General features: G+C 70.0%; 49 protein-coding genes and 1 riboswitch (2 of these 50 cut by a window edge). Of the genes, 17 read left to right on the forward strand and 32 right to left on the reverse strand.

From position 1 onward, the window contains the following. From TR33_RS09320 to TR33_RS09330, 3 genes are all read left to right on the forward strand, one after another. Positions 1-150: the end of an oxygenase MpaB family protein gene (locus TR33_RS09320; protein ID WP_042282739.1), read on the forward strand. The gene continues 831 nt to the left of window position 1, outside the view; only the last 150 of its 981 coding nucleotides appear in the window; the start codon falls outside the window, past its left edge; its stop codon occupies positions 148-150. Between the two features lie 106 nt (positions 151-256). Next, a complete protein-coding gene (locus TR33_RS09325) occupies positions 257-1246 on the forward strand; it encodes an oxygenase MpaB family protein (protein WP_042282741.1) in 990 nt (329 codons plus the stop codon). Further along, on the forward strand, positions 1243-2634 hold the full coding sequence (locus TR33_RS09330) for an MFS transporter (RefSeq protein ID WP_042282743.1): 1392 nt from the start codon (positions 1243-1245) through the stop codon (positions 2632-2634). Before TR33_RS09325 ends, TR33_RS09330 begins: the two co-directional genes overlap by 4 nt. Positions 2635-2686: 52 nt before the next feature. On the opposite strand, the gene TR33_RS09335 is transcribed toward TR33_RS09330, so the two are convergent. The 4 genes from TR33_RS09335 to TR33_RS09350 form a co-directional block, all read right to left on the reverse strand. Next, a complete protein-coding gene (locus tag TR33_RS09335) occupies positions 2687-3439 on the reverse strand; it encodes a decaprenylphospho-beta-D-erythro-pentofuranosid-2-ulose 2-reductase (protein ID WP_042282744.1) in 753 nt (250 codons plus the stop codon). Between the two features lie 36 nt (positions 3440-3475). Continuing rightward, entirely contained in the window at positions 3476-4834 is a 1359-nt protein-coding gene (locus tag TR33_RS09340; RefSeq protein WP_042282746.1) for an FAD-binding protein, read from the reverse strand. Then, positions 4831-5784 (reverse strand): decaprenyl-phosphate phosphoribosyltransferase, encoded by a 954-nt coding sequence (locus tag TR33_RS09345; RefSeq protein ID WP_017535540.1) that lies wholly within the window; start codon positions 5782-5784, stop codon positions 4831-4833. Before TR33_RS09345 ends, TR33_RS09340 begins: the two co-directional genes overlap by 4 nt. A 135-nt stretch (positions 5785-5919) precedes the next feature. After that, entirely contained in the window at positions 5920-6840 is a 921-nt protein-coding gene (locus TR33_RS09350; protein WP_014913621.1) for a cell envelope lipid trafficking protein PgfA, read from the reverse strand. A 156-nt stretch (positions 6841-6996) separates the two neighbouring features. Here TR33_RS09350 and TR33_RS09355 point away from each other — a divergent pair, with 156 nt between their 5' ends. Beyond that, positions 6997-8370 (forward strand): acyltransferase family protein, encoded by a 1374-nt coding sequence (locus tag TR33_RS09355; RefSeq protein ID WP_017535539.1) that lies wholly within the window; start codon positions 6997-6999, stop codon positions 8368-8370. 5 nt (positions 8371-8375) lie between these two features. Here TR33_RS09355 and TR33_RS09360 read toward each other — a convergent pair whose 3' ends face one another. Then, entirely contained in the window at positions 8376-10466 is a 2091-nt protein-coding gene (locus tag TR33_RS09360) for a hypothetical protein (protein ID WP_234305804.1), read from the reverse strand. Positions 10467-10639: 173 nt separating this feature from the next. On the opposite strand from TR33_RS09360, the gene TR33_RS09365 reads away from it, so the two are divergent. The 5 genes from TR33_RS09365 (at position 10640) to TR33_RS09385 (ending at position 14798) form a co-directional block, all read left to right on the forward strand. Further along, positions 10640-11380 (forward strand): class I SAM-dependent methyltransferase, encoded by a 741-nt coding sequence (locus TR33_RS09365; RefSeq protein ID WP_193789616.1) that lies wholly within the window; start codon positions 10640-10642, stop codon positions 11378-11380. Beyond that, positions 11377-12132: a class I SAM-dependent methyltransferase gene (locus TR33_RS09370; RefSeq protein ID WP_017535536.1), complete on the forward strand. Its 756-nt coding sequence runs from the start codon at positions 11377-11379 to the stop codon at positions 12130-12132. The genes TR33_RS09365 and TR33_RS09370 overlap by 4 nt, the downstream gene beginning before the upstream one ends. 104 nt (positions 12133-12236) lie before the next feature. Further along, positions 12237-12563: a hypothetical protein gene (locus TR33_RS09375; RefSeq protein WP_014909406.1), complete on the forward strand. Its 327-nt coding sequence runs from the start codon at positions 12237-12239 to the stop codon at positions 12561-12563. Between the two features lie 47 nt (positions 12564-12610). Beyond that, the gene (locus tag TR33_RS09380; RefSeq protein ID WP_042282751.1) at positions 12611-14290 is read left to right on the forward strand and encodes an alpha/beta hydrolase; all 1680 of its coding nucleotides are present in this window, start codon (positions 12611-12613) and stop codon (positions 14288-14290) included. A gap of 7 nt (positions 14291-14297) precedes the next feature. After that, positions 14298-14798 (forward strand): hypothetical protein, encoded by a 501-nt coding sequence (locus TR33_RS09385; protein WP_014909017.1) that lies wholly within the window; start codon positions 14298-14300, stop codon positions 14796-14798. Between the two features lie 8 nt (positions 14799-14806). Here TR33_RS09385 and TR33_RS09390 read toward each other — a convergent pair whose 3' ends face one another. The 10 genes from TR33_RS09390 to TR33_RS09435 all read right to left on the reverse strand — a co-directional run bounded on the left by TR33_RS09390 (position 14807) and on the right by TR33_RS09435 (position 28726). Next, entirely contained in the window at positions 14807-16069 is a 1263-nt protein-coding gene (locus tag TR33_RS09390; protein ID WP_014912493.1) for a hemolysin family protein, read from the reverse strand. Between the two features lie 58 nt (positions 16070-16127). After that, on the reverse strand, positions 16128-17042 hold the full coding sequence (ligD, locus tag TR33_RS09395) for a non-homologous end-joining DNA ligase (RefSeq protein ID WP_017535534.1): 915 nt from the start codon (positions 17040-17042) through the stop codon (positions 16128-16130). Between the two features lie 197 nt (positions 17043-17239). Further along, positions 17240-18184, reverse strand: a complete 945-nt coding sequence (locus tag TR33_RS09400; protein WP_014910905.1) for an electron transfer flavoprotein subunit alpha/FixB family protein — start codon at positions 18182-18184, stop codon at positions 17240-17242. A 32-nt stretch (positions 18185-18216) separates the two neighbouring features. Continuing rightward, entirely contained in the window at positions 18217-18996 is a 780-nt protein-coding gene (locus TR33_RS09405; protein WP_014908698.1) for an electron transfer flavoprotein subunit beta/FixA family protein, read from the reverse strand. Positions 18997-19420: 424 nt separating this feature from the next. Continuing rightward, on the reverse strand, positions 19421-21721 hold the full coding sequence (locus TR33_RS09410) for a protein kinase domain-containing protein (RefSeq protein WP_234305805.1): 2301 nt from the start codon (positions 21719-21721) through the stop codon (positions 19421-19423). Positions 21722-22138: 417 nt separating this feature from the next. Continuing rightward, a complete protein-coding gene (locus tag TR33_RS09415) occupies positions 22139-22939 on the reverse strand; it encodes an enoyl-CoA hydratase/isomerase family protein (RefSeq protein ID WP_017535533.1) in 801 nt (266 codons plus the stop codon). Between the two features lie 45 nt (positions 22940-22984). After that, complete coding sequence (locus TR33_RS09420; protein ID WP_026125174.1) at positions 22985-23749, reverse strand: energy-coupling factor transporter transmembrane component T family protein; 765 nt, start codon at positions 23747-23749, stop codon at positions 22985-22987. Between the two features lie 35 nt (positions 23750-23784). Further along, positions 23785-25311 (reverse strand): ABC transporter ATP-binding protein, encoded by a 1527-nt coding sequence (locus TR33_RS09425; protein WP_042282753.1) that lies wholly within the window; start codon positions 25309-25311, stop codon positions 23785-23787. A 3-nt stretch (positions 25312-25314) separates the two neighbouring features. Next, positions 25315-25956, reverse strand: coding sequence for an ECF transporter S component (locus tag TR33_RS09430; protein WP_017535530.1), 642 nt, complete (start codon positions 25954-25956; stop codon positions 25315-25317). 77 nt (positions 25957-26033) lie between these two features. Beyond that, positions 26034-26141: riboswitch (TPP riboswitch) on the reverse strand. A 119-nt stretch (positions 26142-26260) separates the two neighbouring features. Beyond that, positions 26261-28726: a transglycosylase domain-containing protein gene (locus TR33_RS09435; protein ID WP_042282756.1), complete on the reverse strand. Its 2466-nt coding sequence runs from the start codon at positions 28724-28726 to the stop codon at positions 26261-26263. A gap of 630 nt (positions 28727-29356) precedes the next feature. On the opposite strand from TR33_RS09435, the gene TR33_RS09440 reads away from it, so the two are divergent. The 4 genes from TR33_RS09440 (at position 29357) to glgB (ending at position 37128) form a co-directional block, all read left to right on the forward strand. Further along, positions 29357-31324 carry an alpha-1,4-glucan--maltose-1-phosphate maltosyltransferase gene (locus TR33_RS09440; RefSeq protein ID WP_042282758.1) on the forward strand — a complete coding sequence of 656 codons (1968 nt, stop codon included), beginning with the start codon at positions 29357-29359 and terminating at the stop codon, positions 31322-31324. A gap of 89 nt (positions 31325-31413) precedes the next feature. Beyond that, the gene (gene treS / locus TR33_RS09445) at positions 31414-33330 is read left to right on the forward strand and encodes a maltose alpha-D-glucosyltransferase (protein ID WP_042282760.1); all 1917 of its coding nucleotides are present in this window, start codon (positions 31414-31416) and stop codon (positions 33328-33330) included. 1 nt (position 33331) lies between these two features. Next, positions 33332-34711, forward strand: a complete 1380-nt coding sequence (locus TR33_RS09450; protein ID WP_017535526.1) for a maltokinase N-terminal cap-like domain-containing protein — start codon at positions 33332-33334, stop codon at positions 34709-34711. Between the two features lie 83 nt (positions 34712-34794). Beyond that, positions 34795-37128 carry a 1,4-alpha-glucan branching protein GlgB gene (glgB, locus tag TR33_RS09455; protein ID WP_017535525.1) on the forward strand — a complete coding sequence of 778 codons (2334 nt, stop codon included), beginning with the start codon at positions 34795-34797 and terminating at the stop codon, positions 37126-37128. A gap of 78 nt (positions 37129-37206) precedes the next feature. On the opposite strand, the gene TR33_RS09460 is transcribed toward glgB, so the two are convergent. Further along, positions 37207-37815: a TetR/AcrR family transcriptional regulator gene (locus tag TR33_RS09460; RefSeq protein WP_042282762.1), complete on the reverse strand. Its 609-nt coding sequence runs from the start codon at positions 37813-37815 to the stop codon at positions 37207-37209. A 72-nt stretch (positions 37816-37887) separates the two neighbouring features. On the opposite strand from TR33_RS09460, the gene TR33_RS09465 reads away from it, so the two are divergent. After that, positions 37888-39072: an alpha/beta hydrolase gene (locus tag TR33_RS09465; protein ID WP_026125173.1), complete on the forward strand. Its 1185-nt coding sequence runs from the start codon at positions 37888-37890 to the stop codon at positions 39070-39072. 32 nt (positions 39073-39104) lie between these two features. On the opposite strand, the gene TR33_RS09470 is transcribed toward TR33_RS09465, so the two are convergent. The 6 genes from TR33_RS09470 to rpsB form a co-directional block, all read right to left on the reverse strand. Continuing rightward, positions 39105-40286, reverse strand: a complete 1182-nt coding sequence (locus TR33_RS09470; protein ID WP_017535522.1) for a pyridoxal phosphate-dependent aminotransferase — start codon at positions 40284-40286, stop codon at positions 39105-39107. Between the two features lie 138 nt (positions 40287-40424). Then, on the reverse strand, positions 40425-41360 hold the full coding sequence (locus tag TR33_RS09475; RefSeq protein WP_014913189.1) for a phosphatidate cytidylyltransferase: 936 nt from the start codon (positions 41358-41360) through the stop codon (positions 40425-40427). Positions 41361-41363: 3 nt separating this feature from the next. Then, the gene (gene frr, locus TR33_RS09480; RefSeq protein WP_014909708.1) at positions 41364-41921 is read right to left on the reverse strand and encodes a ribosome recycling factor; all 558 of its coding nucleotides are present in this window, start codon (positions 41919-41921) and stop codon (positions 41364-41366) included. 84 nt (positions 41922-42005) lie between these two features. Then, complete coding sequence (gene pyrH / locus TR33_RS09485; protein WP_014910714.1) at positions 42006-42752, reverse strand: UMP kinase; 747 nt, start codon at positions 42750-42752, stop codon at positions 42006-42008. A 174-nt stretch (positions 42753-42926) separates the two neighbouring features. Then, positions 42927-43763, reverse strand: coding sequence for a translation elongation factor Ts (tsf, locus tag TR33_RS09490; protein WP_014908220.1), 837 nt, complete (start codon positions 43761-43763; stop codon positions 42927-42929). 143 nt (positions 43764-43906) lie between these two features. Then, on the reverse strand, positions 43907-44839 hold the full coding sequence (rpsB, locus tag TR33_RS09495; protein WP_014910120.1) for a 30S ribosomal protein S2: 933 nt from the start codon (positions 44837-44839) through the stop codon (positions 43907-43909). Positions 44840-45178: 339 nt separating this feature from the next. On the opposite strand from rpsB, the gene TR33_RS09500 reads away from it, so the two are divergent. Continuing rightward, on the forward strand, positions 45179-45940 hold the full coding sequence (locus tag TR33_RS09500) for a M23 family metallopeptidase (protein ID WP_042282764.1): 762 nt from the start codon (positions 45179-45181) through the stop codon (positions 45938-45940). Between the two features lie 126 nt (positions 45941-46066). Here TR33_RS09500 and TR33_RS09505 read toward each other — a convergent pair whose 3' ends face one another. From TR33_RS09505 to TR33_RS09530, 6 genes are all read right to left on the reverse strand, one after another. After that, a complete protein-coding gene (locus TR33_RS09505; protein WP_014911445.1) occupies positions 46067-46951 on the reverse strand; it encodes a tyrosine recombinase XerC in 885 nt (294 codons plus the stop codon). Continuing rightward, positions 46948-47307 carry a RidA family protein gene (locus tag TR33_RS09510; RefSeq protein WP_014909393.1) on the reverse strand — a complete coding sequence of 120 codons (360 nt, stop codon included), beginning with the start codon at positions 47305-47307 and terminating at the stop codon, positions 46948-46950. The genes TR33_RS09505 and TR33_RS09510 overlap by 4 nt, the downstream gene beginning before the upstream one ends. A gap of 60 nt (positions 47308-47367) precedes the next feature. After that, positions 47368-48519, reverse strand: coding sequence for a DNA-processing protein DprA (gene dprA, locus TR33_RS09515; protein WP_017535520.1), 1152 nt, complete (start codon positions 48517-48519; stop codon positions 47368-47370). Between the two features lie 11 nt (positions 48520-48530). Then, the gene (locus TR33_RS09520; RefSeq protein ID WP_017535519.1) at positions 48531-50051 is read right to left on the reverse strand and encodes a YifB family Mg chelatase-like AAA ATPase; all 1521 of its coding nucleotides are present in this window, start codon (positions 50049-50051) and stop codon (positions 48531-48533) included. Further along, positions 50051-50446 (reverse strand): YraN family protein, encoded by a 396-nt coding sequence (locus TR33_RS09525; RefSeq protein WP_017535518.1) that lies wholly within the window; start codon positions 50444-50446, stop codon positions 50051-50053. The genes TR33_RS09520 and TR33_RS09525 overlap by 1 nt, the downstream gene beginning before the upstream one ends. A gap of 139 nt (positions 50447-50585) precedes the next feature. Beyond that, positions 50586-51308, reverse strand: coding sequence for an AfsR/SARP family transcriptional regulator (locus TR33_RS09530; protein WP_017535517.1), 723 nt, complete (start codon positions 51306-51308; stop codon positions 50586-50588). A gap of 300 nt (positions 51309-51608) precedes the next feature. Here TR33_RS09530 and TR33_RS09535 point away from each other — a divergent pair, with 300 nt between their 5' ends. Then, positions 51609-52946 (forward strand): aminotransferase family protein, encoded by a 1338-nt coding sequence (locus TR33_RS09535; RefSeq protein WP_234305806.1) that lies wholly within the window; start codon positions 51609-51611, stop codon positions 52944-52946. Beyond that, positions 52943-54121, forward strand: coding sequence for an iron-containing alcohol dehydrogenase (locus tag TR33_RS09540; protein WP_017535515.1), 1179 nt, complete (start codon positions 52943-52945; stop codon positions 54119-54121). Before TR33_RS09535 ends, TR33_RS09540 begins: the two co-directional genes overlap by 4 nt. 57 nt (positions 54122-54178) lie before the next feature. On the opposite strand, the gene TR33_RS09545 is transcribed toward TR33_RS09540, so the two are convergent. The 4 genes in view from TR33_RS09545 to TR33_RS09560 are tightly spaced (each overlapping or abutting the next) and all read right to left on the reverse strand, a layout consistent with a single transcriptional unit that may run on beyond the window. Next, positions 54179-55537 carry a SagB/ThcOx family dehydrogenase gene (locus TR33_RS09545; RefSeq protein WP_014913393.1) on the reverse strand — a complete coding sequence of 453 codons (1359 nt, stop codon included), beginning with the start codon at positions 55535-55537 and terminating at the stop codon, positions 54179-54181. After that, positions 55534-56622, reverse strand: coding sequence for a thiopeptide maturation pyridine synthase (locus tag TR33_RS09550; RefSeq protein ID WP_017535514.1), 1089 nt, complete (start codon positions 56620-56622; stop codon positions 55534-55536). The genes TR33_RS09545 and TR33_RS09550 overlap by 4 nt, the downstream gene beginning before the upstream one ends. Then, the gene (locus tag TR33_RS09555) at positions 56619-57542 is read right to left on the reverse strand and encodes a thiopeptide-type bacteriocin biosynthesis protein (protein ID WP_017535513.1); all 924 of its coding nucleotides are present in this window, start codon (positions 57540-57542) and stop codon (positions 56619-56621) included. Before TR33_RS09555 ends, TR33_RS09550 begins: the two co-directional genes overlap by 4 nt. Further along, a protein-coding gene (locus tag TR33_RS09560; protein WP_017535512.1) for a lantibiotic dehydratase crosses the window boundary here: on the reverse strand, positions 57539-57671 show its 3' portion. The gene runs 2384 nt beyond the window's last position; the window shows 133 of its 2517 coding nt (coding positions 2385-2517); the start codon falls outside the window, past its right edge; its stop codon occupies positions 57539-57541. The genes TR33_RS09555 and TR33_RS09560 overlap by 4 nt, the downstream gene beginning before the upstream one ends.

The following is a 57671-nucleotide window of genomic DNA, read 5'->3' on the forward strand; positions in this document are numbered from 1 at the left end:
ATCGGGACCTTCCCGAAGGGCTGCCCGATCCCCCACGACATGCTCACCCGGGAGGTGCCCGGAACCGGCGCCCACGTCCCCGCGCCCGGCCAGGCCGTCGCCCCCGCGACGTCCGACCCCTCGGGCGACGCGACTACCGACGCGCGATAGGCGCCCCCGACCCCTTTCCCGGGCCGGACCCTCATCGATACGGCCCACGCCCCCACGAGCGGTCCCCCGTTGTCCATCGCCCCCTCTTCCCCTGAAGGACCCCAGAATGAAGCGTTTCGACTGGCGCGACGAGATCCACCGCCTCGACGCCGAGGCCGACTGCGTGCGCATCGTCCAGATCCTGACCTCCCACGAATTCCCGTGGGACATGGGCAGGGCTCTGGGGATCGCCCTCTACCGCACCTACGCGGTCCCGAGCATCGGCGAACTCCTCGGGCGGACGGACGAGTTCACCGGAAAGACCCAGAAACGCTACGACGACACGGCCCTCATCCTCGGCAACATGATGCGGTACGGGTTCGAGCCGGGTAAGGGCCGCGACGCCCTGCGCCGGATGAACCAGATGCACCGCTCCTACGACATCTCCAACGACGACTACCGATACGTGCTGAGCACCTTCGTCGTCATGCCGGTCCGCTGGCTCAACGACTACGGCTACGGCTGGCGACGACTGAGCGACCACGAGATCTCGGGGATCACCAACTACTACCGCAAGCTCGGAAAGTACATGGGGATCAAGGACATCCCCGAGACCTATGAGGAGTTCCGCGACCTTCTCGACACCTATGAGAAGGAGAACTTCGCCTACACCGAGGGCGGACGCGCGGTCTCCGACGCCACTCTCGACCTCATGGTGACGTTCTATCCGCCACGCGTGTCCGGTCTGGCCCGCAAGTTCTCGATGGCGATCCTGGACGACTCGCTCATCCGGACCTTCCGGTACGACCCGCCCGGTCGGGGCTGGCGCAAGGGCGCCGACATCGCCCTCAAGCTGCGGGCCAAGGTCGTGCGCCGGATGAAGCCGCGCGAGGAACCGCTGTGGGCGGACCTGAACCCGAACATCCGCAGCTACCCCGACGGCTACGACATCGACAAGATGGGCACCTTCCCGGCCACCTGCCCGGTCCGGCACAACGTGGACCCCGTGGCCCACGAGGAGCTGTACGGCGCGGAGGGGGACCGTCCCCGAGAGGCCGCGTCCTCGGGGGCCGACGCCGAGGCGTCCGAGGCCGCGAAGGCCGATGATCGCGCGTGAGCACCACCCCCGACACCCCCGTCGGAGCCGCTCCGCTGCCTCGCTCGGTGCACGCCTGGTACGGCAGCGGCGCGGTGGCCACGGGGATCTTCAACACCGTCCCCGGACTGCTGCTGCTCATCTACCTGACCGACACCCTGGCCGTCGGTCCGGCGGTGGCCGGGGCGGTGATCTTCCTACCGAAGATCGCCGATCTCCTGATCAGCCCCTACATCGGCGTCCGGTCCGATCGGACGCGTTCCTCCTGGGGGCCGCGTCGGCCGTGGATGCTCGCCGGAGCGGTGACCCTGCCGGTGCTCTTCGCGGCGCTGTTCTTCGGCCCCCCGCTCCAGGGGAACGCCGCCGCCGTCTACGTCGCGGTGCTGTTCGTGCTCGCGGCCCTGGCCTCCTCGATGTTCCAGGTGCCGCACGCGGCCATGCCCGGTGAGATCACCTCCGACTACCACGAACGCTCCACCTTCAACACGTGGCGGACCGCGTTCGTGGGGTTGGCGCTGATGTTGGGCGGGGCGCTGGCCCCGGTGCTGCAATCCGCCCCCGAGGACCCGGTGACGGGCTACCGTCTGATGGGCCTGGCCATGGGCGCGGTCATCCTGTTCGCCATGCTCGGCAGTGTGATCGGTACCCGTCGGGCGCCGCGCCCGGCCTTCCCCGCGCGCACCGAGAACATCCTCGGCCAGCTGCGTTCGGCCTTCTCGCACCGTCACTTCCGGGTGTTGTTCCCGGCCAACCTGCTCATGGGCGTGGCGAGCGGGACCATGGTGGCCGGGGTTCCGTACGTGACCGCCAACGTGATGGGCGAGCCCGCCTACACGAGCATCCTCATGGTGTGCGTACTGGTGCCGCTGATCGCCACGGCCCCCCTGTGGAAGCGCCTGTCGGTCCGGTCGGACAAGCGGAGCGCCGCGGGCCTGTCCGCCGTCGTGTTCGCGATGGGCGGCCTCGGCCTCCTGTTCATCCCCGTGTGGGGTGTCCCCGGGGCCGTGTTCTCCTCCGTGCTGGTGGGCATCGGGCTGTCCGGTGTCCACCTGCTCCCCTGGTCGATGCTGGCCGACTGCCTGGCCACCGACGACGGCTCCGGTCGCCGCCAGAGCGGCGTGCTGTCCGGGGTCTGGACCGCGGGCGACGCGCTGGCCCAGGCCATCGGCACCGGCCTGCTCTCGCTGTGCCTCGCGGTGAGCGGGTACGTGGAGTCCGGCGCCGGGGAGGTCGTCCGGCAGAGCGACTCGGCGCTGCGCGGCATGCTGATCGGCAGCACCCTGCTGCCGGCCCTGGTCATGCTCTCCTGCCTGATCCCACTGATGTTCTACCGGCTCACCCGGGAGCACCTCCCCGAGGCCTCCGGCCCGGAGGGTCCCTCCGAGGGGTCCGAGGTCGTGGGGGTCTGACCCTCCCCCGGTGGTCCCGACCGGGGACCACCGGGGACCGTCGGAGAGCGCCTCAGCGGCCCAGACGGCGCCAGAGAGGGCGGGGCAGCAGGCTCAGAGCGGTGAAGAGCGGGCGCAGGACGGGCGGGGCCCACACCGTGCCGGCCCCACTGCGCAGCCCTCGGACGGCGACGTCGGCGACCTGTCCGGGCGTGGCCGGGAAGGGGGCCGGCTCCACATGGGCGGACATCCGGGTGGCCGCGTAGCCGGGCCGGACCACCAGGACGCGCGCACCGGACCCGTGCAGGGAGTCCGCCAGCCCCTGGGCGAAGCCGTCCAGCCCCGCCTTGGCGGAGCCGTAGACGAAGTTGGCCCTGCGTACCCGGACCCCGGCCACGGAGGACAGGACCATCAGCGTGCCGTGCCCCTGCTCTCTCAGCCGGGCGGCGACCGCCAGCCCGCTGGAGACATGACCGGTGTAGTTCACCGTCGCCGCCCGGGCCGCTTCGACCGGATCCGCCTCGTACGCGGACTGCTCTCCGAGCACCCCGAAGGCGTCCACGACCACGTCCAGGTCGCCGACCAGGTCGACGGCGGCGGCGATGGTCGCGGCGTGGGTGTCGACCGCCTCGGCGTCGAAGTCCAACGAATGGACGTTCGCCCCCGTCACCGTCAGAGTCTCGGGCGGGTCCGTGACCCCGCCGCGCGCGGCCAGCACCACCTCTCGGGCGCCTTCGAGCAGAAGCCGTTCGACCACGGCCAGACCGATCTCACTACGGCCTCCGAGCAGTAGGACACTGCGCACACCTCCCAGGGAGTCGCGCATGGGGGCCACCTTCCTTCCTCATCGGGTCGAGGGCTCTCAGACGAGTTCGAGTCGGCGGGCCAGGTCGGAGACGAGCACCCCACCGGGGTCGACCCGTTCGCGTACCTTCCGCCAGGCCGGCAGCTCCGGATACATGGCGTGCACGACCTCGGCGCTCGCCCGACCGTCCTTGGCCAGGTACAGCCGGCCTCCCGCCGCCAGCACCCGTTCGTCGAACCCGCGCAGGAGGCGGGCCAGACCGGGGTGGTCGACCGGCAGATCCATGGCGAGCGTCCACCCGGGCCGGGGGAAGGAGAGCGGACCCGGGGTCGGGTCCCCCATCCGTTTGAGGACCGCCAGGAACGAGGGGGCGCCCGTTCGCGCGAGATCCTCGACCACCGCCCGGAGCGTGTCCTCCTCGCCGAAGGGGACGACGAACTGGTACTGGGCGAACCCTCGTGGACCGTACAACCGGTTCCACCCCTCCACCGCGTCCAAGGGGTGGTGGAAGGCGTCGAGCGGTCGGATCCGTCCTCGCCGGCGGCGAGGAGCCGCATTGTAGTAGGCCGTGTTGAACGCCTGCGCCGTCCACCGGTTGAGCAGGCCCGACGGCGCCCATCGCGGGGCCGCCGGCGCGGACCTCGGTCGAACCCTCCAGGGCTCGTCCCGCAAGGGGGCGGGCAGATCGGTACGAAGGGCGTGGCGTGCCCGGGTGACGATCCCCCGTCCGGTGTCGCCGCCCCTGGCCAGCAGGTCGATCCATCCGACCGTGTACCGGTGGCCCCGGGGACCGTCCCCCATCAGCTCCAGGGTGGCGTCGAGGTCTCCGGTGCGATCGATGTCCACCATGACGTGGGACGTCTCGACGGGGCGCACCGCGACGGTGGCCGAGGTGATGACACCGGTGAGCCCCATACCGCCGACCGTGGCGTGGAAGAGGTCGACGTCGCCGTGGTCGGGACCGAGTTCGAGGAGCTCCCCGAGCGGGGTCGCCAGGGTCAGGGAGCGCACATGGGCTCCGAGGGAGGAGTCGACGTGGTGGTTCTTGCCATGGACGTCGGCGGCGATCGCCCCGCCCAGGGTGACGTGCGCGGTGCCGGGCACGACCGGGAGGACCCGCCCATGACGCAGCAGGTACGTCGTGAGACGGCGCAGGTCGATCCCGGCGGGCGCGGTGATCTCGTCCCGCTCCGTGTCCAGGCGGAGCGGCCCGGTGAGCGAGGAACAGTCCAGGACGAGCCCGCCCGCGGACTGGGCGGCGTCTCCGTAGGAACGGCCCAGCCCTCGGGCGAGGGCACCGCGCGGCCCCGCCCGGGTGAGCGCCTCGGCGACCTGTTCCACGGTTCGTGGCCGCACCACGGTGGCGGCGGTGGGCGAGGTGCGCCCCCAGCCGGTGAGGAGGGTCGGTCGACTCACAGGTGGATCCCCAGTCCGATCAGGAGGACGAGGCTCAGAAGGGTGGCCTGGAGGGGTCGGTCCTTCAACGCGATCTCCTCCGGCTCCTCGCCCGAGCCCCGGTCCACGAGCAGGTTGTAGCGGAGCACGAACATGACGAACGGAACGATGCTGACCGCGTGGAACACCGATTGCGGGCCGCCGCCCTGTTCCAGCGCCCACAGGCAGTAGGTGACGATCATGGCGCCGGAGGCGACGGTGCGCATCCGCGAGAGGTAGTCGGTGGTGTAGCCGAGCAGGGCCGCCCGCGTGGGGTGCGTCCCACCCTCTTCGCCGAGGTCGGCCTCGCCCACCGGTTCCGGGGCCCCGGTCGCGCGGAGCTCCGCCTCGCGCTTGCCGACCACCACCAGCAGGGCCGCCAGAGACACCACGATCATGAACCACGAGGTGAGCACGACCCCGACCACGATCCCGCCGGCCATCGCGCGCAGCACGTGGCAGGAGGCGACTGCGACGAGATCGACGACGACCATCGTCTTGAGGAAACGCGTGTAGAGCAGGGTGAGCAGGACGTAGCCGGCGATGAGGGCGGAGAGTGCCCCGTTGCCGAGGACGAGTGAGGCGACCGGGGCGACGAGGACCGCCAGGACGCCCACGACCACGGCGATCGGCACCGGAAGCTCGCCCGAGGCGATCGGGCGATGGCGCTTACGCGGGTGGCGACGATCGTGGCGCGCGTCGCGCACGTCGTTGAGCAGGTAGGTCCCGGCCGAGGCCAGACAGAAGAGGCCGAAGGTCGCCAGGCACAGGAGCACGGCCCGAGGGTCGGCGAGCGCCCCGGCCGTGGCGGGGGCGGCGAACACCAGCAGGTTCTTGAGCCACTGGCGGGGGCGGCAGGCCCGCAGGAGGGCGAGGGCGAGTACGAGGCCCCTCCGTCCGGGTCGGTTCCGGGCCGTGGGGATCGCGGTCACGTCTTCCCCCTCGGGTCCGTCGTCGGTGTTTCGGAAGGTCCGGGCCGCCCGTGGGGGTGGCGGGCGGCCCGGAGGGGACGGGGGCGGTGGATCCGATCGTCGAACGCGGGGGTGGCGGACGGTCGGTCCATCCGGTCAGCCTCGTCGGGCGGTGCCTCGACCGGTGACGAACAGGATCACCGCGATGCCGATGAGGCCGGCGCCCGCGATCAGGGCGGCCACGGGCAGCGTGCTGTGCAGCAGGGGAAGGACCTTGCGGGCCTGTTCGGTGTTCTCGATGGACGCGGCGCGGGTGGCGTCGTCGAAGGAGAGTTCACCGCTGAGCAGGGTCAGGACCTCTTCACCGTCCACGACGACGACGCGGTGGTGGTCCTCGCTGATGTTGATGGGGGTGCCGCTGATCGGTTCGATCCAGTAGGTGCGGACCATGGAGAAGGTCTCGTCGCCGACGACGTCGCCCTCACCGTCCAGGCCGGCGACCGAGCGCGGGACCTCCCGCTCATCGATGACGGTCGGCTCGACGGTCTGGACGAACTTGTAGGCCTCGACGCCGTCGATCTCCTCCACGCCCTCGAACTTCATCGGGACGACCTCCTGGACGGTGGTCTCGAAGAAGTCGTAGTCACGCTGTTCCGTCATGAACGGGAACTTCCAGGCCTGCCCGCTCTGGGCGACGGACTCCTCGTTGATCATGGCGTCACAGCAGTCGACGGCCTCGCCGGTGACCCGGTCGTGTCCGGCGCGACGGCTCGTGGAGCTGATCCCGAAGTCGGTGTCGGCGTCCTTGATCCAGGTGAACTGGTCCCACACGACGACGTCGTCGGTGCTGGACGCCACGTCGGCCCGGAGAGTGGAGTGCGCCTCGACGTTGGCGTCCTCGACCTGTTCGAGGTCCTCGATGTTGAAGTAGGTGACCTCTCCTGTGTTGACGGTGGCGTTGTAGTAGTCCAGTGGAGTCTTCATCAGGGAACCGGACATCCACGTACGCATCATGGGTGCCGAGACGAGACAGAAGACCCCCAGCGCGATGAGAACGACCGCAACGGTACGGCGCATGTGCCCTCCTGGGCGGATGAGAGTCAGATCTGGAACCAGGTTCAGTTCCAGGTAGAGTACTGCCCAGTAGTGAACGACGTCACCTGGGCGTGTCTGAATTTTTATAACACGTTCTAATAGAACGAGTTTCGACTCACTCCCGTTCTGGAAGGCTCCATGGCGCCCACTTCCACCGCGCCCGAGGACCCCGCCTCGGGCGGCCCCCGCACCGCCACCGTCGACCCGGCCCGCCTCCTCCCCCAGGTGAAGGGGCGTCACCACTCCCTCGACGGCGTCCGTGGTCTGGCCTGCGTCATGGTCCTCGTCGTGCACGTGTCCACCGAGACCGGGGACGCGCTCGCCCCCGGCATCGTCGGCGGACTGCTCAGCGCCGCCGCGCTCGCGGTCCCCCTGTTCTTCTGTCTGTCCGGCGTGCTGCTGTACCGCCCCTGGGCCCGCGCCACCCTGGACCTGACCCCGGGTCCCCGGATCCCCTCCTACCTGTGGCGTCGCGTCATGCGCGTCTTCCCCGCCTACTGGGTGGTGGCGGCGGTCGCCCTGTTGCTGTGGGCCGGCGAGTACCGCGACTCGGCGCGGCACTGGTTCGAGGTCATGACCCTCACCTTCCCCCTCAACACCGACCCGCACTGGGCCGGCCCCGGCCCCTACGGCCTGGGCCAGATGTGGAGCCTGTCGGTCGAGGTGGCCTTCTACCTCACCCTGCCGCTGTTCGCCCTGATCCTGCACCTGTGGGCGCGTGGAGGGAGGACCCCCGACGCCCGCGGACGCAGACTCATCGGCGGCATGGTGGTCCTGATCGTCCTGTCGTTCGCCGCGCTGATCCCGCAGTACCTGCCCGAGTACCGCGAGTACATGCACTCCTGGCTCCCCCGCTGCATGGGCATGTTCGCGGTGGGGATGGCCCTGGCCACGCTCTCGGAACTGGCCTGGCGGGAGCGGGGACCGGACGGACCGGTACGGCGCCTCTGCCGGACCCTGGCCTCCTCCCCCGGCCTGTGCTGGGCCGTGGCCGCGGCCTTCTACGCCCTGGAGGCGACCCCGGCCGCGGGCGGACGGTTCTTCGAACCCGGCAACCTGTGGATCTCGTTCGTCGAGAACGCCACCAGCATCGGCTTCGCCTTCTTCATGGTCGCGCCCGCCGCCCTGGCGCCGCCGCCCGCCGATGGCCCTCCGCCCTCCCTGCGCGCCCTGTCCACCTGGCGTGACGGCGCCTGGCTGGACGGGCTGATGCGCCATCGGGTCGTGATGTTCTTCGCCCGGATCAGCTACGGGATGTTCCTGTGGCAGTTCGTCGTGCTGTACCTGTGGCGCGACTTCACCGGCCAGGAGATCTTCACCGGTTCCTTCTGGTTGGACTTCGTCCCGGTCCTGGCCCTGAGCGCCCTGCTCGGCACGCTCACCTTCCATCTGGTGGAGGAACCCTCCCGCAAGTGGTCCCGGCGGGTTCTCGGCGGGCGGAAGGGGTCGACCGGACGTGGCGGAGGCGGGCGTCGGCGCCGCGGAACCCCGTCCACCCCTCCCCCGGCCTGAGCGCGTCAGTTCTTTCCGTCGGACCCCTCGGCCTCCCCGGAGCCGTCTCCTTCGACACCCTCACGCGGGGCGTCCTCCTCGTCCTCCAGGTCGGCGGCGGGTGAGAGCGGCCCCAGCGAGGCCCAGGTGACACAGGTCGTCTCGGCGTCGGTGAACAGGGCGAAGGTCGTGTCCCGCGCCTCGATGGGCACGTACACGTATCCGCCGTCGGGGGCGGCGGGCAGGTCCGCCCGGACCTCCTCGTCCCCGACCAGCACGCCCACCTCGGAGTCCTCCTCGGACGTGTAGCCGATCGTGGCCACCTGGTCGATGCCGCCGAACTCCCACACCGACCACGACATCAGACCGTCCCAGCCGTCCATGCAGTCCGAATCCTCGGCCGGGACGAACGCGTTGACGCGGGAGGTGGGGGCGGCCTCCACCAGAAGGCCCTCGTCGTCGAACACGTAGGCCTCGGTGGCGGGTTCCGGCGCGTACATGCGCTCGGCCACGGCGTCGTCGGCCAGTGGGGCCAGCACGTACGAACTGAGTCTGCGCTGCCCGTTCCACTCCAGGACGACATCGGTCGGCACCGCCCTGCTGTAGAGGCCGGCGTCGTCGGGGACCTCGGCCAGGGAGGCCCGCGCGTTGGCCAGGTAGGTCCGCAACCGTTCTCCGTTGAGGGTCTGCGCGTAGGCGTGGGTGGAGTAGGCCGCCGAACCGGCGTAGACCAGGGTGACCACGAGCGCGGCCGCCCCCGCGACTCGACCGACCCGGACCCGGCCCGTTCCTCGACGCCGGTCGTGCCCCTCCCCCGCGTTGCCGACGTGCTCCCGGGCCCTCTCCTCCTTCACCGGAAGGAAGGCCAAGGCCAGGACCAGGGCGAACACCAGAGCCGCGTCGGCGACGTAACGGGGGTCGGCCCCGACCTCGCCGTACATGTGGCCCCGGGCGATCACCGTGGGCACCACGTCCACGAACACCAGGTGTCCGGCCAGCAGGGCCCAGGCACGCCAGGCCCGTCTGCGCAGGAGAAGGGAGGCCACCACGATCGCGACGAACACGATCCAGGCGCCGATCAGCACCGGGCCCAGAGGATCGACCAGCCCTCCGGTGGGGGTGATCGGCCGCCACACGTAGGGGCCGCCGAGCGCCCCGGTGGGGAACACCTCGACGACCATGCGCCGTATCAGGCCCGACGCGGCCTCCCAGACCGGTACCGAAGCGCCTTCGGAACCGTCGCCCGCCCTCTGTCGCAGCAGGTAGAGCGCCAGATACCCCAGGGAGAGGGCGGCCATCCCGAGCCAGTAACGCCGATCCAGCCAGAACGCGTACCGTGCCGACCGCGCGAGCCCGCCCGGATACAGGAAGGCCACCGCGAACGCGAACAGCAGCGGTGGAAGGAACAGGGCCTTGACCGAGAAGAGCATCCCGAAGACGACGGCGCCGGCCGCCCACCAGGCGTACATCGTGACGCCGGTGCGCAGGTGGCGCACGGTCCACAGCAGGGCGAGGACGATCGCGAGCTGGAACGGGACCGCGTTGAGGGCCGCGGCCCACCACCCCAGGACCGGGATGGTCAGCGGTGCCGACGCGTACACGGTGAGCGGGATCAGCAGGGCCCACCGGCGGCCGAACAGCTCCCACAGCAGCCGGAGGAACGCGAGGATCGCGACGGTCTGGAGGACCAGCATCGTCCCCGCGGCCGTCCCCCAGTGATAGGGCAGGAAGGCGTTCTGGAGGTAGACCAGGAACATGGCCCCCGGCATGAAGTGGCCCTTGTGCAGGTCCAGCAGGTACTCGGGGGTCAGCCCGCCGGTGTTCGCCGCGGCGAAGAAGAGGTAGTCGTCCTCCACGAAGGAGGAGGCGGAGAGCACGTACGCCTTGAGCGCCACGGCCACGGCCACGATCGCCAGGGCCGTGAGAAGGAGCCGGTCGTTCCTCGACCGCCACAGCGAGGCGAGCATCTCGCGCGGGGAGGCTCCGGCGGGGCCACCCCGATCCTCCGGGCCCTCGACCGCTCCGCGTACCCTGGTGCCTCCGTCCTCCTCGGACGGCGGCGCCTCCACGGCCCCATCGTCCTGCGGCCCACGCGCCGAGGGGGAGTCAGGCGACATCGGTCCTCTCTTCCCACCATAGGTTGGCCAACCCGGAAAATGGGTGCCAGAATACAACACGTTCCACTTTTCCTTGTGGCCGTTATCGCAGGTCGTATTGGCCTGCCCCTCCAGAACAGGAACAAGCTTCAAAAGAAGCTGTCCGCTGGGCGGCCACCCGCACCGTGGGGGTGATGTCGGTGGGGCTCGAACAGGTCCGCCGCGACTGGACCCGACTCGGTTCCACCGAGCCGCTGTGGGCGGTCTGCGTGGATCCGGACAAGCGTGACGGCGGGTGGGACGACGAGGAGTTCCTCGCCTCCGGCCGCGCCGACATCGATCCGGCGATCGCACGACTGGACGAATTGGGCCTGGCCCCCGAACGCGGTCGCGTACTGGACTTCGGCTGCGGCGCCGGTCGACTCTCCAACGCCCTCGCCGCCCACTTCGATCGGGTGGTGGGCGTGGACATCTCCGCGCCGATGCTCGACGAGGCCCGACGGCTGGACCGTTCCCAGGGCCGGATCGACTTCCGACTGAACGAGCGCCCGGACCTGTCCGCGTTCGAGGACGACTCCTTCGACCTCGTCTACACCGACCTGGTCCTCCAGCACCTTCCCCCCGACCTGGCCGAGGGCTACCTGCGCGAGTTCGCCCGGGTGGTGCGCCCCGGCGGCGCCATGGTCCTGGGCGTGCCCGAGAGCGAACGCCGGACCTTCAAGGGGATGGTGTTCCGTTACGTGCCCTGGCCCCTGGTGGCCTTGGCCCAGCGGGTGATCCTGCGCTATCCGGCGCCCATGCGCATGCACACCCTGCGCACCAAGCGTCTGGCCGAGCTCCTCCCCGACGCCCGGATCGTCGCCTCCGACGAATACTGGGGCGGGGACCACTGGCGCCACCTGCGGCACTACGTCGAGGTCGGGGGTCGGGTGTGACCTCGCCCCACCCCGACTGGACCGTCCCCTTCCGCGCCACCCTCGGCCGCTCCGTGAGACTGTTCACCGCCTTTCGCAAGGAGCAGAGCGACCCCGCCTTCTTCTACGGCCTGCTCGCCCGCGACACCGTCGCACAACTGCGCTCCTACACCCCCCTCGACGGAAGACTCGTGGTGGACGTGGGCGGTGGCCCCGGCTACTTCGCCGACGCCCTGCGCTCCGAGGGCGCCCGCTGTCTGTGCGTGGACGCCGACGCGCACGAGATGACCCTGCACGGGCGGGAGGCCGATACCAACGCCGTCCAGGGCAGCGCTCTGGACCTCCCCCTGCGCACGGGGAGCGTGGACGTGTGCTTCTCGTCCAACGTTCTGGAGCACGTGCCGGACCGGTCCCGGATGGCCGACGAGATGGTGCGGGTGACCCGCCCCGGAGGCCTCGTGTACCTGTCGTACACGCTGTGGCTCTCCCCTTGGGGCGGCCACGAGACCTCTCCCTGGCACTACCTGGGCGGTTCGTACGCGGCCGAGCGGTTCGCGCGCAAGAACGGCCGTCGACCCAAGAACGACTTCGGCCGCACGATGTACGCGGCCTACGCCAAGGAGACGCTGCGCTGGCTGCGCGGCCGCGACGACGTGGACGTGGTGGACCTGCGTCCGCGCTATCTGCCCACCTGGACAAGGCCCATCGTGCACGTGCCTCTCCTGCGCGAGATCGTCACCTGGAACCTCCTCCTGGTCCTGCGCAAGCGCTGAACGTCCCCCATCGGGATGAACCACCGATTGTTCACGATTCGTTGGAAACGACCGCACGGGGATGCTGTAGCCTCCCCTCGTTCCCCAGCCCCATGGAGCCCTCCATGTACGACGAAGTCGGTGTGAACCCGATACAGGCGATGTCCAAGGCCGAACAGGCCGAGGCGCTGTCCGAGGCCATGCTCCTCCTCGGCACCGACCTGGAGGAGATCGCCTCCACCCTCGTCTCCGCCGTGTCCGAACACGTGAGCCCCGCCGTGTCCGACTACGAGGCCGACACCCTCGAACACATCGACCGGGTCTCCCGGAACGGGATGACCCTGGCACAAGAGGTGCAGGGGGCGGTGTCGACGGTCGTCACGACCGACGCCGAGAGCGCCGAGCTCTACCAGGGGAGCATGAACGCCCTCGACATCCGGATCAACTTCTGACCCCCCGTCCCCCCGACCCGCACCGGCCTCCGGAGACATCACGGACCATGACCAGCATCTCCGACCTCTCCCTGGGACTGCCCTCCGACATCCAGGCCGACGTCGCCTCGATCAACGAAGGAGCCGACGGCCTCGACCGGCTCTGCCGGACCATGCTCGGCGACTCCGAAACGGTCGACGCCGGTTTCCGTGCCAGCGCGGGCGAGTTCACCGACCTCATCGCCTGGGACATCGTCACGGCCGCCTCCACCGAACTGATGGCCTGGGAGGAGGCGGCGAAGTCGTTGACCTACGGCGCCGCCACGCTCCGGCTCTGGGCCGGGGACATCAAGGACTACCGGCTGGCTCGGGCCGGGCTCGAACGGCGCTGGGAAGAGGCCGTGTCCAACGCCGAGGCCGCCGTGAGCCGGATCGGCTCACGCCCCGACATGCACGGTTCCCTGACCTCCGGCGCCTTCGAGACGGCCAAGGTCGAGGAGTTGGAGGCGCTGCGCGCCGATCTCCTCTCCGAGCACACCAAGCACTGGGACACCCTGATGGACCAGGCCGACCAGACCAAGAAGGATCTGCGCGACGGCCCCGGACAATCGACGTTGGAGCGTCTCCTGGGTGCCGGTCTTCTCACCGGTGCCCAGCTGAGCCGGTTCTCCGACACCGTTCCCGGCATGGTCCCCGACCTCCCGTCCGAGGGCGAGTCCCCCGCCGTCGTCGGCCTGTGGTGGTCCTCCATGACCGAGGACGAGCAGCGGCAGGCGCTGAAGGAGCACGGCGAACTCCTGCGCGCCCTCGACGGGATCCCCGTGACCGTGCGCGACGAGCTCAACCGCGGTTTCCTCCAAGAGGAGATCTCCCGCTTGGAGGAGGAGGTCGCCGAGGCGGAGGAGTGGCGCGACGCCGCCATGGGCCCCTGGCCCACCGGCGGCGCCTGGGGCACCTACCACGCGATGAAGGGGCTGGAGGACGTCCAGGGGGAGCTCGACACCCTGACCACCCTGCGTTCCAGGCTGGAGGACCCGAACGCCGATCGCTACCTGCTCTCGTTGGACACCGAGGGACGCGGACGCGCCATCGTGTCGAGCGGCAACCCCGACACCGCCGACGGCGTCGCCACCCTGGTCCCCGGTACCACGACCACCTGGCAGAGCGTCAACGGTCTGATCGGCCGGTCCGACGCCCTCCTCGAATCGGCCACCGACGCCGATGAGGACGGCGAGCACGCCGTCGTCACCTGGGTCGGCTACGACGCCCCCAACTTCGTCGAAGCGGCCTTCTCGGGCCGTGCCGAGGGCGCGGTCGACGAGCTGAGCGGCTTCCAGGAAGGGTTGCGGGTCACCCACCAGAACACGTCGCCATCGCACAACACCGTCATCGGGCACAGTTACGGCTCCACCGTGGTGGGGCACACCGCGCAAGGGGACGATGGACTCGACGCCGACGACATCGTCCTCGTGGGAAGCCCCGGCTCCAACGCCGACCACGTGAGCGAGCTGGGCTTCGCGCCCGACGACGTGCACACCTCGACCGCGGAGAACGACGGGATCAGCATGGTCACCGGCTTCACCCACGGCCCGGACCCGACCGCGCCCGGGTTCGGCGCGACGGTGTTCGATTCGGACCCCGGCAGCGAAGGGGGATCATGGCCTCTGGGAGACGCCCACTCCGAGTACTTCGACCGGAACAGCGCCTCCCTGGAGTACATGGGCGAGGTCATCGCGGGGCAGAGGTAGTCACAGCGTGAACGGAACCATCCACCGGATCGCGGCCCTCGTGGTCGCCTCGATGTTGAGCGGCTGCGGTATCGGTACCGCCGGAGAGACGGACATGAACGAGACCATCACACAGGACCGGGCCGCCGAGAAGGTCCGGGAGCACATCGAGCGGACCCTCACCGCGCTCCCCGACGAGGCGGAGCTGGAGACCCGACGGGGCACCCTCTTCGCCTCCTGCGACGACGCCACCGACGGAGGACCCGGCGACCGCGTCACGGTCAGTGAGACCTTCTGGATCAGGGGTCTCCCGGTCGAGGACAACGAGGCCGGCATCGAGCGGATGTACGAGTACTGGACCGCCAACGGCTACCGGGTGCTCAGGGACGAGCGCCCGGACTCGCTGTCGCTGACGGTCGAGCACGAGGAGGACTCGTTCCGGGTCGGCGTCCGGACCAGCGACAAGGGAAGCCTCTCCATCAGCGCAAGCTCGCCCTGCGTCTGGCCCGAGGGGACCCCCGGGGGCTGAGGCGCCGGTCAGCCCGGGGTCAGCCCGATCTCGTCGATCCTGCGCCCATCGGCGGCGATGACCGTGGCGGTCCACCCGCCCAGGTCCACCCGCTCCCCCGGGCCCTCCGGGATGTGCCCGAGCGCGGCCAGGACCATCCCGGCGACCGTGACGTAGGAACCCCGCGGACGGTCGGTCGGTTCCACCCCCAGTCCCGGCAGATCGTGCACGGGAAAGCCTCCGGGGACCAGGAGCGTCCCTCCGACCGACCGCACCGCCCCCGTCGGTTCGGGGTCGGTCTCGTCGTTGATGTCCCCGACCAGCTCCTCCAGCAGGTCCTCCAGGGAAACGATGCCGACGACCTCCCCGGTCTCGCCGACCACCATCGCCAACTGGCGGCGTCCCTCGGTCATCCTCCGCAGGGCCGTGGACAACGACAGCGTGTCGGGCAACAGCGGCACGTCCCGGGCCAGGTCCGCGATGTCCCCCTCCCGACCGATCAGGTCCGACCAGTGCACCACTCCGACCACGTCGTCCATGTCTCCGTGGCGGACCACCGGAGCCCGCGAGTGGCCGAGTTCGGCGAGCGCCTCCAGCGCGTCCTCGGCCCGGGTCCCCGCGGACAGGGCGTCGACGTCCCTGCGCGGCACCAGCACCTCGCGCAGGCGGCGTTCGCGGATCTCGAAGGCGCCGACCAGGATCCGCCGCTGTTCGGGGGTGATGTGCTGATGCGAGACGATCATGTCGCGCAGTTCCTCGTCCGAGACGCCCTCCCCGCCGGCCTTGGGGTCTCCGCCGAACAGGCGCACGACCAGGTCCGTGGTGACCCCGAGCAGCCACACCACCGGCCGGGTCAGCGTGGCGAGCAGGTCCAGGGGGCGGGCCACCGCCAGAGCCCAGCGCTCGGCCCGCTGCATGGCGATCCGTTTGGGGGCGAGTTCCCCCAGCACCAGGGTGATGAAGGACAGGACGATGGTGACCAGCACGATCGCCACCGGTGAGGCGTAACGTCCGAGGAATCCGAGCGGTTCGACCAGGGGCCGGGCCAGGGAGACGGCCGCCGTCGCCGAGGCCAGGAACCCGGCGAGGGTGATGCCGATCTGGATCGTGGCGAGGAAACGGTTGGGGTCCCGCGCCAGCCGGGCCACGGCCCGCCCGCCCGGACCGCGTTCCTCCAGCCTCCGGATCTGCCCCTCTCTCAGGGTGACCAGCGCGATCTCGCTCCCCGCGAACAGCGCGTTCACCACGACCAGGACCAACACGAGACCGAGTTGGGTCCCGTAGCCCTCCATGGGCGCCCCCGTGGTCAGGTTGTACCGCCGTTCGTTTCATTCCCTCCCATCACTCTGGTCACACGTGCCCCGCCCGGGGCTTCGGCACGACCCCGCCTTCCCCCCGGTCGAGGAGGGAGAGGGCCCTGCGCGGGGAACGGGCGTGGCGGCGCATGCCGGCGAACGGGCACTCGTCCCGTTCCAGGTCGATGGAGAACTCCTGGGAGGAGGAGATCCTCTCCAGCTCCTCCCAGGTGATCGGGGTGGCCACCGGGGCTCCGGGCCGGGCTCGGACCGCGTACGGTGCCACCGCGAGCTGTCCGGGACCGTTGCGGAGGTAGTCGACGAACATACGGCCGTGGCGGGCCGCCTTGCGCACCCGGGTGGTCCACTCCTCCGGTGCCCTGGCGGCGACGCGGTCGGCGACCGCCTTGGCCAGTCTCCGGACCTCCATGTCGTCCACCTCCGGGCGCAGGGGCGAGTGGACGTGCAGACCTCGGGAGCCGGTGGTCATCACGTAGGCGGCCAGTCCGAGTTCGGACAGCACCTCGCGCACGACCCGGGCCGCCTCACGACATCCGGCGAAGGCCTCTCGGCCCGAACCGACCGGGTCGAGGTCGAGAACCATACGGTCGGGGAGTCCCAGACGAGGGGTACGGGAGGACCATGTGTGCAGGGTGATCGCGGCCTGATCGGCGCACCACACCAGGGCGGCGGCCTCCTGGCATTCCATCATCCGTCCGGAAGAGGTCCACACCGTGCGGATCCAGCGGGGGTGCGAGGGGTGTTGCACGAGGAATCCGGAGCCGTCCAGCCCTTCCGGGAAGCGTTCGAGCACGACCGGGCGCCCCTTGACCAGGGGCAGCATGAGCGGAGCGATCCTGGCGTAGTAGTCGGCGAGGTCCTCCTTGGTGGCCCCGTCCTCCCCGAAGAGGGGCTTGTCCGCGTGCCGGATCTCCACCTTGCGGCGTCCCGCTCGCACCGTCGTCCGCATCGCCCCCGCCTCCTGTCGGATCGTCGTGCGCCGGATCTACCCGACCCCCACCCCCGAAAACCACACAGAATATTTCATATAGGGCAAATCACATGCGAGTTCCCGGAACAGCGCCACCGAAGCCGCCCATGAGAAAGCCGACGCCCGGCCGGGTCTCCCCCGGCCGGGCGTCGGCTTGGATCCGCGAAGCGCTCGTCCTACTTGCGCTTGTTGATCTCCTCGGTGAGCTGCGGAGCGACCGTGTGCAGGTCTCCCACGACGCCGAAGTCGGCGAGCTCGAAGATCGGGGCCTCGGGGTCCTTGTTGACCGCGATGATGTTCTTCGAGGTCTGCATGCCCGCCCGGTGCTGGATCGCGCCGGAGATGCCCAGGGCGATGTACAGGTTCGGGCTGACCGTCTTACCGGTCTGGCCGACCTGGAACTGGTTCGGGTACCAGCCCGAGTCGACGACGGCGCGGGAGGCGCCGACGGCGGCACCCAGCGAGTCGGCCAGGTTCTCGACGACGCTGAAGTCGTCGGAACCCACGCCGCGGCCACCGGAGACCACGATGGCGGCCTCGGTCAGCTCGGGACGCTCGCCCTTGGCCTGGACGACGCGCTCGACGACCTTGGCGGTCTTGGCGGCGTCGGAGATGTCGACCGAGACGGCCTCCTCGGCGGCGGCGCCGGCGGCGGCCTCCGGGGTGACGGAGTTCGGACGGACCGCGATGACCGGCACACCGGTCTTGACGCGGGCGTGGGTGACGGTGGCGCCACCGAAGATGCTGTGCTCGGTGACCAGCTCGGCGTTGACGTCGACGACGTCGGTGAGCACACCGGAGCCCAGCTTCACGGCGGTACGACCGGCGATCTCCTTGTTCTCGGCGGTGGCCGAGACCAGGATCGCGGCGGCGCCCTTGTCCTGGGCGAGCTTGGCGAGCAGCTCGGCCTTCGGAGCGACGACGTAGTCGTTCACCTCGGCGGGAGCCACGTAGACCTTCTCGGCGCCGAACTCGGCCAGGGTGGCCTTGCCCGACTCCACACCGTCGCCGATCCAGACCGCGACGGGCTCGCCGACGCGGCGAGCGGCGGTCAGCAGCTCGGTGGTGACCTTCTTGACCTGTCCGTCGACGTGGTCGACGAGGACGAGGACCTCAGCCATAATCCTTGAACCTTCCTGAGTCTCTCGTCTACCTACACGAACTTCTTGTCGGCGAGGAAGTCGGCGGCCTTGACGCCGCCGTCGCCCTCGTCCTTGACGATCGTGCCCGCGGCGCGCGGCGGCGCGGCGGCGAAGTCGACGGTCTCGGTGGTGGCGTTGGCCAGGCCGACCTTGCCGGTGTCGATGCCCGCGTCGGCCGCGGACTTCTTGTCGACCGGCTTCTTCTTCGCCTGCATGATCAGCTTGAAGGACGGGTAACGGGGCTCGTTGATCTTCTCCACGACGGAGACGACCGCGGGCAGTCGAGCCTCGACCACGTCGTAGCCGTAGTCGGTCTGACGCTGGATCTTGATGGCGTCGCCGTCGATGTCGACCTTGCCGGCCAGCGTGAGCTGGGGCAGGCCGAGGTACTCGGCGAGCGCGGCACCGATGACACCGGTGCGGGCGTCGGTGGACTCCGAACCGAGCACGACCAGGTCGAACTCGATGGTGCCCAGGGCCTGCGCGAGGGCGTAGGCGCTCTGGATGGCGTCGGAGCCGTGCAGCGCGTCGTCGTTGACGAAGACGGCCTTGTCGGCGCCCATGGACAGGGCCTTGCGGATCGAGTCCGTGGCCTGGTCCGGCCCCATCGTCAGGATGGTGACCTCGCCGCCGTGCTTCTCCTTGAGGAGGAGCGCCTCTTCGATGGCGTATTCGTCGAGCTCGTTGATGACACCGTCGGACGCCGCGCGGTCCAACGTCTTGTCATCGGCGTTGAGCTTCCGTTCGGTCGCCGTGTCCGGGACCTGCTTGACCAAAACGACAATATTCATGGCCGGTGGCCGACCTCCCTGCACTCCCATGTCCGCCGTCTGGCGGGCGGGCGCTGGCGCGCCCCGTGACTGCCAACAATGCCGAATGCCGATCGGTCATCCGACGGCGGGTCCCGCTGTTCACGTTCACAGCCGGTCCCGCTCATGTGCTCATACACCATATGTTACTGGCTAGTAGCTTGCAGGCCAACCCGTGGCCCGGGTTCGACTCGGAAAACCCGGAATCCCTCCCCGCGGCCCTCACTCGGAACACGTCGGAACGACGCCCGCCGGTGACGATGACGCCCGGGGAACGGTGACCGCTCCCCACTCTATTGACCGCTCCCCCGTCCGGGGGCGAGGGGGACGCCCCGCTCCCCTCCCCGAACACGGGAACGCCCCTCCTCCTGTGGGAGAAGGGGCGTTCGAAGCGAGAGGGTCGCCTCTATCCGAACCAGTCGGCCGGGCCGGTGAGCGGCCCCATGGTCCAGATCGGGGCCGAACCCAGGCCGATCGACAGGATCAGCATGGTGAGCAGGACGATGGCGACGACCACACCGATGTACAGGTACAGGTTGTGGAAACGCACCCGTTCCACCAGCCAGACCGCCTGGTGACGGGCCTCGCGCCCGCTCGGCATGATGTAGCTGAGCAGGATCATCACGAAGACCGCGAAGGCGCCCGTGTAGTTGGCCCCGTCGTTGCCGGTCTCCAACATCGTGGAGTAGACCAGCCCGACCAGGATGCCCGCCACCAGATAGATCAGCCCGAAGCCGACGGTGCGCAGTGTCATACGACCGAACGCCCAGGGGAAGCTGAGCGCCACCACCATGCCGTCGGAGTTGCGGCGACCACGCGTCTGGAGACGTCGCGCGTGCTCGGCCTTGACCACGTCCAACGCGCTCAGGCCGGAGATGAGGACGACGCCCAGGAAGATGCCGAACCAGGGGAACCACAGGGCCGTCCCGGCCAGCGAGAGCATGATCGGGATGAGGACCAGCGGATGCATCCGCCAGGTCTCGTCGTAGTACTCGTCCTCGTCCTCGTCGTATTCGTCGCCCTCGCGGTCACCGCGGAAGTAGTCGCCGACGCGGTCGCCGCCCCCACGGCGGAAACGGCCCAGCAGGCCGCCCCGCTCCCGGTACTCCTCCTCGTCGAACTCCTGGGTCGTCTCACGCCGCCCCTCGGCCCCCACGGGCGTCAGGATGTCCTGGAAGGCCTTCGGGTCCAGCGGCGAGTTGAAGAACCGGGTCTGAGGGGCACCGTCGGGGTCCTCGTCCTGGACCCGGGCGTGCCGGGAGATCTCGTCCTGGCCCATCATCATGGTGCCCTGGGGGTCCTCCCGAGGGGCCAGGGCGGACGGGTCGATCCGCTGCGTGCCCTGGACGTCGTCCCGGACCGGATCGATCCGCTGGGTGCCCTGGGTGTCGTACCCCTGAGCGCCCGTGCCCGGGACGATCCGTTCGGTCCCGGCCCCGGACAGGTCGTCGGTGGCCTCGTCGTCCCACCCGGACGAGTGGGCGTGATGCGTCCGGTCGTCTCCGGAGGAACGGGCGCCGCTCAGGTCGTCGGTGGCCTCCGGGTCCTCGCTCCATCCGTTGGAACGGGCCGCGCCGAGGTCGTCGGTGGCCTCGAGGTCGCTCTCCCGGCCCCCGGGGCGCTCGTTGGAGGGCGTGGACCACGCGCTGTCGGTCGTTCCGGGGGCGCTCCTGGTGTGCGCGCTCCCCCAGCCCTCTCCGGCGCCCCCGCCCAGCAGGTGCCCGGCGGCCGCGCCGCCCATGGCGCCGCCGAGGATCGCTCCTCCCACGCCGCCGTGTCCGGAGCCGTGGCCCCCGGTGTCGGGCACGCCCGGAGCGGGACTGTGCACGGTGTGGCCGCCGGTCTGGTCCGGCAGCCCGCGCTGCGGTTCGCTCCACGGCAGGTCGAGGTTGAGGCGGCCGGTCTCGGTCACGAGTTCGGCCGCGGTGGGCCGGGCGCTCATGTCCCGGGAGACCGCGCGGTTGACGAGGGGGCGCAGCGCCTCGTGCATCCCGTCCATGTCGATCTCGCCGTTGAGGATCCGGAAGAAGATCACCTCGAACGAACCGGCGCCGTAGGGCGGACGGCCGGTGGAGGCGAAGGCCACGGTGCCGCCCCAGGCGTGCACGTCGGTGGCCGGACCCAGGTCCGTCCCCTCGATGACCTCGGGCGACAGGTAGCTGGGGGTGCCGACGAACGTGCCGGTCTGGGTCAGCTTGGCCCCGTCGACGGCGTGGGCGATACCGAAGTCGATGACGATCGGTTCGCCGTTGGAGATGATCACGTTGCCGGGCTTGAGGTCACGGTGGATGACGTCCACCGCGTGGATGTCCTTGATGGCCCTGGCCATACCGGTGACGAAACGGGTCAGAGCGCGCCCGCGGAGGGGGCCGTGGTCGGTGACCGTGGCGTCCAGCGTGGGCCCGGGGATGTACTCGGTGACCACCCACGGCAGTTCCGCCTGGGTGTCCGCGTCGATGACCTCGGCCACGTTGGGGCTCTGTACACGACGCATCGTCTCGACCTCGCGGGCGAGCCGGGCGCGTGCGATGTGGTCTCCGGCGACCTCGGGCTTGAGGACCTTCACCGCCACGAACCGGTCGGTGTGGGGATCCTCGGCCTGGTACACCACTCCCATGCCGCCGGCGCCGATGCGACGGCGGATCACGTAGTGACCGATGCGCTCCGGCAGCTCCTCACCCGTGGGGAAACCTGCCGACATTGCCATCGAGAACTCATCCCCTCAAAAGACCACATACCGCCACGCCCAGTTTATCGGCCGGGGGGATGGGTCAAGCTTGGCTTGTGCGGCCCCGCCCAGGGGCCCGTGTGGTCCGCGGATCCCACCCGGGATCGGGCGCGGAACGCGCCCCGGGGCTCCGGGCGAACCGTCCGTCCTGTGACGACCACTGACGAGTATGACGGAAAAACCGGGTGAGCGGTTCCCCCGTTCCCTTCCCGTATGGCCGGATCCGGTCTTCCACCCCAGGTCCCACCAGGACACTCAACGCGACAAAAAGTAAAAGCAACGACAAGTCACTACAAAAACCTGGGAAGAGAGCGGGGCGGGCGGCGAGGCGAACGCCCGACACCACCCGCCCCGCCCCACAGCGATACCCGTCCCAGGGGCCGGGAACGCCCGAGGTCAGCGCCCTTCGAAGGTCGCCTTGCCCGGTCCCTGCTCGATAAAGCTGCGCATGCCCGCCTTCTGGTCCTCGGTCGCGAAGAGGCCCGAGAACTGGAGTCGCTCGATCTCCAGGCCGGTGTCCAGGTCGGTCTCCAACCCGCGGTCGATGGCCTCCTTGGCCGCGGCCAGGGCCACCGCGGGGCCGTCCGCGTAACGGGCGACCAGCTCCACGGCGGCCGAGTAGACCTCGTCGTCCTCGACGACCCGGTCGGCCAGGCCGATCTCCAGTGCCTCCTCCGCCTTCACGTGACGCCCGGTGAACACCAGGTCCTTGGCCTTGGCCGGACCGATCAGACGCGGCAGACGCTGGGTCCCGCCCGCACCCGGGATGACGCCCAGCAGGATCTCGGGCTGTCCGAGCCTGGCCTTGGCCCCCACGACCCGGAAGTCGGCGCACAGCGCCAGCTCGCATCCACCGCCCAGCGCGTACCCGCTGATGGCGGCGACCACCGGCTTGGGGATCCGGGCCACCGCGGTCAGAGCGTTCTGTAGGGCGCGCGAGTACTCCAGCATCTTCGCGTGGGTGAGCTCGGCCATCTCCTTGATGTCGGCCCCGGCCACGAAGGCCCGCTCACCGCCGTAGAGCACGACGGCGCGCACGGAGTCGTCCGACGACACCCGCGCGGCCGCCTCGGCGATCTCCTCGGTGACCCGACCGTTCAACGCGTTCAGCGCCTTGGGTCGATCGATCCGGATGACGGCCACCGCGGGGTTGTCCGGGTCGACCTCCACGCGAACGAACTCGCCCACGTTCTCCACCTCTTCACTTCGGCGTCAGTGTCGGTTGCCACCTAACCACTCGGGTCAGGAGAAGAGCAGCACCAGGGTGCCCAAGCGCGCGGAGAGGGCGTACGCGCCGATCAGGAGCGCCCCGGTCCCCACCAGCAGAAGGGTGTCCGCCCTCCTCCAGTGACTGATCCGGGCGTGGGTGCGCGGCCCCGTGCCGAAGGCCCGCGCGTCCATCGCGGTGGCCAACAGCGTCCCGGTCCTGATCGAGCGGACCAGCAAAGCGAAGAGTCGACCGAAGAACAGCCGCACCACGTTGAACGGGTTGTACCCGGCCTCCAGACCGCGCGCCCGGCGGGCCAGGGTGATGGTCCGCCACTGGTCGGCCAGGAGCGGGATCAGGCGCAGCGCGGCGAGGACGCCCATGGCGGGGCGCTCGGGCACCTTGAGCCGTTGCACGAGCCCGTCCGACATCTCCGTGGGGTCGCTGGTGATCGCGGCCAACAGTCCGGGAAGCGCGATGGCCAGCAGGCGCACCGCGGCGCCGACGGCCCCTTCCAGCCCCTGTTCGCCGTACAGGTAGTTGACCGTCCCGCTGCTGAGGCCCATCAGCAGAAAGGGCCCGCCCAGGAGCATCAGGGTCCTACGGTCCACACCGCTGAAGGGGACCGTCAGCAGGACCACGAACAGGACCAGGCCTCCGGTGACGGCGTCCACAGCGGGGATCAGGCCGATGGCGATCGCCAGGGCCGCCAGCAGTTTCGCGGCCGGGTTGAGCCCGGTCATCCAGTAGCGGGCCCCGCCCTCGGCGGGAACGTCGAGGGTGAGGGTGTCCCCTCCCATCGTCTCCGCGGTACGGGTGCCGGATCGGGCGGTGCTCACACGTCCTCCTTCGACGAGACGGTGGCTCGACCGTCGGCGACCCCGATACGGGAGTCCACCAGATGTTCCAGGAGCAGCCGGTCGTGGGTGGCCATGACGATGGCCCGCCCCTCCGACCTCAGGGAGCCCAGCAGCTCCACCAGCTCCGTCCAGGTACGGGTGTCCTGCCCGAAGGTGGGTTCGTCCAGGACGAGGACGTCGGGGGCGTGCGAGGGCCCGGAACTGAGCGCGGTGGCCACCGAGAGCCGCCGTTTCTCTCCTCCGGAGAGCGTGTACGGGTGGACGTCGGCCAGCCGGGTCAGGCGCAGTCTCTCCATGAGTTCGCCCACCCAGGCCTCGATCTCGACCTCGCCCATCCCCGCGCGCGAGGGCGCGAAACGCAGCTCGTCCAGCACGGTGGAGGTGACGAACTGGTCCTCCGCGTGTTGGAAGACCGTTCCCACGTGTCGGGCCAGACGTCGGGCCGGCCACTTCACCAGGGGGCGTCGGTCGGCCTCGGCCAATGGCCCGCGAGGCTCGACGCTCCCCCGGTAGGGACCGGAGAGCCCGGCCAGCAGGGTGAGGAGGGTCGACTTTCCCGCTCCGTTGGGTCCGGTCAGGGCGGTCGCCGTCCCGGCCTCGGGGGCGACGCGCACCCCCTCCAGGACCGTGCGGCGAGGGCCGACGCGGACCCCCACCTGGAAGGGGGTCCGCGCCGTCACGTCCACGGCCTCGATCAACGGTGCCCCTCCCGGGGCCGCCGTGAGCGAGGGGGCGGGTTCGTTCCCGGGGATCCACACGCCCTGGGCGGCCAGGGAACGCCCGTGTTCGGCGAAGATCTCGGCGGGGGCGCCGTCTGCGATCACCCCGCCGCCCGGTTCCACCACCACGACCCGGTCGACCAGGTCCACGACCTCGGCGACCCGGTGTTCGACCAGGACGAGGGTGGCCTCGGTCTCGGCCAGTAGACGGGCGAGCAGGGACCGGACCAGCTCGGCCCCGGCCGGGTCGAGGTTGGCGGTGGGCTCGTCCAGCAGCAGCAGGCGAGGGCGCATGGCCAGCGCTCCGGCGATCACCAGTCGCTGCTTCTCTCCGCCGGACAGGGCACCGGTGGAATGCCGCAGACCGTAGGGGAAGCCCACGTCCGCCAGGGCCCCCTCCACCCGGGGCCGGATCGCCTCTCGTTCGATACCGAGGTTCTCCAGACCGAACGCGACGTCGTCTCCGGCCCGGGCCATCACGAGCTGGGTCTCGGGGTCCTGGGCGACCAGGCCGACCCGACCCCTACCGCGGGCGGCGGGCTCTCCGTCCACACGGAGCAGGCCCTCCTCCTCGCCGCTGATGGCGCTGTCGGGGCCGGTGAGCCCGGCCAGGGAGTGGAGCAGGGTGCTCTTGCCCGCGCCGGAGGCGCCCAGCAGCAGGATCCGCTCCCCGGGTTCGACGACCAGGTCCACGCCGCGCAGGGCGTGGGTGTCGCGGCCCGCGTGCCGCCATCCCCAACCGGAGAGCTCCACACGCGCGCCGCCCACGTTCCTCGCTCCCATGGGTCAGCCCTTGGCCGAGGGGAAGGGGGCCAGGGCGCCGGCGCGCGCCAGGGCGGTGGTGAGGAGCCTGGCTCCCACACCCGCGATGAGGGCGGCGCTGATCACCACGATCACCCCGTAGGTGATCTGGTAGTGGAGCGGCCAGGTGACGTTGTAGGCGATGTTGTCCCGGATGGCCGGGGACAGGCCCGCGAACGCCGCGGCGAGCACGGCCACGCCCATGTTCCAACGCCGGTAGGCGAACGCCAGGAAGACCAGTTCGGGCAGCAGCCCCTGGAGGGTGCCGTCGAGGATGACCGCGAGCCCCCACTGGGTCCCCAGGACCGCGGAGACCGAGGCCGCCGCGATCGAGGTGAGCACGGCGGCGCCGGGCTTGCGGACGATCAGACCACCGAGCACGCCGGAGATCAGCCACATGCCGTAGACGACGGCCTGACCGGGCGGGAAGAACACGAACAGCGGCGTCGTGATCGACCAGACGATGTTCCACAGCCAGAAGACGACACCGACCGCCACACCGATCACGGCGGCGACGACGATGTCGACGGTGCGCCAGCTCTTGAGGCCGGCCCGTACCTCTTGGAGGAATCCGGCACGCGCGACCTCGCGGCCATCGGTCGTGCCGGTCCTGTCTTCGGTACTCATTACCCGAGGGTTCCCTTCGTCGGAGCGACGGAGGGGAATGCGGCCAAGAGCGCCATCACGCGTTCTCACGCGCACGATGGCGGGTTCTCACGACTTCCTTCGCCGGCATGATCCGGATCAGGTGTCTAAGGGTCTGCGGCCCGGTGCCGCACTCTCAGCGCTTCCGCGCTCCCCTGTCGGTTCGGCTCCATTATGCGCCATGAGGCAAATATCGGAGCTCTTGACCCTCCATACCCCTTTCACCACGACATATAGGCCTCTGTCCACCTCGGGACCATGGACCGCGCGCGAGCGGGCCCGGTGGTCAGGTGCCGGCCCCCTCTCCGGTGTCGGAGCCCTCGGTGCCACCGGAACCTTCGGTGCCTTCGGTGCCCCCGGTACCTTCGGTGCCGCCCGTGCCTCCGGTACCGTCCGAGCCCTCGGTACCGCCCGTGCCGCCGGTGCCGTCCGAACCTTCGGCGCCCCCGGTCCCTTCGGAGTCCGCGGAACCCTCGGTGCTCTCCGTGCTCTCCGTGCTCTCCGTACCTTCGGAGTCCGCGGAGCCGGCGGCGTCCTCGGGGCCGTCCGCTCCGCCCTCGTCATCGGAGTCGTCGTCCTTCTCCCGTCCAGGCGGCTCCGCCGTCGGGTCCCCGAAGGAACCGGGAGAACCGGCGAAGCTCTCGGAGGGCAGCCCCTCCGTCGCCCCGCGCATGGACTCCTGCCAGATCGGTCCGGGCAGGGTCCCTCCGTAGACGACGCCGAAGTACTGTCCGCCGATGGTCACCCCGCGCAGCGGGTTCTGCTCACCACCGCGCACGTCGCCGACGACGACCGCGGAGGCCAGGTTCGGGGTGTGCCCGGCGAACCAGGCGTAGGCGGATCCGTCGGTGGTACCGGTCTTGCCCGCCGCGGGCCGCCCGATGTCCAGGCCCTTGGCCGTACCTCCGTCGAAGGTCTGTTGGAGCAGGTGGTTGACCCCGTCGGCGGCCTGTTGCTTCACCACCCGCTCACAGTCGGAGTCGGCGGTGACCCGCTCCTCCGTGCCGTCCTCGGTCAGAGAGCGCACCGGCCGCGGCTCACAACGGATGCCGCGGGCCGCGAAGGTCGCGTAGGAGTTGGCGACGGTCAGCGGGGACACCTCCTGATCCCCGAGGGTGAAGGAGCTCCACACTCCGAGATCCTCACCATCGGCGCGGTGCACGCCGGCCTTCACCGCCATCTCGGAGGTCTCGCACAGACCGACCTTCTCCTGCAACTGGGCGAAGTAGGTGTTCACCGAGCCCTTGGTCGCGCTGATCATGTTGTGTTCGCCGTCGTCGCTCTCGCCGGCGTTGCTCACGCTCCACGACGACATCCGGTCGCCGCCGCAGTCGGTCATCCCACCGACGGACATGCTCTTGGGCGAGTTGAACCTGGTCCCGTACCCCATCCCCTGTTCCAGGGCCGCCGCCAGGGTGAAGGTCTTGAAGGTCGATCCCGCCTGATAGCCGCCGGAGCCGCCCTCGTCCCGATCCACGGCGAGGTTGATCGAGGTGGTTCCGGAGGCGTCGTCGTCGAACCCGTAGCGCAGGTTCTGGACCAGGCCCCGGATCCGACCGGTTCCGGGTTCGACCAGCGCCTGGGCGGCGAACTTGGTGGAGTCCTCATGCGGGACCCGCTTGTCCACGGCGTCCTGGGCCGCGTCCTGGGCCGCGCGATCCATCGTGGTGCGCACGGTGAGACCGCCCTGGGCGATGCGCTGCTCCCGCTCGGCGGCGGTCTTCCCCAGCATCTCCGAGTCGGCCAGCCAGCGCATGACGTAGTCGCAGAAGAACGGGTAGTCGCTCTCCATGCAACTGCCGCCCCTGGGGGTGTGATCGATGCCCAGGTCCTCGGCCTTGTGGGCGGCGGCCTCCTCCGCTTCCAGGTGACCGGTGTCGACCATGCGGTCCAGAACCAGGTCGCGACGTTCCTTCGCCCCCTCGGGGTTGTTGAGGGGGTCGTAGAACGAGGGCCCCCGGACCAGGCCGACCAGCATCGCCGCCTGACCGGCGTCCAGATTCTCCGCCGAGATCGAGAAGTAGCGTTGGGCCGCGACCTCGATGCCGTGCGCGCCGGCCCCGAAGTAGGCCAGGTTGAGGTAGCCCTCCAGGATCTCGTCCTTGGTGTACCGGTCCTCGATGTCGATGGCGTAGCGCAGCTCGGTCAGTTTGCGGCCGAGGGTCCGTTCGCTGGCGCCGTCGACGTCCCCCTCCGAATCGGCGGTCTCGATGAGGAGGTTCTTGACGTACTGCTGGGTGATGGTGGAGCCGCCCTGCATGTCTCCCTGGGCCGTACGCAGCGCGGCCCGCAGGACGCCCTTCATGTCGAGCCCGTTGTGCTCATAGAAACGGTCGTCCTCGACCGCCATGAGGGCCGAGGGGACCCAGGGGCTGATCGCGTCGAGGGAGACCACGTCCCGTTCGCGTTCGGAGACCTCGGCGAAGGGCTCCCCGGCGTCGTCGGTGAGCAGGACGCCCGACGACAGGTTCGGGACCTCCAGGTGCCCGGGGAGGGCCATGAAGCCCGCGGCGGTGTCCCTGGCCACCAGGCCCGCGCTTCCCGCCCAGGGCAGCACGAGGACGGCACAGAGCAGACCCGCGACGGCGCCCAGACCCGACAGTCGCAGATACGCGTCGCGTCGTTCCCGAGTCGCGTCCTTCTCGAACTCCGCGATCCTCTCCTGGAACAGGGCGCGGGCCCGCTCGACCCTCTCCTGGAACAGAGCGCGGGCCCGCTCGATGAACCCACCGCCCCCGTCGACCTCCGTCACGTCGCCCCCTAGAGCCGTGTGCCGCCCCTCCGCCTCGCGACGGTGGGCATCGCGTCGACCACCCTCGCAGGAAGGGCCTCAAGGGAACTCCGTTAAATCGGGTGTGTCACTGAAAAGCTTCCTCAATACCTTGTAAACCACACAGAGCAACAGAAGATTACACAGAGTAGACACATTGGACATGATCGAGTGTCCGGAATAGACCCTCGACCACTCGGGGCGCATTAGATGAGCCCTACCCAGTTCACTCCCACCGGCAACCAGCGGGACAGATCTTCGGACTTTTCATGATGGAGAATCGAAAAGCAACCGGGGAGAACACAGAATCCACTGCGAATTTATGCCTTCTTCGCCGGTTTTCGAGCGATGAAAACCGACAAATACCCGACCTCGACCACGGGCAAGAATGTGGCGAGGATCACATGTGCGACTCGGCCTCGACACTCCGCCAAAGCCAGGGCCAGGGCGGACGATGGACATCGGAGACCACCGAAGCCGCAATCCGGACAGTTTCCATTCGGTTCTTCGTCGACTCCATCCTGCCTTTGATCGGAACCCGATCATTCTTCGCGCGTGCGTCGTCACGCGCCTCCTCATGACGCCCTGACAACGATGATTACGGTGTAGCCAGTGATCGGACGCCTGCCCATAATCGACATATCTCCGGACAACGACCTCGGGCCGGTGAAGGCCGTTCCGGGAGAACGCTTCACCGTCGGCGCGACCGTGATCCGCGAAGGGCACGATTCCCTCGCCGCGGGCGTCGTCGTCCATTCCCCCCGTGGTCGCCGCGAGGCTCTCGTCCCCATGCGCGAGAAGGCCCCCGGGACCGACCGGTACGAGGCCGAGATCAGCCTGCCCTCCGAGGGCGACTGGTCCTTCTCCATCGAATCCTGGACCGACCCCTTCGCCACATGGCTGCACGTCGCCCGCGTGAAACTTCCCCTCGGCGTCGACACCGACCTCGTCCTCGAGGAGGGCGCCCGCCTGCTCGCGCGCGCCGCCCGTCGCACCCCGCGAGACCCCGCCCTCTCCGAGGCGGCCACGCTCCTGCGCGACACCTCGACCGATCCGATGGAACGCTTCACGACGGCCGTCACCGACGAGGTCGTCGCCGCCATGGACCGCAAACCCCTGCGGGAACTCGTCACCAGGTCCAAGCGGACCAAGGTCGTCGTCCACCGCGAACGGGCCCTGTTCGGTTCCTGGTACGAGTTCTTCCCCCGCTCGGAGGGCGCCCGGGTCGACGTGGCCCCGGGCGAGGAGGCCTCCGGAACCCTCTCCGACGCGGCCAAGCGCCTGCCCGCCATCGCCGACATGGGGTTCGACGTGGTGTACCTGCCGCCGATCCACCCCGTCGGTACGGCCCATCGCAAAGGTCGCGACAACACGCTGACCGCGGGGCCGGGGGACCCCGGCTCGGTGTGGGCCATAGGTTCGCCCGAGGGAGGACACGACGCCGTCCACCCCGACCTGGGCACCCTGGAGGACTTCGACGCCTTCGTCGCCGTGGCCTCCGACCACGGACTGGAGATCGCCCTGGACCTGGCGCTCCAGTGCTCGCCCGACCACCCCTGGGTCTCCGAGCACCCGGAGTGGTTCACCACGCGCGCGGACGGCTCCATCGCCTACGCCGAGAACCCGCCGAAGAAGTACCAGGACATCTACCCGCTCTGCTTCGACAACGACTTCGAGGGTCTGTACGCCGAGGTCCTGCGGGTCGTGCGGCACTGGATCGACCACGGGGTGCGCATCTTCCGGGTGGACAACCCGCACACCAAACCGGTCGCCTTCTGGGAGCGCCTGCTCGCCGAGGTCGCCGAACGCGACCCCGACGTCCTCTTCCTCGCCGAGGCCTTCACCCGGCCGGCGATGATGCGCACCCTGGCCAAGATCGGCTTCCATCAGTCCTACACCTACTTCACCTGGCGCAACGACAAGGACGAGCTCACCGAGTACCTCACCGAGCTCAGCCGGGAGACCGCGCACTACCTTCGACCCAACCTGTTCGCCAACACCCCGGACATCCTGCACGCCTACCTCCAACGAGGCGGTCGACCGGCCTTCGAGGCGCGCGCGGTCCTGGCGGCCCTGCTCTCCCCGACCTGGGGGATCTACTCGGGCTTCGAGCTGTGCGAGAACACCCCGGCCCACCCCGGCAGCGAGGAGTACCTGCACTCGGAGAAGTACGAGTACCGCCCCAGGGACTGGGCCGGGGCCGACGCCTCCGGAACGACCATCGCTCCGCTCATCACCAGGCTCAACGAGCTGCGACGAGCCCATCCCGCCCTGCGCGAGCTGCGCAACCTGCGGTTCCACCACGTGGACCGGCCGGAGTTGATCTGCTTCTCCAAGCATCGCCCCGGCGCCCCCGGTGAGCCCGACGACGTCGTTCTCGTCGTCGTCAACCTCGACCCGCACCACGCCCGCGAGGCCACGGTGCATCTGGACCTGCCGTCGATCGGCCGCACGTGGGAGGAGGACCTCAAGGTGACCGACGAGCTGACCGGACGCTCCTACACGTGGCGGGCGAGCAACTACGTCCGGCTCGACCCGGCGACCGGACCGGCGCACGTGTTCACCGTCAACGGCAGATGACGCCCGGGACCCGGCGGCGGGACGGAACCGCCGCCCGGGCCCGGACGCCCGTTGATCCGATGTCGAACATTCTTGGTGGGGAGCAGTAGATGAGCAAAGACGAGTCCGGACCCGGCGCACACGAGCACGCCGAACACGGTCCGCTCGCCCCGGCCACGGGGGCCGCCACCGGCCCCCTCATGTCCTCCGGTGGAGCCCGGGACCCCCATTGGTACAAACACGCCGTCTTCTACGAGGTGCTCGCCCGCGGGTTCTTCGACTCCAACGGCGACGGCACCGGCGACCTCACCGGCCTGGTCCGGAAACTGGACTACCTCCAGTGGCTCGGCATCGACTGCCTCTGGCTGCTGCCGATGTACGAGTCCCCGCTCCGCGACGGCGGGTACGACATCTCGGACTACTTCAAGATCCTCCCGGAGTTCGGTGACACCGCCGACTTCGTGGAGCTCCTCGACGAGGCGCACCGGCGCGGGATCCGCGTCATCACCGACCTGGTCATGAACCACACCAGCGACCAGCACCCCTGGTTCAAGGCCTCCCGTGAGGACCCCGACGGACCCTACGGCGACTTCTACGTGTGGTCGGACACCGACGACCGCTACGACGAGGCCCGCATCATCTTCGTCGACACCGAGACCTCCAACTGGACCTACGACGAGGTGCGCGGCCAGTACTACTGGCACCGCTTCTTCTCGCACCAGCCGGACCTGAACTTCGAGAACCCGGCGGTGCAGGAGGCGATCCTGGAGGTCCTGCGGTACTGGCTGGACCTGGGGATCGACGGCTTCCGCCTGGACGCCGTGCCCTACCTGTACGAGCGTGAGGGCACCAACTGCGAGAACCTCAAGGAGACGCACGAGTTCCTCAAGCGGGTCCGTGCCGAGGTCGACCGCCTCTACCCGGACCGGGTGCTGTTGAGCGAGGCCAACCAGTGGCCCTCGGACGTGGTCGACTACTTCGGCGACTTCGAGTCCGGCGGCGACGAGTGCCACATGAACTTCCACTTCCCGCTGATGCCGCGCATGTTCATGGCGGTACGACAGGAACAGCGCTTCCCGATCTCGGAGATCCTCGCCCAGACCCCGCCGATCCCCCGCAACTGCCAGTGGGCGATCTTCCTGCGCAACCACGACGAGCTGACCCTGGAGATGGTCACCGACGAGGAGCGCGACTACATGTACTCCGAGTACGCCAAGGAACCCCGCATGCGCGCGAACGTGGGGATCCGTCGGCGACTCGCGCCCCTGTTGGACAACGACCGCGACCAGATCGAACTGTTCACCGCGCTGTTGCTCTCGCTCCCGGGCTCTCCCGTGCTGTACTACGGCGACGAGATCGGCATGGGCGACAACATCTGGCTGGGCGACCGCGACGCCGTACGGACCCCCATGCAGTGGAGCGCCGACCGCAACGCCGGTTTCTCCAAGGGCGACCCCGCGCGCCTGTACCTGCCGCTGATCATGGACCCGGTCTACGGCTACCAGGCGCTCAACGTGGAGTCCCAGCGGGAGAACCCCGGTTCCCTGCTGAACTGGACCCGCCGCATGATCCAGATCCGCAAGCGGCACCCCGTGTTCGGCACCGGCGAGTTCACCGAGCTGAACGCCACCAACCCGAGCGTGTTGGCGTTCATCCGGGAGCACGGCGACGACCGCATGCTCTGCGTCAACAACCTGTCCCGGTTCCCGCAACCCGTGGAGCTGGACCTGTCCCGCTACGCGGGCGTGCGACCGGTGGAGTGCGTGGGAGGGGTCCGTTTCCCGGAGATCGGCGACTCCGCCTACCCGCTCACCCTGCCCGGTCACGGCTTCTACTGGTTCCAGCTGCCGGTGGAACGGACCACGGAGGGGACCGGAGCCGACCGCGGGGAACTGCCCTCGTACGGGCTGCCGGCCGCGGGCCTGAACAGCCCCGACGATCTGGAGGTCCACCGGCCCGTCACCGCATCGTGCCGTTCCGGATCCTCGGAGCCGGACGACGGTGAGCTGGGAAGCGGGCCCGCCTGACATGTCTCAGCTCGAAGAACTCCTCGCGGTCTGGCTTCCTCGACAACGCTGGTTCTCCGGTAAGGGGATCCCGATCCGCCGGGTCCGGATCGAGAGCAGGTACACCCTGGTCTCGGCCGGCCCCGGCGGGCCCGACCTGAACGTGCTCGTCGTGCAGGCGGGGCAGCGCGGGCTCAGTTCCCGCTACCAGGTGATGCTGGGTTCCCGGCCGCCCCGGTCCCTGCCTCCGCGTCTGGCCCGCGCCGCCATAGGCGTCTGCCCGGTCGCCGGCGGCCGTCCCAGGGTGGTGTACGACGCCGCGCACGATCCCGTGCTCACGGAGATGCTGTTGGAACGCTTCGCCGCGGAGGAGGACCCCGAGCGGCGGGGCAGGGTGCGGTTCCGCACCCTGCCCGGCACCGAGGTCCGCCCCTGCGGGGCCGGGCGGCTCCTGACCGGCGAACAGTCCAACACGTCGTTGGTCTACGGGCGCGACTACGTCCTGAAGACCTTTCGCAGGCTCTGGCCCGGCCGCAATCCGGACCTGGAGCTGAACATGGCGTTGTCCGGTTCGCCCTACGTGGCGCGCCCCTGCGGATGGATCGAGGCCGATCTGTCCGGGCACACCTCGCCGACGACGTTGGCCCTGCTCCAGACCTTCGTCCCGGACGCCACCGACGGCTGGGTATTGGCCACCGAGAACGTGCGCACCCTGGTGGAGGGCATGGACGCGGACTTCGGCGAGGAGGCCGCGAGCCTGGGGCGCACCACCGCCCAGGTGCACAGCTCCCTGGCCCGGACTCTGCCCACGGACGTGCTCTCGCCGTCCGCGGCCGCCGAGTTGGCCGACGCCATGGTGGAGCGACTGGCGATGGCCGGAGGCGAGGTCCCCGAGCTGGCCGAGCACGCTCCCCGGGTGATGGAGGCCTACTCCGACCTCGCCCGATTGGACGAGCCGCTGCCGATCCAGCGGATCCACGGCGACTATCACCTGGGGCAGGTCATCCGAACATCGGAGGGGTGGGTACTGCTCGACTTCGAGGGCGAGCCGACCGTTCCGGTGCGCGAGCGGCAACGCCTGTCCAGCCCGTTGCGGGACGTCGCCGGGATGCTGCGCTCCTTCGACTACGCGGCCGGCTACCTGATGGTCGGCCATCCGGGCCGGCCCGAACTGGCCTGGGCCGCGCGTGATTGGGCCCGCCGCAACCGGGAGGCGTTCTGCCGGGGCTACGCCGACGGCGGCGGAGCCGACCCGGACAAGCACCTGACGGTGCTGCGCGCCTTCGAGTTCGACAAGGCCGTCTACGAGGTCCTGTACGAGGCCCGCAACCGGCCCGACTGGCTGCGTGTCCCGCTGGACTCCATCGCCACGGCGGCCGGAGCCCCACCGGTTCCCCGCTGATCCTTCGGCGGCCCTTCTCCGGGAGGGCCGCCCCACAGACCGTCCTCATGTCACCCGTTCATCACGAGTCACACGGAGTCGCATTGCCACCGCGCTCGACCCATACGTCAGCGTCCGAGAGCGCCGCGAAGAAGCCGACCGAGAGGAAGGCGGGCGCCGAGAAGACGGCCAAGACCACCCGGAGGAGGAGCGAGACCGGATCCAAGGGTTCGAAGGGCTCGGGTTCGAAGACCCCGGCCCGACGGCCTCGGGCGACGGCCCCTCTGGCCGACGCCCTGGTGGCCGAGCTCGACCGGATCGTCGACGGCCACCACCACGACCCGCACTCCGTCCTCGGCCTGCACGGCCGCGACCTGCGGGTCCTGCGTCCGGGGGCCTTGGAGGTCCACGCCGTCCTGCCCGACGACACCCGGGTCGCGCTCCCGCACCGCCACCGAGGGGTGTTCGCGGCGCGCCTGCCCCGGAAGATCGACGACTACCGTCTGGCCGTCCGCTACGAGGAGGGCCCGGAGCTCCTGGAGGCCGACTCCTACCGATACGCCCCGGCCCTGGGCGAACTCGACCTGCACCTGATCGGCGAGGGACGTCACGAGGAGTTGTGGCGGGCCCTGGGCGCCCACGTCATCGAGCGCGAGGGAACCCTGGGCGAGGTGTCGGGGACCCGATTCGCGGTCTGGGCCCCCGACGCGCGCGGGGTCCGGGTGATCGGCGACTTCAACTACTGGAGCGGGATCGCCCACCCGATGCGCAGCCTCGGTTCCAGCGGCGTCTGGGAACTGTTCGTTCCCGGCCTGGGCGACGGCGACCTGTACAAATTCCAGCTGCTGGGGTCCGACGGTCACTGGCGCGACAAGGCGGACCCGATGGCCCGGCGGACCCAGATGCCGCCGGCCACCGCCTCGGTCGTCACCGTCTCCGAGCACGTGTGGACCGACGAGCGGTGGATGGCCGACCGCAAGGGGGTGGAGATCCACAAGGCCCCGATGAGCGTCTACGAGGTGCATCTGGGCTCCTGGTGCCCCGGCCTTTCCTACACCGAGCTCGCCGAGCGTCTGGTCTCCTACGTCGTCGAGATGGGCTTCACCCACGTGGAGTTCCTGCCGGTGGCGGGGCACCCGTTCGACGGCTCCTGGGGCTACCAGGTCACCTCCTACTACGCGCCCACGCCGCGTTTCGGGTCGCCGGACGAGTTCCGTCACCTGGTGAACGCGCTGCACGAGGCCGGGATCGGGGTGCTCCTGGACTGGGTTCCGGCGCACTTCCCCAAGGACGAGTGGGCGCTGGCCCGGTTCGACGGGACCGCTCTGTACGAGCACCCGGACCCGCGCCGCGGCGAGCACCCGGACTGGGGCACGCTCATCTTCAACTACGGGCGGACCGAGGTGCGCAACTTCCTCGTCGCCAACGCCCTGTACTGGTTGGAGGAGTTCCACATCGACGGGCTGCGCGTGGACGCGGTCGCCTCGATGATCTACCTCGACTACTCGCGGGACTCCGGCGAATGGGAGCCGAACGTGTTCGGCGGGCGGGAGAACCTGGAGGCGATCGATTTCCTCAAGGAGCTCAACACCACGGTGTACCGCCGCAACCCCAGCGTGGCGATGATCGCGGAGGAGTCGACCGCGTACACGGGGGTGACGAGGCCGGTCGACCACGGCGGTCTCGGGTTCGGCCTCAAGTGGAACATGGGGTGGATGCACGACTCCCTGGAGTACGTGAAGAAGGAGCCGATCCACCGCAAGTACCACCACGACGACATCACGTTCTCGATGGTCTACGCCTACAGCGAGAACTACGTGCTGCCCCTCTCCCACGACGAGGTGGTGCACGGCAAGCGATCGCTGTTCAACAAGGCGCCCGGCGACGAGTGGCAGCGGGCGGCGACCCTGCGGGCACTGCTGTCGTTCATGTGGTCGCACCCGGGCAAGCAGCTGCTGTTCATGGGCGGGGAGATCGCCCAGGGCGACGAGTGGTCCCACCCCGAGGGCGTGCCGTGGTGGCTGCTGGAGTTCGAGCACCACGCGGGCGCTCAGCGTCTGGTGAAGGCGCTCAACGACGCCTACCGGCCCCGGCCCGCGCTGTGGTCGCTGGACACCGATCCGGCGGGGTTCCGCTGGTTGGACGGCGGTGACCGCGAGGGCAACACGCTCTCCTACCTGCGTCATGGGGAGGACGGATCCGTGCTGGCCTGCGCGGTGAACTTCTCGCCGGTCCCCCGCCCACAGCGGCGGATCGGCCTTCCCGAGGCCGGGACCTGGGACCTCGTGCTCAACTCCGACGACCCGAGGTTCGGCGGCTCCGGCCACGAGGCCCCCACCACGGTGGAGGCCGAGGAACGGGAGTGGAACGGACAGCCGTTCTCGGCGGAGATCACCCTTCCGCCGCTCGGCGCGGTCTGGTTCGAACCGCGCCGCTGAGGCCTACCGGCCGTCTTCGAGACCGGGCCCTGGACGTTCCCCCGGAACGCCCAGGGCCCTTCCGGTTCACCTTCCGCGTTATCGCGTCCTCGTGGTGATGAGGGCGACCGCCGCGTCCACGGCGGAATGGAGATGGTCCGGTGGGGCCCCTTCGGGCAGACGGGCGCAGGAGAGCCAGAGCCCGTCGATGACCACGAGGAGCAGTTCGGCCACGGCCGCGGGGTCCCGGTCCACGGCGAGCTCCCCTTGGTCGCGGGCGTAGCCGAGCGCGAGCGCCAGGTTCGCGCGGGCGCGGGCGTCCAGATCGGAGAGCACCTTCGCGAAGGTCGGGTCCACGGCCGCGCGGGCGTAGAAGGCCGCCCAGATCCGGGCCTGGGCGCGGCGGCGCTCGTCGGTGGGCAACAGGTCGGTGAGGACGGCGCGCAACCCCTCGGCGAAGGTCAGGGCATCGGGGCCGATCCGGATACGGGAGAAGCGGGCGGCGACCTCGTCCACGGAGGTCTCCAGGGCGAAGAGGAGCAGGTCGTCCTTGGTGGGGAATTCGCGTTGGACGGCACCGGCGGACAGGCCGGCCTCGGCGGCGACCACCCTGACACTGACCCCTTCGAGCCCCTCGCGGGCCGCGATCCGATGGATCGCCTCGGCCACGCTCCGACGACGGCTCTCTCTGTCCACGACCTTCGGCACCCGCTCATTCTGGCATACCGGACCCTTCTGATACGTTCGTATCGATACATACGTATCAGAAAGGACGTCGTCATGCCCGACACACCTCCTCCCCACCCCCGCCTCCGGCGCGCGGCCCTGATCTCGTCCGGGCTCCTCACCCTGCCCGGGGTCGCCGCCCTCGCCCTGGTCCTGGCTCCCCCGCTCTCCTGGGAGGGCTGGCAGTACGCCCTCCTCACCCTGGAGTTCTCCCTCTTCCTCACACTGCCCGCGCTGCTCGGTCTCCTCCTCGCGCTCTCGGCCGGACGGGGAGGGCGCACCCGTGTCACCACCGGGTTCGCCACGGTCAACGCCCTACTGCTGATTACGGCCCTGGTGCCCTCCGCCTCGCTGTGGAACACCGCGCGCGCCGAAGGAGCGCCGCTCTCCCTCGGCGAGTACACCGCGGGCCTGGCCACCTCGACCGACCGGGAGCCCACGACCCTGACCTACCACCGGGTGGACGGGGAGGAACTGCTCATGGACGTATGGGAACCCACCTCCCCCGGTACCGAACCCCTGCCCGTGGTCGTCAACGTCCACGGCGGCGCCGACGACCTCCCCCAGAGTCTGCTGCCGCGCTGGGACACCTGGCTGGCCGACGGAGACCGGGTGGTGTTCGACGTCGACTACCGCTTCTTCCCCGACGGTGCCTGGGAGGAATCGGTCGCGGACGTGCGCTGCGCCCTCGGCCGGGTTCGAGAACAGGCCGCGGAACACGGCGGGGATCCGGAACGGATCGCCGTCACCGGCCAGTCGGCCGGCGGCCTTCTGGCCCTGCTCGCGACCTACGACGACCGGATCCCGCCCTCCTGTGACACCGAGGTCCCCGAGGCGACCGCCGTCGTGGCCTGGTACTCGGCCACGGACGGCACCGCCGACGCCCCCGAGGTCCCCTGGCGCCAGCGCCGCTCCCCCCTCGGCGACGAGTTGCTGGAGTCAAGCGAACGAATGGTCGGCGGCCCGGTGACGGAGTTCCCCGAGGAGTACGAGGCCATGTCCCCGATCCTCGACGTCACCGGAGACTCCCCCGCGACCCTGGTCGTCACGGCCGGCCACGACCTGTTCGTCGACCCCGAGGACAACCGTCGGTTCGTCGCCCGCCTCGCCGAGGCCGGCGTGCCCCACCGGCATCTGGAGCTGCCGTGGACCGAGCACATGTTCGACCTCAACTGGGGCGGCCTCGCCTCCCAGATCACCCGGCACACGATCGACGACTTCCTCACCGAACACCTCTGAGAGGAGCGGCGGGACGGGCCGCCCCGCAGGGTTCAGCCCGCGTCGCGGTGCCAGCGCCTCAGCCGGGCGACGGCCTCGTCCAACACCTCGTCCTTCTTGCAGAAGGCGAAGCGCAGCAGGTGTCGCCCCTCGTCCTGGTGGTCGTAGAAGACCTTGGCCGGTACGGCGGCGACCCCGGCCGCGGCGGGCAGGGCCCGCGCGAGGTCCTCACCGTCCCGATAGCCCAGCGGCCGGATGTCGGCCATCAGGAAGTAGGTGCCCTCGCACACGTTCACATCGAACCCGGCGTCGCCCAGCCCCTCGGCCAACCGGTCGCGTTTGCCCTGGAGGGACAGACGTTGGGCCTCGATCCACTCCCCTTCGCCCTCGATCGCGTCCGCGATCGCGAGTTGGAGGGCGCCGTTCGCGGAGAAGGTGAGGAACTGGTTGACCGTGCGCACGGCCCGCACCAACGGCTCGGGGCCGGTCACCCACCCCGTCTTCCAGGCGGTGACGGCGAACATCTTGCCGACCGAGGAGATCGACAGGGTCCGTTCGCGCATACCGGGCAGGGACGCGAGGGGCACATGGCGACGGTCGTCGAAGGTGAGGAACTCGTACACCTCGTCGGTGACCGCGATCAGGTCGTGCTCACGGCACACGGCCGCGATCTCCTCCAACTCGGCGGAGGTGAAGACCGTTCCGGTCGGGTTGTGCGGGGTGTTGACCATGACGAGCCGGGTCCGCGGGGTGACGGCGGCCCGCAGTTCGGCCGGGTCGAAGGTGAAGCGTCCGCTCTCGGGATCCCGACGCAGCGCCACCGGCCGACGCTCCCCGCCGGCCAGGGAGATCATCGCCGCGTAGGAGTCGTACATGGGCTCGAAGACGATCACCTCGTCGCCGCGCTCCACCAGGGCCAGCAACGAGGCCGCGATACCGGCGGTCGCCCCGACGGTCACGTACACCTCGGAGTCCGGGTCGAAGTCCAACCCGTAGTGACGGGAGCGGTAACGACTCACGGCCCGACGCAGTTCGGGGCGCCCCGGCCCCGGAGGGTACTGGTTCACCCCCTCGAGGATGTGACGCGAGGCGTTCTCCAGCAGGCTTCGAGGCCCGTCGGTGTCGGGGAACCCCTGCCCCAGGTTGACGGATTCGGTCTCGACGGCCAGGCGCGTCATCTCGGCGAAGATGGTCTCGCCGTACGCGCGCATTCGTTCGATCAGCGGTTCTTCCACCCGTCGAGGGTAACCACCCGCTCCGGACCCCCGCCCGCGTGCCCCGGCCGATCCGTACGGAACGACGAGGGCCCCGGTCCGCGCGGCCCCGCCCTACGGGGGTCACGCGGGCCGAGGCCCTCGTCGTAAGGCCCTGTCCTAGAGCAGCAGGCTGAGCACGATCCAGACCACGGGACCCGCGATGAGCAGCGAGTCGATGCGGTCCATCAGACCGCCGTGGCCCGGCATGAAACGGCCCATGTCCTTGACGCCCAGATCACGCTTGAACAGGGATTCGATGAGATCGCCGACCGTGGCCGCCAGCACCACGGCCAGTCCCAGAATCACGCCGACCCACCAGGGGCCGTCCAACAGCAGGGTCACGCACAACGCGCCCGCCACCGCACAACCCACGACCGAGCCGCCGAAACCCTCCCAGGTCTTGTTCGGGCTGATCACCGGGGCCATCTTGTGCCGGCCCAGCAGGATCCCGGCGAAGTAACCACCGATATCGCTGGAGATCGTCACCACGATGAACACCACCAGTCGCTGCTGGCCGTCCTCCGGATGCGCGATCAGCAGCATCCACGTGGCCAACAGGAACGGCAGATAGACCAGGGTGAACAGGTTCGCCGCCGCGTCGGCGACGAACCCCTCGGCCCCGCCCCTCAACCGCCAGGCCAGACAGATGATCGCGGTCAGTGCCGTGATGCCGACCAGCCAGTCGGCCCCACCGAAGTAGGCTCCGGCCTGCATCGCCACACCGCCCACGGCCAACGGGATCACGGCGAGGGTCATGCCCTTGCCGCCGAAGGCGCGGTTGAGTTCACGCAGACCGATCAACACCCCGAGCGAGGTGATGATCGTGAACAGCTGTGGCTTGGGAAAGATCGAGAAGAAGACGAGCGCGCCGAGGACGCACCCGCTGGCGATGGCCACCGGGAGGTTGCGACCGGTCTTGACCGGCTCACCCCCCGGCTTGTGCAGCACGAAGCGCTGCCCGGCGGCCGTGTCCGTCTCGGAAGTAGGACTGTCGTCGGGTCTGTGCTCCGGCGAGGGGTCATCGCCTCCGGAGCCGTGGGAAGGGTGGGTCACCGGCTAAACCTCGAGAAGTTCCGCTTCCTTGTGCTTGAGCAGCTCGTCGATGGAGGCGACGTACTTCTGCGCGAGCTCGTCCAGTTCGGTCTGGGCACGGTGCGCCTCGTCCTCGCCCAGCTCACCGGCCTTGACCGCCTTTTCGAAGGCGTCCTTGGCCCGACGGCGGACGTTGCGGATGGAGACCTTGCCGTCCTCGCCCTTGGTCCGCGCGACCTTCACGTACTCCTTGCGCCGCTCCTCGGACAGCTCCGGGAAGATGACCCGGATGACCTGTCCGTCGTCGGACGGGTTGACGCCCAGGTCGCTGTTGCGGATCGCGTTGATGATCTCGGTACGCGAGTTGACGTCGAACGGCGAGATGACGACCATGCGCGGCTCGGGGACCGAGAAGGAGGCCAGCTGGTTGATCGGCGTACGGGCACCGTAGTAGTCGACGGTGATCTTGTTGAAGGTGGCCGGGGTGGGGCGGCCGGTACGGATCGTCGCGAAGTCCTCCTTCGCCACGGTCACGGCCTTCTCCATCTTCTCCTCGGCCTCAAGGAGGGTTTCTTCGATCATTGTGGGCGCTCCCGGATTCTCGACTGGGTGTTCGTGGCTTGGGTACGCGGTCCGAGGTGCCTCCGCGCGGGCGGAACGACCGCCTCAGGCCTCGGAGGCCGGACCGACGATGGTTCCGATCTTCTCACCACGGACGGCGCGCAGGATGTTCCCCTGGCTCATCAGGTCGAAGACGACGATCGGCAGGCCGTTGTCCATGCACAGGCTGACGGCGGTGGCGTCCATCACCTTGAGGCCGCGGGTGAGGACCTCGTTGTAGTTGAGCTTGTCGAACTTGACCGCGTCCGGGTTGCGCTGCGGGTCGGAGTCGTAGACACCGTCGACCTGGGTTCCCTTGAGGACCGCCTGGGCGCCGATCTCCAGCGCGCGCTGGGCGGCGGTGGTGTCCGTGGAGAAGAAGGGCGCGCCGAGACCGGCGCCGAAGATGACCACACGGCCCTTCTCCAGGTGGCGGACGGCCCGTCGCGGAATGTAGGCCTCGGCGACCTGGCTCATGTGGATCGCGGTCTGGACGCGGGTGTCCACGCCGAGGCGCTCGAGGAAGTCCTGGAGGGCGAGGCAGTTGATGACGGTGCCGAGCATGCCCATGTAGTCCGCGCGGCCGCGCTCGATGCCGCCCTCGGTGAGCTGCGCGCCGCGGAACATGTTGCCGCCGCCGACCACCACGGCGACCTGAATGCCCTCGGAGACCGCCTCGGCGATGGACTCCGCCACGTACTGGACGACCTCGGGTTCGATGCCCAGACCGCCGCCTCCGGCGAACGCCTCCCCGGAGAGCTTGAGCATGACACGTTTCCATCCGGAATCGTGCATGGCGGGTGCGGTGGTCATGGCTTCGTTCTCCGACACGGCCTGCGGCCTCCCTTGTTGTCCCCGAGCGGCACAGGGTCCCCCGAGTGCTCCTGCTGTGGAGGGTTCGGGGCGCACAGCACGCCGAACCCGCCCCTATCCACCGAAAGTGCCGGGGAGAATGGTCTCCCCGGCACTTCCATCATGTCAAAACCCCTAGGCCTGGCCGACCTTGAAGCGGACGAAGCGCTTGACGGTCACGCCGGCCTCGTCGACGACCTTCTGGACCGTCTTCTTGTTCTCCTTGACGAACGGCTGTCCGAGGAGGGTGACCTCCTTGAAGTAACCGTTGAGACGGCCTTCCACGATCTTGGGGATCGCCTGCTCGGGCTTGCCCTCCTCGCGGGTGGTCTCCTCGGCGATGCGACGCTCGTTGGCGACGACGTCCTCGGGGACGTCGTTCTTGTCGATGTACTTCGGAGCCAGAGCCGCGATCTGCTGGGCGAGGTCCTTGCCGGTGGCCTCGTCGACCTTGTCCAGCTCGACCAGGACGCCCATGGTCGGGGGCAGGTCCGGGTCGGACTTGTGCAGGTAGTCGGCGACGTAGACGCCGTCGAACTTGGCCAGACGACGGAACTCGAGCTTCTCGCCGATGATGGCGCTCTTGCCCTCGATGTAGGCCTGGAGGCTCTTGCCCGGCTCGATCTCGGCGGCGGCGACCGTGGCCAGGTCCTCGCTGTCCTGGGCGGCGACGAAGTCGGCGACCTGCTCGGCCAGCTCGATGAACTGGGCGTTCTTGGCGACGAAGTCGGTCTCGCAGTTGAGCTCGATCAGGGTGGCCTTGCCCTCGCTCTGACGGCGAAGGACGACGGTGCCCTGGGCGGCGGTGCGGTCCGCGCGCTTGTCGACGGACTTGGCGCCCTTGATGCGCAGAGCCTCGACGGCCTGGTCGAAGTCGCCGTCGGCCTCGGTCAGAGCCTTCTTGCAGTCCATCATGCCGGCGCCGGTCATGTCGCGCAGCTTCTTGACGTCCGCGGCGGTGAAGTTCGCCATGACTGTTCTCGGATTCCCTCGAAAGTGAAGTCTGTTCTGGAAGGTGGAGCGTCCCGGGCGAAGGCCGAGCGGGCCGCCCCGCCCATCAGGGGCGAGGCGGCGCTCGAACATCGAGTCACCGGGGAGCGGCGACGGGCCGCCTGCTACTCGGCGGCCTTCGGGGCCTGCTCGGGGGCGTCCGCGGGGGAGTCCTCCGAGGTGACCTCGGCCGGAGCCTCGGCGGCGACCTCGTCGGCCGGGGCCACGGTGGGGGTCTCGGCCGGGGCCTGCTCGGCGGCGGCCTCGGTGGCCTCGACACCCTCGGTCTTGCCCTCGAGGAGCTCGCGCTCCCACTCGGCCAGGGGCTCCTCGGCGGCCTTCTCCTCGGTCGCGCCGGAGGCACCGGAACGGACCATCAGACCGTCGGCGACGGCGTCGGCGACGACGCGGGTGAGCAGGCTGACGCTGCGGATGGCGTCGTCGTTACCCGGGATCGGGTAGTCGACCTCGTCCGGGTCACAGTTGGTGTCGAGGATGGCGACGACCGGGATGTTCAGCTTGCGAGCCTCGCTGATCGCGATGTGCTCCTTCTTGGTGTCCACGATCCACACGGCGCTGGGCACGCGGGACATGTCGCGGATACCACCGAGGGTGCGCTCCAGCTTGTCCTTCTCACGGCGAAGGTTCAGCAGTTCCTTCTTGGTGAGGGAGGAACCGGCGACGTCGTCGAAGTCGATCTCCTCCAGCTCCTTGAGGCGCTGGAGCCGCTTGTGAACGGTGGAGAAGTTGGTGAGCATGCCGCCCAGCCAGCGCTGGTTGACGAAGGGCATCCCGACACGGCGGGCCTGCTCGTCGATGGCCTCCTGCGCCTGCTTCTTCGTGCCGACGAACAGGATGGTGCCACCGTGGGCGACCGTCTGCTTGACGAACTCGTAGGCGCGGTCGATGTACGCCAGCGACTTCTGAAGGTCGATGATGTAGATGCCGTTGCGCTCGGTGAAGATGAAGCGCTTCATCTTCGGGTTCCAGCGACGGGTCTGGTGCCCGAAGTGGACGCCGCTCTCGAGGAGCTGGCGGATCGTCACGACTGTGGCCATGACCTGGTCCTCCTTGCGGTGGCGGGAGCGAGTCCCGCCTTCGGTTGTTCCTGACGCCCCGTCCATGCCGCCACACCACACGAGGTGGCGCGGACCGTAGGCACGGACCCTCCCGAGGGAGGCGGGTGGGCGCGCGTATTGTGGGTCGACCCGACAGGGCCGGAAAAGATTCTATCCTCCGCGGAGCACGACCGGGAACGTGCGCCTTCGCGGGGAGATCAAGCGGCGACCTGGGGCGCGAGGGGAGAGGCGCGGACGCTCCTCGGCGGTGGCCGTCGGGTTTTCCACAGGCGCCGGGAGGCTCTGGCGGAACCCGACCGGCGAACGCACTCTGGATGCATGAGCCACCCCCGCTTCTGGGCACTTCCGCTGTTCCTCTCGCTCCTGCTCTTCCCCTTTTTCCCCACTCGAACCGCCCTGGCCTCCCCGGTCGACGAGACGGGTCGGCGTTGGCCCTTGGAGGAGCCGGTGTCGGTACTGCGCGGCTTCGACCCGCCCGAACAACGTTGGCTGCCGGGGCATCTGGGGGTGGACCTGGCCGCCGAGCCCGGTCAGGAGGTGTACGCGGCCGCGCCCGGGAGGGTCCACTTCGCCGGCCCGGTGGCCGGGGTCGGCGTGGTCAGCGTCGCCCACGGCGACGTGCGCACCACCTATCTGCCGGTGGACGCGTCCGTGGCCCGTGGTGATCCGGTCGGCCCCGATCCGATCGGCACCCTGTCCGAAGAGCCGTTCCACTGCCACGACCGCCCCTGTCTGCACTGGGGCCTGCTCCGGGGCGACACCTACCTGGACCCGCTCTCCCTCTTGGGCCGCGGAGAGATCCGTCTCCTCCCGCTCGGTCCACCGGGTCGGGGCCCCGGGGCGCCCTCCGGGGAGGGCACCGCCCTCGGCCGTGGCCGGAGGACCGAGAACCGTGGGGGATCTCGTGGCCGGGTCCGTGAGCGGATCTCCGTGGCCCCCCGATCGCCGTGGGCTCGGCGATCCTCACCGTCGTCTTCCGGATCCGCCTCCGCTTCCTCTTTCCATTCCGAAGAAGAAGTCGGAAGTCGAAGAATCCCGAGATGCTCAAATGAGCAACCCACCCGAGCCCCGCTCACATGAGCAAGAAAGGCGCGAAAGCGAAATCGAAGGCGAACACCATTCGGTATCGAGAAGGTCCACGAGTTCCCGAAAGCCGTTCGGTCTCTCCCGCCGGATAAATGGGATCCATGTCACCCCATCGTTCGCCTAGGCGCGGGGGTGGGCCTGACTGTAGGCGTCGCGTAGACGGTCCACGGACACATGTGTGTAGATCTGGGTACTGCGCGGGCTGGCGTGCCCCAGGAACTCCTGCACACTGCGCAGATCTGCTCCCCCGTTCAACAGGTGGGTGGCCGCGCTGTGCCGCAGACCGTGCGGGGCACCGTCCAGACCGGCCTCACGCAGGTGCGTGTGCACGTCCTCACGCGCCTGACGGACGCCGAGCCTTCCGCCGCGGGCTCCGAGGAAGAGGGCGTTCGCGCTTCCGTGGCCGACGAGGTGCGGGCGCCCACGTCGGGTCCAGGCCTCGACCGCGTCCAGGGCCGGGCCGCCGACCGGCACGGTGCGCTCCTTGTCTCCCTTTCCCAGGACCCGGACGGTGTCGCGGGTGCGGTCCAGATCGGCCAGATCCAGGGCGCACAGCTCGGCCACCCGGATACCGGTGGCGTAGAGCAGCTCGACGATCGCGTGCCGACGCAGCTCCACCGGGGTCTCCGGGTCCACGGCCGCGAGGGCCTCGGCCGCCTGCTCCTCGTCCAGGACGGTCGGCAGGGATCGCCGTTGGGTCGGGGTGGCCAGACGGGGCCCGGGATCGACCGGCAGGATCCCCTCACGATGCAGGTAACGGGTGAGGGCACGGACGGCCGCCACCCGGCGGGCGATCGTGGACCGGCTCGCCCCCGAGGCGCGCGCTCGGGAGAGCCAGGCGCGGATCAGGGGGACGTCGAGGTCGGCGAGTTCGTGACCGTGCTCGTCCAGATGCGCGACGAGGGAGCGCAGGTCGGCGAGGTAGCCGCGGACCGTATGGGGAGATCGGCCCAGCTCACCGGACAAATGGGCGGCCAGGCGCTCCAGCGCTTCGGGACCCTTCACCCCCGGTCCCGAGGCAGAGAGGCGATGGCGTCGATCTCCACCAGGTAGGTGGGGTCGACCAGACCTCCGACCTCCACCAACGTGGCGGCGGGCAGATGGCCCTCCGGAAGGCATGCCAAGAGAGCCTCCCTGAACTCCTCCAGGTCGCTGATGTGCCTCAGGTAGTAGGTCATCTTGACGACATGGGAGAGGTCGACCCCGTGTTCGGCCAGGACGGCCTCCATGTTGCGGAACACCTGGCGGGTCTGCTCACCGATGCCCCCGGGAGCCTCGCCTCCGGGGCCGGCCGGGACCTGGCCCGAGACGAAGAGCAGGGGGCCGTCGGCCGTAAGGGCGTCGCTGTACGGTTTGGCCATAGCGGAACCGTACCCGAACGGTCCCGTCGGTATCCGCCCTGATCGGCATGCCCTCCCACGTCAGGACCGCCCCGAGGGGGGACGACGCCAGCCGGTGGGAGACCGTTCCACCAATCCGGCGGCGGCCAGCAGCCCCAGGGAACGCATCGTCTGTTCCAGCCCCTCCCCACTGGCCCGGGCGACACCCGCGGTCCCCGCTCCCCTGGTCCCGACCGCGGCCAGGACACGTGCGGTCTCGGCGGACAGATCGGTGTGAACAGGGAGCGGCCCGCCCATCGTCGAGAGCTCGTCCAGCGGCGCGATCTGTTCCACCACGTCGTCGACGCCGGTGACGCAGACTGCCCGGCCCTCCTTGAGGAGCCGGTGACAGCCCACCGAGGTCGCGGAGGTCACCGGCCCGGGCACCGCCATCAGTACCCGGTGCAGCTCGTCGGCGTGCGCGGCGGTGTTGAGGGCTCCGCTGCGCCGTCCCGCCTCCACCACCACGGTGCCCGAGGTGAGCGCGGCGATGAGCCGGTTGCGGATCAGGAAATCGGGGGCGCGCGGTGTCCGGCCGACCGGTCGTTCACTGACCAGGGCCCCGTGCCGGGCCACCTCGGTGAACAGGCCCGCGTGCCCGCGCGGATAGTCCACGTCGAGTCCGCAGGCCAGGACCGCGACGGTCCGTCCGGTGGTCATGGCCGCCCGGTGCGCCGCCCCGTCGATCCCGTAGGCGCCTCCGGAGACCACCGTGAAGGAGCGTTCCGCCAGTCCGTGGGCGAGTTCGGAGGCGACGTACTCGCCGTAGGGGCTGGCCGCGCGTGCGCCCACGATCCCCACCGAGCGCAGACACAGATTGCGCAGGTCACCGTGGCCGCGCACCCACAGGCCGTGGCAGTCGCGGCCACCGGGACGCTCGTCGAGCCGGCCCGGCCATTCGGGGTCTCCCGGAGCGACGAACCGCACCCCGGCCTCGGCCGACCGGGCCAGGAGGGCGTCGGCGTCCACGGCGAGGGACTTGTGCGCCCATCCTCGCCATCGTTGGAGAGCCCGTTCCTCGTCGGTCGGATCCTCCTCGGTCTCCAGGGGTGGTGGCGCCTCCCCCGCCCGTAGGGCCGCCCACACGCGGGCGGCCCCGTGTTCGGCCAGGAGCGCGCCCAACCAGGGGTCCCCGGGACGCACCACCGCGGTCAGACAGGCTCGGGCCCGGGCCTCCTCCTCGTGTCCTCCCATGTCCACCCTCCTCACCAGGCCCGGCCCGACCAGAGGGCGTAGGCGTAGGCGGTCTCCTCCGGCCCGGGGCGTTCCCTACCGGACAGATCGGCCAGCGTCCAGGCGACCCGGAGTGCCCGATCCACGCCTCGAGCGCTGATCTGGCCTCGGTCCATGGCCTGGCCGAGCACCCTGAGGGCCATGGGTTCCAGCGGGAAGTCGCGGCGCAGCCGTGCCCCGGGGATGGCGGCGTTGGTGCTCCACGGGGTGTCCGCCAACCGGGACCGGGCCCGTTCCCGGGCCTGGAGGACCCGTTCCGCGACCACCTCGGAGGATTCGGCGAAGGCCCGGTCGGCGAGGAGTTCGGAACGGGACACCGGTTGGAGTTCGACCTTGAGGTCGATCCGGTCCAGAAGCGGCCCGGACAGGCGGGAGAAGTAGCGTCGCCGCTCCCCCGCCGGACAGGTGCACAGATTGCCCGGCTTGGCGCAGGGGCAGGGGTTGGCCGCCATGACGAGCTGGAAGCGTGCGGGGAAGGTGACGGTGGCCGAGGCCCTGGCGATGACGACCTCGCCGCGTTCCAGGGGTTCGCGCAGGGAGTCGAGCACCCCGCGGCCGAACTGGGGCGCCTCGTCCACGAACAGGATCCCGTGGTGGGCCTTGGAGACCCAGCCCGGTCCGGGGTTGCCGACGCCTCCGCCGATGATCGAGGCCCGGCTGGAGGTGTGGTGCGGGGACGCGAAGGGCGGGAGGGTGACCAGGGGGCTACCGGGCGGGAGCAGTCCGGCCACCGAATGGATGGCGGTGGCCTCCAGGGCCTCGGCCCGGTTCAGCCGGGGCAGGACGGAGGGCAGGCGCTCGGCCAAGAGGCTCTTCCCCGTTCCCGGCGGTCCGAGCATCATCAGGTTGTGCCCTCCGGCGGCCGCGATCTCGACGGCCCTGCGAGCCACCGGTTGTCCGAGGACGTCGGCGAGGTCGGGGCCGTGCTCGCCCGGTTCCCGCGGCCGTTCGCCGTGTTCCTCCTCCGGGGCCGGGCAGGGTTCCCCTCGCAGCCAGAGGCACAGCCCGGACAGGTCCTCGACGACGGCGACGTCCACGTCCGGCACCAGACGGGCCTCCGCGGCGTTGCCCGTCGCGACCACGAACCTGGTGAACCCCTGTTCGGCCGCGGAGACCACGGCGGGCAGCACCCCGCGGACCGGTCGGGTCCGACCGTCGAGGCCGAGTTCGGCGATGAGCACGGTGTCGGCGAGACGTTCCAACGGCACCTCTCCGGCCGCGGCCAGGACGGCTCCGGCGATGGCCAGGTCGAAGAGGCTGCCGGACTTGGGCAGACTGGCCGGGGAGAGACTGATGGTGATCTGGCCGCTGGGCCAGTTCTCCCCGCTGTTGACGACGGCGGCGCGTATCCGGTCGCGGGCCTCGCGCAGGGCGGCGTCGGGCAGACCGACCAGGGTGATGCCGGGGTCGCCCCCGCCCAGGTGGACCTCGACCTCGACCATGTGGCCCTGGACGCCCAGCAGGGTGACACAGTGGGTGCGGGAGAGTGACATCAGCGCAGCCCCCGTTCGTGGAACAGCAGCACGCGCCCGTCGAGCAGCAGGACACCGACCCCGTCGACCCGTGACGGGTACGGAGGAAGACGGTGCTCTCGGGCCCAGGCCCGACCCAGGGCGCGCAGACGGCGCCGTTTGCGCGGGGTGACGGCCTCCGTCGGATGGCCGAAGCGCAGTGAGCCTCGTGTCTTGACCTCGACGACGACCAGGACTGACCCGTCCCTGGCCACCAGGTCGAGTTCACCGGCACCGTGCGGGGCCCGCCAGTTGCGGGCGAGCACCCGCATGCCGTTCCGTTCGAGGTAGCGCGCGGCGAGCTCCTCGCCGCGCCGTCCGAGGATGTTCCGATATCCCGGGCTCCGGTGTCGGGTCGACCGTTCCAAGGCGACCACCTCCCGTTACCACGTTCGGTGATCGCGCCCTCTCACACCAGAGGCTCCTTCCCGCCTGTGGACAACCCCGGATCCGGCGGGGTCGTCGGATCCGGGGCGGTGGGACGTCGACGGCGGTCGGTTCGGGGTCGGGACCGGATTACACGGAGCTCGCCGCGCAGAGGCCGTCGAGCCGATCGGCCTCGATCAGCAGGAGTCGGCCGTCGCCCCGCAGGATCGCCTCGTGGAGTCGTTGCAGCAGCCTGGTGGGTTCCACGCCCAGTTCCTGGGAGAGCCGGAGCCGGGTTCTTCGGAAGACCTCCAGCGCGTCGGCCTGGCGACCGGAACGGTAGAGGGCGAGCATGAGCAGGGCGAGCAGTCGTTCCCTGTAAGGGTGGCCGTCGGCGAGGTCGGTGAGTTCCGGCACCACTTGGGCGTGGCGGCCGCGATCCAGGGCGATCTCGAGTCGTTCCTGATCGGCCAGCAGCCTCAGCTCCTCCAGTCTTCGGATCTCTCCGGCGATGATGCCGGTGCCCGCGATGTCCGCGTAGGGGCGCCCCCGCCACAGGGCCGTGGCCTCGCCGAGCAGTCCACCGGCCTGCTCCAGTTCACCTCGGCCGCGGGCCGACCGGGCCCGGGCGATGGCGGCCTCGAAGCGCATCGCGTCGACGTCGGCCGCCTCCACGACGATCCGGTAGCCCGCCCCGTTGTGCACCACGCGACCGCTGTCGCCCAGCACCTTTCGGAGCCGGTGGACGTAGACCTGGAGGGTGCTGCGCGCCCCGTCCGGTGGGGAGTCCTCCCACAGCGCCTCGGCCAACTCGTCCAAGGAGAGCGGTCGTCCGCTTCGGCACAACAGGACGGCGAGCAGACGGCGAAGCATGGGGGCGCGAAGTGTGACCGGAACTCCGTCCCGATTTATCGTGAGCGGGCCCAGAGTCCCGAACTCGATAACGTCGCCTCCTGTCGGAAAAGGCCTCATGCGTCTCCATCCTTTTCGGAACGGGATCATCTTGTCACTAATAACCGTCTTATGACCAGATATCGCAGTCGGAGACGTTCAAGGTTCATCCGAAGGTGGATCCATCGAAAGATCTCGCGCAACCGAGAAGTAATCAGGATGTAAGTGGCACCCATCATGATCGGACGAGCGCCGGCACGCAGTGATGGGGAAGAGGGCGAGATGAACGCTACCGACCGGCCCACCGTTTCCACGGGGTCGGCGCCATCGCCGTTGTGGCTGCCGATGACCTCGATGGGCATGTTCGAACGGGGCGGGACCACCTTCGTCTCCGGTGACGGGGTCCGGGTGAGCGACTCGGAGGGGCGGAGCTATCTGTCCGCGACCGCCGGCCTGTGGAACGTCATCTGCGGCTGGAACCACCCGGTGATCATCGACGCCATCACCGACCAGTTGCGACGCCTGTCCTACGGGACCCTTTTCCGATTCGACCACGATGTCGCGCGCGAGCTCGCCGGACGGCTGCTGACGATCGCCCCCGGTCACTTCGAACGGGTGTACTTCTCCACCTCGGGGTCGGCCGCCAACGAGGCCGCGGTCAAAATCCTGCGCCGCTATCGGAGCATCATCGGAGAAACCGAACGGCGTTTGGTCGTGTCCTTCGACACCCATTCCTGGCATGGCACCGGAATCGGTTCCATGGCTCTCACCGGTGAGGACGTCGACCAAGAGGCCTACGGGGTCGATCGGCGGTGGCATCGGAAGCTGCCGTTCCCCGAGACCTTCGCCGCCGAACGGGGGCTGGGCCCCGACGAACGGACCTGTCGCGAGGCCCTCGCCGAGCTGGAACGTACCGAGGGCGACCGGGTCGCCGCGGTCATCGTCGAACCGATCCTCTGCTCCGGCGGGGTTCTCATGCCTCCGGAGGGGTTCCTGAAGGAGGTGGCCGAGGCCACCGCCCGCATGGGGGCCCATCTGATCGTCGACGAGGTCGCGACCGGCTTCGGGCGGACCGGTTCGATGTTCGCGATCGAACGCACCGGGATCCGTCCCGACGTGGTCACCATGTCGAAGGGGATCACCGGCGGCTACCTCCCGCTCGCCGCCACCCTCTTCCCGTCGGAGGTCTATCGGGCCTACGAGGAGGCGGGCGCCTACCTGTCGCACGGGGAGACCCAGTCCGGCAACCCGGCCGCCTGCGCCGCCGCCCTGGCCACGTTGGAGGTCATGGAACGGGAGAGGCTGGTGGAGCGGTCCGCCGAGGCCGGGGCCCGCTTGCGACGACACCTCGACTCCCTGCTCGACCTGGAGATCGTCGGGGAGGTCCGCGGCGAGGGTCTGGCGCTGGCCGTGGAGCTGGTGCGGGACTCGGAGAGCCGGGCGCCGCTCTCACCGATGGACGTCGGCATGATCGCCCACCTGTGTCAGCGGAACGGCCTCCTGGTGCATCCGAGCCGGCGTTCCCTTCTGTTGTTCCCACCTCTGACCGTCACCGACGACGAGGTGGACGAGATCGCGACCCGATTGGGCCAGGCGTTGAGGGCGGTGCGGACACGATGACCACGACCGACGGCGGAGCCGACCCCAACCCCCACTGGTGGGTCCCCACCCGTGTCGTCTTCGGCGCGGGCCGGGTGAACGACGTGCCCTTGGAGATCGAACGGATCGGCCGCCCCTTGGCGGTCGTCGTGGACGAGCACGCGCTGGAGGCCGTGCCCGCGCTCGCGGCACTGGTGGAGCGTCTCTCCCCCGAGGTGCTCGTCCGTCGCGCCGCCACCACACCGACCCGCGGGGAGGCCGAACTCCTCTCGGGCCGCCTGCGCGAGGCCGGCGTCCGCGCGGTCTGCGCCATCGGCGGCGGAACCGTGCTGGACCTGGCCAAGGCGGCGGCCGCGGCCGTCATGCTGCCGAGGCTGCTCACCGGTTGGGAGCCCGGCGGCGGGTTCGTCCTCCCCGAACCCGCGCCCCGCCCCGGTCTGCCGGTGGTGGCGGTGCCGACCACCGCGGCGACCGGCAGCGAGGTCAACGCCAAGGCCAGTCTGGCCGACGGCCCCGATCGCCGGTTCCTGGTCCACTGGTCGCTCTTCCCCCGGGTGGCGGTGGTCGACCCGACGCTGCACACCTCTCTGCCGCCCGCGTTGACCGCCGAAGGGGCGGTCGAGACCCTCGCTCGGCTCCTGGTGCCGATGGTCTCGGACCCGCCCGTCTCGCCCCTGACGGACGAGGTGGCGATCGGCCAGATCAGGGCCGTGCTCCCCGCGGCGGAGCGGGCCGTCGCGGACGGCGACGATCTGGAGGCGCGCGGAACGATCGCGTTGGCCGCCTCCGTCAGCACCTTCACGGTGCACCAGATCGGACGCCACATGCACTCGTTCTGGGTCTGGTATCCGATCAACACCCTGACGGCGCTGGGTCTGCGCAAGGGTCCGGCCCTGGGGGTCCTGTTGACCCGTTGGGCGCGACTGGTCGTGGACGGCGACAAGCTCGCCGGGGACGCGGGGAGGCTGGCCGACCTGGGCGGTCGTGCGCTGGGCCTCGTGGGGTCGCCGACCCCGACCGAGGTCGCCGACGCCCTGGTGGAACTGTTGCGCGGTTGGGGCTTCCCGACCGACATCGAGGAGCTCGACCTGGACCTCGACGCCGACGAACTGACCGAACGGACGTGGCGGGCCTGGTCGGAGCCGCTGCGGCCGCGCACCCGGGCACAGGTCGCCGCCCTCTTCCGGGGAGCCTGATACGACGAACGTCGAAGGCCCGGCCGGACCTCTCGTCCGGCCGGGCCTTCGCGATTCCTACAGCGGCACCTCCAGGCCCGCGCCGACGTGGGCGGCCACCCCGATCGGGGCCACGCACATCGTCGAGGAGGCCGGCAGGTCCAACGCCTCCTCTATACCCGGACCGTCGTAGGCGCAGAGCGGGAAGGTGCCCAGGCCCCGGTCGGCCGCGACCAGGGCGCCCGCCTGCAACGACGCGCCGATGGCGACCGCGCCGACCCGGAAGGCCGCGGCCCCGTGTTCCCGTACCAGCGCGGGCAGGTCCAGGACCGGCACCACCACCCCGGCCAACGACAGGTTGAGCCGGTGTCCGGGAGCCCCCACCCGGGTGGCCACCCTCGGATCCTTGGGCGGGGCCAACAGGCAGCGTCCTCCCAACGGCGCCAGCACCGCGTCGACCGCCTCGGCCACCGGTTCCAGCGTCTCCGGGGACGGGGCCGGGGCCACGAACCCGCCGACCGGGCTACGGCGGCGCAGCATCGCCCGCGCGGGGTCGCCGGGCATGGTGATCTCGCCGAAGGCCAGTTCCTCGCCCGGCTCGGTCCGTCGGACCGCGCACAGGACGTCCTGCGGGTAGCGGTCGGGGACCGTCGGCACCCGAACCGGGGCGGGTTCGCTCGCCGGCGCCACCTCCTGAGAGGGGCCGACGGTGACGACGGCGAAGGCGGTCTCGGTCTCCTCCCCCAGCTCCAGGAGGTGCTCGATCTCGTCGTCGACGAACGCCAGACGCGGGGAGCACTCCCATCCGAGGGTCCGACCGGCGACCAGGAGCTGGGCCAGGGTGTGGCCGGTGTCGAGCAGGTGGAGCCGATGAGCGAACCTGCCGTAGCGTCCGGTGGTGCGTTCCAGGCGGGTCGTCAGCACGATCGTCAGGTCGGTGACCGGGCCGCCCAGGGCGCGGGCCAGACGCGGTCTCGGGTCCTCGGAGGTGACCTGGGTGAGGGCGTGGTGGACGGGGTTGTAGCGATGGGCCCCGGTCGGCAGCCCCGACCCTCCTCCCGAGAGCAGCCACAGGTCGACCGGGTAGGCCGCTCCCCCGCTGGCGACCAGCCGGAGCAGGGTGGTCATCACGTGCTGCTCGTCGAACCCCCATCCGGGCGCCCCGGTGGGAAGGAACGCCCGGGCCCCCGAGACGGTCAGGAAACGGTGTCGGGCCAGACCGTTGCCGGTGGCGAGCATGCGGGAGATCCGGTCGACCGGACCTTCGGGGTCCCGGACGGGCCGGGGCAGCGGATGTTCGGCGATCCCTGGACGGCCCGCCCGCGTCGGGTAGAGCTGGTAGGCCCCCGACACCTTCGGCAGTTCCCGGTCGGCCAGGTAGGCCGCCACGATCTCCCGATTCGTGTCGGTCGCGATCATGTCCTCGGCCGTGCTCATGACTGCCCTCCCACTAGATCCGTCGCGCCGGCGGCCACCATCGCCACGGCGTCGACCCCTCGGGCCTGTTCCACCGCGTCGGCGACCACGTGGCAGTACAGGAATCGGTCCACCGGGCGGACGCCGATCCGCGCCAGGTGCAGGTACAACAGGTTCAGCGCCACCCGATAGCGGAGGAACCACGAAGCCTCGCGAAGCGTGCGCTCGAAGTCTCCGGAGTCGCGCAGAGTCCGGTGGAAGGCGCTGTGCCGGGTCTGTTCCCCGGTGACGCCCTCGCCCGGACCGGCCGGGACGTCGAGGTCCAGACGGCCGTCGGCGAGCAGGGGGCCGGCCTCCTCGGCGGAGCGCACCAGTTCGCGACCGACGAGCTCGGTCACCTCGTCCAGCCGCGGCGGCGAGGTCTCGTCCGCGTGCGCCTCCACCCGACGCACCAGCGGCGCACGCAGACGCTCGGAGCGTTCGTCGAACAGGGCGCGGACCGCGGCCGGGTCCGGAGCGCCCATGATGTGGGCCTCGGCGTGCGAGCGGTAGGAGACGAAACCGCGCTCGATGTAGCCCCCCACCCGTCCGGCGATCACCAGCATCAGGTCCACGACGTGGGAGCTGAGCGCGGGCCCCTCTCCGACGGAGACGGTCAGCGCCGCCTCCGCGGTCCTCTGGGAGAACCCCTCGAACAGGGCCACCGCGTCGGGGGTGCCGAGGACGTGCAGTCGGGGGTCGTGCGCCTCCTCCTCGACGGTGTTGTCCGGCTGGAGCGGCTCCAAGGGTCCGTGCTCCCGCTCTCGGGCGGCCAGGAGGCGGTGGGGTTCGCGCAGCGCGTCGGGGTCAAGGATCGTGGTCGACGGGTGGGCCGCCAGGGCCGGCCTCAGATGACGGTCGGCGGCCGGTCGCACGATCCGTTCCCAGGTGGGTTCGTCGGCCTCCACCACGATCCGCAGGTGCGGTCCTCGTCGCCAGTGGCGTGCCCAGAACGCGGGCAGACCGGCCTCGGCGAGCTCGGCCAGCAGTGGCCGGACCCCGGCCCGCAGCAGGGGGGCGGGGTCCGGATCGTGATAGGCGACCCGGAGTCGTCGGGCGGCCGTCATGGCGACACCGATACGGGGTCGGCCAGGGCCAGCCTGAGGAGTTCCATCAAGAGTGCCTCTCGTTCCATGTGGACGCCGAGTCGGTTGTTGTGCATGTGCAACGCGGAGAGCGTCACCATCCCCCGATCGAGCCGTTCGATGTCGTAGGGCACGATGTCCTCGGGCGGGTGGAGCCCTCCCCGTTCCTCGAGGTCGGCGAGCCGCTCTTGGAGGTGTCGGCAGGCGGTCGACCACCGATCCTCTCCACCGGTCTCCGACGTGGCCATCGCGTGGTGGACGAGCCGTCGGACCTGGTCGCCCGACCGCTGCCAGGCCTGCTCGACGAGGGCCTGCCAATGGGGTCCGATCCGCTCCCCCATCCACCGACGGACCATGTGATCGACGAACCGTCCCGCCCACTCGGCGTCGCCGAGCGTGGCCAGCCCCCGCGCCATGCACCACACCGCGCGGGCGGTGGGGTCGGTCGGGGTCCCCACGTAGTCCAGGGCGTCCAGGCTCGACGCGGTGAAGAAGTCCTCCACATGCTCCATCGCCTCGGGACCGCCGTACATGCCGGTCTCCGGACGGTACGTCTCCCAGGTCAGGGTGTTGTCCGGGAGCAGTTCACCACCGCCCTCGTCCCCCGAGGTGCCGATCAGTTCGGCCAGCCTGGCGTAGTCGGCCGGGTCCGCGGCCACCTGTGAGGGGTTCCGTTCGACCAGCGTCGCGAAGCGGTTCCGGACCTCCTCGCGGGCCCGGGCGTGGTCGTCGGGGTCGGGCAGCCACAGACGGAGACGGACGTGCGGCCCACCGGTCCAGTAGCGGAGGAAGAACCAGCGCGGCGACCGATCCCCCAACGCCTCCACGGTGGGGGCGACCACCTCGGTGACCACCACGGACGGGTCCCGGTGGTAGTAGCAGTACGCGGTCAGCCAGCTCATGGGCGGTCCCCCGGCAGCTCGACGGCGTACTCCGCCACCCGGTCGGGACCGAACACGGCGGGCGCCGCCTCTTGGAACACCAACGTCTCCCGCCCCTTGGACATCCGTGACAGCTCCTCCACGCCCCAC

It is taken from the genome of Nocardiopsis alba, assembly GCF_000710955.1.
Classification (GTDB): Bacteria; Actinomycetota; Actinomycetes; order Streptosporangiales; family Streptosporangiaceae; genus Nocardiopsis; species Nocardiopsis alba.

Bases quoted from the DNA above. Each gene is read 5' to 3' on its own strand.
- TR33_RS09325 (WP_042282741.1), top strand. From the start codon at position 257: ATGAAGCGTTTCGACTGGCGCGACGAGATCCACCGCCTCGACGCCGAG.
- TR33_RS09335 (WP_042282744.1), bottom strand. From the start codon at position 3,439: ATGCGCGACTCCCTGGGAGGTGTGCGCAGTGTCCTACTGCTCGGAGGC.
- TR33_RS09350 (WP_014913621.1), bottom strand. From the start codon at position 6,840: ATGCGCCGTACCGTTGCGGTCGTTCTCATCGCGCTGGGGGTCTTCTGT.
- TR33_RS09355 (WP_017535539.1), top strand. From the start codon at position 6,997: ATGGCGCCCACTTCCACCGCGCCCGAGGACCCCGCCTCGGGCGGCCCC.
- TR33_RS09360 (WP_234305804.1), bottom strand. From the start codon at position 10,466: ATGTCGCCTGACTCCCCCTCGGCGCGTGGGCCGCAGGACGATGGGGCC.
- TR33_RS09365 (WP_193789616.1), top strand. From the start codon at position 10,640: ATGTCGGTGGGGCTCGAACAGGTCCGCCGCGACTGGACCCGACTCGGT.
- TR33_RS09375 (WP_014909406.1), top strand. From the start codon at position 12,237: ATGTACGACGAAGTCGGTGTGAACCCGATACAGGCGATGTCCAAGGCC.
- TR33_RS09380 (WP_042282751.1), top strand. From the start codon at position 12,611: ATGACCAGCATCTCCGACCTCTCCCTGGGACTGCCCTCCGACATCCAG.
- TR33_RS09390 (WP_014912493.1), bottom strand. From the start codon at position 16,069: ATGGAGGGCTACGGGACCCAACTCGGTCTCGTGTTGGTCCTGGTCGTG.
- ligD (WP_017535534.1), bottom strand. From the start codon at position 17,042: ATGCGGACGACGGTGCGAGCGGGACGCCGCAAGGTGGAGATCCGGCAC.
- TR33_RS09400 (WP_014910905.1), bottom strand. From the start codon at position 18,184: ATGGCTGAGGTCCTCGTCCTCGTCGACCACGTCGACGGACAGGTCAAG.
- TR33_RS09405 (WP_014908698.1), bottom strand. From the start codon at position 18,996: ATGAATATTGTCGTTTTGGTCAAGCAGGTCCCGGACACGGCGACCGAA.
- TR33_RS09410 (WP_234305805.1), bottom strand. From the start codon at position 21,721: ATGGCAATGTCGGCAGGTTTCCCCACGGGTGAGGAGCTGCCGGAGCGC.
- TR33_RS09420 (WP_026125174.1), bottom strand. From the start codon at position 23,749: ATGGGAGGGGACACCCTCACCCTCGACGTTCCCGCCGAGGGCGGGGCC.
- TR33_RS09425 (WP_042282753.1), bottom strand. From the start codon at position 25,311: ATGGGAGCGAGGAACGTGGGCGGCGCGCGTGTGGAGCTCTCCGGTTGG.
- TR33_RS09430 (WP_017535530.1), bottom strand. From the start codon at position 25,956: ATGAGTACCGAAGACAGGACCGGCACGACCGATGGCCGCGAGGTCGCG.
- treS (WP_042282760.1), top strand. From the start codon at position 31,414: ATGAGCAAAGACGAGTCCGGACCCGGCGCACACGAGCACGCCGAACAC.
- TR33_RS09450 (WP_017535526.1), top strand. From the start codon at position 33,332: ATGTCTCAGCTCGAAGAACTCCTCGCGGTCTGGCTTCCTCGACAACGC.
- TR33_RS09465 (WP_026125173.1), top strand. From the start codon at position 37,888: ATGCCCGACACACCTCCTCCCCACCCCCGCCTCCGGCGCGCGGCCCTG.
- frr (WP_014909708.1), bottom strand. From the start codon at position 41,921: ATGATCGAAGAAACCCTCCTTGAGGCCGAGGAGAAGATGGAGAAGGCC.
- pyrH (WP_014910714.1), bottom strand. From the start codon at position 42,752: ATGACCACCGCACCCGCCATGCACGATTCCGGATGGAAACGTGTCATG.
- tsf (WP_014908220.1), bottom strand. From the start codon at position 43,763: ATGGCGAACTTCACCGCCGCGGACGTCAAGAAGCTGCGCGACATGACC.
- rpsB (WP_014910120.1), bottom strand. From the start codon at position 44,839: ATGGCCACAGTCGTGACGATCCGCCAGCTCCTCGAGAGCGGCGTCCAC.
- TR33_RS09500 (WP_042282764.1), top strand. From the start codon at position 45,179: ATGAGCCACCCCCGCTTCTGGGCACTTCCGCTGTTCCTCTCGCTCCTG.
- TR33_RS09510 (WP_014909393.1), bottom strand. From the start codon at position 47,307: ATGGCCAAACCGTACAGCGACGCCCTTACGGCCGACGGCCCCCTGCTC.
- dprA (WP_017535520.1), bottom strand. From the start codon at position 48,519: ATGGGAGGACACGAGGAGGAGGCCCGGGCCCGAGCCTGTCTGACCGCG.
- TR33_RS09520 (WP_017535519.1), bottom strand. From the start codon at position 50,051: ATGTCACTCTCCCGCACCCACTGTGTCACCCTGCTGGGCGTCCAGGGC.
- TR33_RS09530 (WP_017535517.1), bottom strand. From the start codon at position 51,308: ATGCTTCGCCGTCTGCTCGCCGTCCTGTTGTGCCGAAGCGGACGACCG.
- TR33_RS09535 (WP_234305806.1), top strand. From the start codon at position 51,609: ATGAACGCTACCGACCGGCCCACCGTTTCCACGGGGTCGGCGCCATCG.
- TR33_RS09540 (WP_017535515.1), top strand. From the start codon at position 52,943: ATGACCACGACCGACGGCGGAGCCGACCCCAACCCCCACTGGTGGGTC.
- TR33_RS09545 (WP_014913393.1), bottom strand. From the start codon at position 55,537: ATGAGCACGGCCGAGGACATGATCGCGACCGACACGAATCGGGAGATC.
- TR33_RS09550 (WP_017535514.1), bottom strand. From the start codon at position 56,622: ATGACGGCCGCCCGACGACTCCGGGTCGCCTATCACGATCCGGACCCC.
- TR33_RS09555 (WP_017535513.1), bottom strand. From the start codon at position 57,542: ATGAGCTGGCTGACCGCGTACTGCTACTACCACCGGGACCCGTCCGTG.